Origin of the sequence: Pseudomonas sp. TMP9 (assembly GCF_037943105.1) — a bacterium.
In the GTDB taxonomy this organism is placed as follows: Bacteria; Pseudomonadota; Gammaproteobacteria; order Pseudomonadales; family Pseudomonadaceae; genus Aquipseudomonas.
The window spans coordinates 2,265,168-2,321,620 of sequence record NZ_CP149803.1 but is presented as its reverse complement, the minus strand read 5'-3'; the positions used below and the strand labels follow the sequence as shown (position 1 = coordinate 2,321,620).

Genomic DNA, 56,453 nt, shown 5'->3' with positions numbered 1-56,453 from the left:
GCGCCAAGCTTACTGCCGCCCGAGTTTGTCGAGCACTTTGCGCGGCTGGATGCGTGGGAGCGCCACAGCCTGACGGCATCGCTGTTACGCGCGGCGCAGCTGTGTGGAGAGATGGAGTAGAGACGCCGCGCCCGACAGCGCAGCGTTGTCTGCCTTAGCGGTGCGCAGTGATTTTCGGCTGCTTGTAGACATCCAACAGCACCTGATCAAGAATCGATGAGGCGCCCCACGGCCGAGGGTCGTTGAGGATCGCCACCACTGCCCAGCTGTTGCCGTTGCTGTCGCGGCTGAAACCGGCGATTGCACGTACGTTATTGAGTGTCCCGGTCTTGATCCGTGCTTCGCCCACCAGTGGCGTGCGGTGCAGGCGTTTACGCATGGTGCCATCCATCGCCACCAGTGGCAGCGACGCCATAAATTCGGCGGCGTAAGGGCTTTGCCACGCGGCCTCAAGCAACGCAGACATTTCCCGCGCGCTGACCCGCTCGGCGCGCGACAACCCAGAACCGTTCTCCATCACCAGATTCGGCGCGACAATACCTTTGCGCGCCAGCCAACTGCGAATCACCCGTTGCGCGGCCTGGCTGTCATCCAGGTCGGTGGCGTTACGAAACTGTGCACCGATGCTGAGAAACAGCTGCCGGGCCATGGTGTTGTTACTGTACTTATTGATGTCGCGAATGATCTCGGTCAGGTCTGGAGAAAAAGCACGCGCCAACAGGCGGGCTTTTTCCGGTGCCGGAGCGAGGCGGTCTTTACCCATGATGCTGCCGCCCAGTTCTTGCCAGATGGCACGAATAGCACCGGTGGCGTAGCTGGGGTGATCCAGCAGCGACAGGTAGGTTTGCGAGCTGCAACCTTGGGCCAGCTGGCCGCTGACAATCACCGTGGTCCCTTCCATCTCGGTCACCGGGTTGTAGCGCACATCCGGCCAGCCTGGGCATTTAGCAGCGGCTAGGCTTTTAACGCGATTATCGATGCGGATATTGGCGATCGGCGGCTCAATGGCGATGTGCACCTTACCGCCTTCATTGCGGGCAATAAAACGCAGCGCCTTGAGGTTGACCAGCAGCGAATCGGGGGCCACCAAGAAGGGCTTATTGGCGTCGCCGCCATCGTCATTGAAGCTGGGCAATTCGGGCTGCACGAAGTGGCTGCGGTCAAGCACCAAGTCACCGTTCACCTGCTGCACGCCATTGGCGCGCAGGTCACGCAGCAGCAGCCAGAGTTTTTCCATATTCAGCTTGGGGTCGCCGCCGCCCTTAAGGTAAAGGTTGCCGGTCAGCACGCCATTGTTAAGTTGGCCGTCAGTAAAAAATTCAGTTTTCCATTGATGGGTCGGGCCCAGCAGTTCCAGCGCCGCATAGGTGGTGACTAACTTCATGGTTGACGCGGGATTAACCGAAATATCGGCATTGAAATACGTGCTGCTGCCGGGGCCATTGAGCGGCACTGTGACCACCGACAGCGACTGGCTGCTGATCTTGTTGGCTTTAAGTGACTGCTGAACTTTATTGGATAAACCGTTATTAGCAGCTGCCAGTGGCAGGCAAACGGGCAATAGCAGGCCGGCGATAGCCAGCTGACGAAGTAGTTTGATCATGGGCGGCGACCCTCCAGATGAGGGAAAAAGATGATGCGAGGCATGTAAACAAGGCCCATCGCGGATTGGGATAAGGGCGCTAATTATGCCCCAGGAGTGGGCCTGTGCAGTGGCAGTAATTGCCTGAGGCCGAACTTTTCTGCTGGGAGCTGAATGACCTGTCGTCTTCGAAGCGGGCACGCAGGCGGCGAAGCTGCTAAAGTGCCGCGCGTTATCACTTTTGAGGATTGTTCCATGGCTACTAACCGTTCCCGCCGTCTGCGCAAAAAACTCTGCGTGGATGAATTCCAGGAGCTGGGTTTTGAGCTGAACCTGAACTTCAAGGAAGATCTGGCTGATGCAGCCATCGATAGCTTTCTTGAGCAGTTCTTGGACGAAGCCATGACCGCCAACGAGCTGGGCTATGTAGGCGGCGATGACTTCGGTCTGGTTTGCTTGTCCAAGCGTGGTTCGGTCAGCGAAGCACAGCGTGCTGCTGTTGAAGCCTGGCTTAAAGGTCGTGACGAGCTGGTTGACTTCACTGCCAGCCCGCTGATCGATGTCTGGTACCCAGACAATCAGATCAATCAGGCTTAATGCTGTAAGCGGGGCATGCATCGCGCATGCTCCGTGTTGTTCCTCTCCCGCAACACACGCGTTAGTCATCCCGGTCAGCTTTGACAAGCAGGTGCGTGCCAATCTGCAGCTCTGCGTCCTCGTTAAATAACGCCACCTCAAGCGTTGCATGCCACCTTTGCGAATAGGCTAAAGCCGCTTTGCGTCTTCATATCGGTGAGGTTGGGCCTTGGCCACTGGTTTTTCGCAACAGCTGCCGATGCTCTAACCAGCGCTCCAAGCCATACACCATCAGCGCCACCAGTAAGGCCAGCACTACACCGATCAGGCTGTTGAACAGGCGCAGCTGTGGCAGTTGCCAGTCATGCGCCAGGCTCTCTGCTAGCAGCACAAAGCACACGCTGGTTTGCAGCACAAACAGCCCGTAGTGGTTGGCTTGCAGGGCGCGACTCAGGGTGATCAGCGGCAGCAGTACGGCCACCATCAGTGCCGGGTCTTGCAAGCTATGGCCGAGCAGTATCAACAGTGACGCTGCGCCAAGGCTGGCCAAAATGGACTGCACGGCGCGCACCAAGCTGCCTTGAAAGCTCAGTTGTAAGGTGGTGACCACGGTCAGCGTCAGCCAATAGCCGCGGTGCAATTGCGCGAGGTTGACGATCAACCCAGACAGGGCAAAAGCCAGGGTGCAGCCCAGCGCATGTAAGCGCCATTTTTGTCGCGGCAAGCGTTTCGCATGACGCTTGAGCACCCTGAAAATACTGATAAAACGCGGCATGTACGGCCACATACGCAAGCCATGCATGCCGCGTAAGCCGAAGGCCAGGAGCATCACCCAAAGCCCGCCGAGGATGAACAGCATGGCGATGGCATAAGGGTTATTCAGGGTGCCGAGGCCCTGCTGGCCTTGACCTAGACACAAGCAGATGGCCAAGCCAATGCCTAGCTTGCCGGCTTCACTGCCAAAGCGTTGCAACCACGCGAGTAAAAAGCCGAACAGTGCGAAGAGCATAAAACTGATGTGCGGATGGCTGGCCGACCAAAAGCCCAACCCAGCGCTGCAAGCGCCTAGGCCGCAGAGCATAAGCATGCGCAGCATGCCGAGGCGGTGCAGCGGGTTCGCTTGGGCGGCCTGAAAAGCCCCCACCGACGCCCAGAGAAACCCCGGGTGAGCACTAAACAGCCCCAGCAGCAAAGGCAGCGCACAGCCAAAACCTGCGACCACTGCCGGGCCCCAGGCAGGAGGCCCAGGGTGCCAGCTGAAGGTTTGTCGCAAAACGCTAGTCATGGCTTATACCGGGCTTGAACGGCCCGTCATCTCGCGGGCCATTTCAGTTGCGTAGCTGTCGGTCATGCCGGCGATAAAGTCGATCATGCGTAGAAATGACCTGTACAGCGGCCAGTGCGGATCGGGCGCGTTATTACCCAGCAAGTCGAGGATGCGCCGGTTTTTAAATGACGGCGTGCGCCCGCCATGCTGCTCCAAGGCTGCTCCGCAGAAGGCATTAAGCAGGATTTCCAGGGTGGTGTAGGCGCCGATCTCATGCAGGGTTTTGCGCTTGTCCTGGAAAATCTTTTCCCGGGCCATGTCTTTAGCACTCTGCACGCAGCGTTTGGCAGTGCCGTGCATATGCTCGACCAGATCGCCGTGCAAGGTGCCGGCGAGTAAGGCGTCTTGTTGCTCGACAAAGGCTTCGGCGGCAGCATTGGTCAGGTGTTCGATGGCTTTACCGCGCAAGATTGCCAGCTTTCGCCGCTTGGAATCATCGGGTCCAAGCTGGCGGTAGGTCTCCGGCAAGTCATCGCCGACTAAGTCGAGTAGCAACGCTTCCACTTCGCTGTAATCAAGCAGCTCCATTTCCAGGCCGTCTTCCAAGTCGATCAGGCCGTAGCAGATATCGTCGGCGGCCTCCATCAGGTACACCAGTGGATGGCGTGCCCAGCGTTGGTCCTCCAGTTGTGGCAAGCCCAGTTTGCCGGCGATTTGCTCCAGCAGCGGCAGTTCGCTCTGGTAACAGCCGAACTTATGTTTTTTGTAGCCCAGCGCTTCAGCGTGTCGGGCGGTCCAGGGGTATTTGAGATAAGTGCCGAGCGTCGCGTAAGTCAGCCGCGTACCGCCGTCAAACTGGTGATATTCCAGCTGGGTCAGTACGCGAAAACCCTGGGCATTGCCTTCAAAACTCAGAAAATCGCCGCGTTCGGCTGCGCTCATGTCGTCCAACCAACCGCGTCCAGCCGCCTGCTGAAACCAATGGCGGATGGCATCCTCACCGGAATGGCCAAAAGGTGGGTTGCCGATGTCATGGGCCAGGCAAGCGGACTGCACAACCATGCCCATATCACTGGGCTCACACCAATCAGGTAAGGCGCTGCGGATCATTTCACCGACACGCATGCCGAGGGAGCGGCCTACACAGCTGACCTCAAGCGAATGGGTTAAGCGAGTATGGATATGGTCATTGCTGGAAACCGGATGCACTTGGGTTTTGCGGCCCAGGCGGCGAAACGCGCCAGAAAAAATAATGCGGTCATGGTCTTTGTGAAACGGCGTACGACCCAGTTCAGCGACGCTGTGCGTGGGCTTGCCGAGTCGTTCGCGGTTGAGCAGGGTTTGCCAATCCAAGGGATGTCCTTACTGTATCCTGGCTATTGGCCTCTAGCTTCGGGGTTCTATGCCAATCATGCAAGGCGCGGCAGCCTCACTGCGCGCCGTGCAATCAAAACCCGACGGCATCAATATCAATCAGCAACAGCTTTTTACCGTTATCGATAAATTGTCCGGCGGTCAGGCAGTACTGGTTCGTCGTCGCGTCACGGTAGGTGTTGGAGAGAATCAGTCGGCGTTCATCCCAGCCTTCGGCCAGCAGCTGGTAGAAGTAAGGTCGCCAAGACCAATTGTGCCCGACATACCGCGCATCGCTTTGCCAGCTTTGTTCACGCCACTCCAGGTTGGCCGTGAGCTGGGTGCCATAGCGGTCGCACTGAAAGATGCGCAGTAGCCAAGGGTAGGCGTGCGGTTGCGGTAAAAGATCAGGGTGTGAGCCGCCCTCGATCCAGCTCTTGAAGCCATTCATGAGTTCACCCAGCTGCTGACGTAAGCCCATCAACCGTGCCCGCTCGGCGAGCTTTTGCTGGACATAACGGTCGCGCAATTGGGCAAAGCGTTTGACGAAGGTGTCGCTGTTGAAAAACGTTTCTTCGGGTTTGGCAAACAGGTATCCCTGGACATAGCGCGCTCCGCACTCCAGAGCAAAGTCCAGCTCGGCTTCGGTTTCCACGCCTTCTGCGATGATCCAACAACCAGTCTTTTCTGCCATTTGCGCGAGGGCTTTAACAATCTCGCTGCTCGGCCCGCCACGGGCGGCTTGCTGAAACAGGCGCATATCGAGCTTGAGAATGTCCGGCTGCAAGGCCAGAACGCGGTCTAGCTGTGAATAGCCTGCGCCGAAATCATCAATAGCGACCCGCGCGCCGGCCTCTCGATAACGTTTGACTACTTCAGGCAGGCGAGTGCTCGCACCACCCAGTTCGGTGATTTCAAAGACGACACGCGCCGGATCGATGCCGCTGCGCTGAAGCTGCTTGAGGCTGGGCAGAGGCTGTTCGGGGCGCAGTCGGCTAATCCAGCGCGGGGAAATATTCACGCTCAAGAACCAATCCTGCGGCGCTTCGTGGAAGCGCATAAGGGCTTGTTCACGTACTTCGCGGTCGAGGCGACGCAATGCTGTGGGTGGTGTTTTCGGATCGCTAAATAGCGGGCCAGCCGAATGCAGCTGGCCATCGTCACTGCGCAGCCGTGCTAATGCCTCAACACCGGCAATGCGACCGGTAGCGGTGTCGATGAAAGGTTGAAAAACAGCGAACGGTTCACCGTTGAACACTATAAAAGCTCCTTGGTCATGCAAGACGCCCAGAGGGCGTTAAACCAAGTTACTAAGCAAGACGGCGGCCAGATTAATTTTCTGGTTGAGTATCTTTAGTCGTGTCCGAGGTTTCCTGCGAGTGGCGCGCGGGGTTGCGTCTGAGCAGCGGGAAGGCGATTAAAGCAATGCGCAGCCAGCGTCGCCAATGGTCGCGGCGAATGCCTACGGTGGCCATTAGCAGCGCGCCACCGGCAACCCAAAACGGTGCTTTGCTGTCGCCGAGCTCTTCGCGCCAGTGCTTGCGCAGGTGTTGCATGTGTCGCAGCGGTTGCAGCATCACCAAGGTCTCGTGGCGCAGTTCTTGGCGGTGCATCTCTAAGCGCATGCGCAGCAGGGTCTTGCGCAACTCACGGCGCGAGGCTTTGGCGGGTAACTCAGGCATGGTCATGGCAGCAGTTGCTCGCGGTCGCGGGCCAGCTCTTCAAGGCTGGCGCTAAAGGGTGCCGGCGCATTGCGCACCCGCTGTAACAGCGTGATCAGCGCGCTAAACAGGCCTACTGCATAGAACGCACACAAGGCGCTGATCACCAGCAGACGATGACTTTCCCAAAAGGCAATCAATACCGCAGCCGATAAGCCGATGATCAGCAACAAGCCAAACAGCAGACTCAAGCTGGTCAGCACCAGCAGGCTCACGGTATGGCTCTGCTGCTCTTTGAGTTCTTCAGCAAACAGCGCGATATGGCCCTGCAGTAACCCCAGTAACGCACTGCCAAATCGCCTAGGCGAAGTGCTGCGACTTGGTGGGGTGGAAGGCGTTGCATCCATGTAAGTTTCTCTTTGCGGGCCGTTGAAAAATCTACGTGAAACGGTCTGGCAGGTGTCAATTGAGAGCAAGCACCTGCGGGTTAAACAGGCGAGAAAGCAGTATTTCCGGTGTAAAACAGCGTTCTCAGCCTGCTATTCGCGCAGTTTACGCAACACAGCTCGATGTTAGCGACCTGCTAGCGGCGGGTAATCAGCATGCCCAACAGTAAGCCGATGGCAGCAGCAATGCCCAGCGTTTGCCAAGGGTGAGTCTGGACATAACCCTCGGTGGCGTCGAGTGCAGCTTTGCCGCGTTGATGCAGGGCATCTTCGGCATTGTGCAGAGTGCTGCGTGCTCGGCCCAAGCTGGTGCGGATCTGATCACGCAGCTCTTCTGCTTGTTCGCCCGCGAGGCTGGCAGAGTGCTGCAGCAGGCTCTCGGTGTCGCGCACCAACGCCTGGAATTCTTCGAGTAATTGATCGGAACTGGACGTTATCGAAGTTTTACGGGCCATGATGTTTCTCCTTTTGAGGGCAATGTAAGACATACGAGTCCGATGCGCGGCAGTGGTTCCCTTGTTCGTGTGCACCCCTCGGTGATGCTGAGCACACCGCTGGTACAACGTTTGCATTGCGCTGGTGCGCACTCATGCATATTTGCTCTTTTATAGGGCTGCTAGGTTTTTGGCCAGGACGCCGTGGTGCATCAATAACTTACTAATAACTATGGAATAAGTACGTTGAAGCCAAACGTAAACAGCACTTTTTGGTGCGGTATAGGTGTGGCATCAGCAGGGTGGGTCAGGAAAAATGCTGCTAAGTGGTGCGTATTTTCCGCTTTGTGATCCGCTTTGGTGCTTTTCCCCGCGACGGAGCTTTCTTCGCAGATGGACAACATCAACAGTGCTGTTGAAACCCTAATTCACGGCTCCAATACCCTGTTTATCTTACTCGGCGCGGTAATGGTGCTGGCCATGCATGCCGGTTTTGCTTTCCTTGAAGTGGGTACGGTTAGGCAGAAAAATCAGGTCAACGCGTTATCCAAGATCATCTCTGATTTTGCCGTTTCGGCTTTGGCTTATTTCTTTGTGGGTTATTGGATCGCCTACGGCGTGACGTTTCTTCAGCCGGCCAGCGTGCTGACTGAGGGCAATGGTTACGCCTTGGTGAAGTTCTTCTTTCTGCTGACCTTTGCCGCCGCTATCCCGGCGATTATTTCCGGTGGCATCGCTGAGCGTGCCAAGTTCGGCCCTCAGCTATGCGCTACGGTGCTGATCGTGGCGTTTATTTACCCCTTCTTTGAAGGAATGATTTGGAACGGCAACTACGGCGTACAGGCTTGGTTAGAGGCGCAGTTTGGTGCGGCTTTTCATGACTTCGCCGGCTCGGTGGTGGTGCATGCCATGGGCGGCTGGTTGGCGTTTGGCGCGGTGATCCTGTTGGGCCGACGTAATGGGCGTTACCGCGAGGGTCGCTTGGTGGCCTTTGCACCGTCGAATATTCCGTTCTTGGCGCTGGGCTCATGGATTTTGATCATCGGCTGGTTTGGCTTCAACGTCATGAGCGCACAAACCTTGGGCAGCGTCAGCGGCCTGGTGGCGGTCAATACGTTGATGGCGATGGTCGGCGGCACCGTGGCGGCGTTATTTGTCGGGCGTAATGACCCAGGCTTCTTGCACAACGGCCCGCTGGCCGGTTTGGTGGCGGTGTGTGCCGGTTCTGACCTGATGCACCCCGTAGGTGCTTTGGCCACTGGCGCAATTGCGGGCGCGCTGTTTGTGTGGGCATTCACCGCCACCCAAGTTAAATGGAAGATTGATGACGTGCTCGGCGTTTGGCCCTTGCACGGTCTGTGCGGCGTGTGGGGCGGGATTGCCTGCGGCATCTTTGGTCAGCAGGCGTTGGGCGGCCTGGGCGGCGTTAGCCTCGCCAGCCAGTTTATCGGCACCGCGTTAGGCGTGGTGGTGGCCTTGATTGGTGGCGTGCTGGTGTACGGCGTGCTGAAGGCCACCGTGGGTATCCGCTTGAGCCAAGAAGAGGAGTACTACGGTGCTGACCTGTCGATTCACAAAATCGGTGCAGTCAGTCAGGACTAAAGTTAAAGGGATTAATGCAAAAGGCCCGGACACTGTCCGGGCCTGGTTTTTTCAGCCGACTGAAAAGGTTACAGCAGCGGCAGGGTGTAGCTGACGATCAGGCGGTTTTCGTCGAGGTCGCCGCCTGCGGCAACAGCGTTAGTGCGCACCATCGCATTACGCCAGCGAAAGGCCAGATTTTTGAAGGTGCCTTCTTGCACGGTGTAGCTGACATCGAGGTTGCGTTCCCATTCCTTACCATTACTACCAAGAGCGCCATCAAAACCGTCACCGGTTACATAGCGTACGAATGCCGTTAGGCCGGGTACGCCGTAGGTAGCAAAATTGACGTCATAGCGAGCTTGCCAAGATTTTTCGTCTTTGCGAGTGAAGTCGAGAATTTGTAGGTAGTTAACAATATAAGGGTCGGTTTCAGCCAAGAACGGAAAGGCATTATCTCCGCCGACTTCCTGGTAGCCCATACGGAATGTGTGTGCACCAATACCGGCCCACAGATTTACCGAGGTCAGGTCATTATCAAGCTTGCCGCCAAGTTTGCTACCGTTATCTTGGGAGTCGAAATAGGCAAGATTGGCACCGAGTTTCCAGTCACCTATAGGTTGTATATGGATCAAGTTGTAAAGCTTCTGATCGTAGATGTTTTCCAGCTCGCCATACCACAGGCCAACGGTGGTATTGCCGGCGTTGAATTTGTAATCGCCACCGGCGAAATTATAACGATCACTCATGCCTTTGACGTTGCTGGCGGTGATGTCCTGCCTATCCGACGAATTACGGAAGTTCACTTCGCGTAATTGGCCGCCATTGAAGGTGAGCCCTTCAATTTCTTGACTAGTTATCAGACCACCAGTAAAGACTTGAGGCAGTAGACGCGAGTCACCGGAAGACACTATAGGCAACTTCGGCATCAGCCCGCCGACTTTACCTACTGTTTTGGATATACGTGCTTTGGCCGTAGCGGTGGCCTCGGAATACTCCCCCGGACCCTCATTGCCAAAGGTATTAGGCAAAAGGTTTGTACCGGCGCGGTCATCAGACGAGTCGAGCTTGATACCTAGCCCTGCGTAGGCATCCAAGCCAAAACCTACGGTGCCCTCGGTAAAACCGGATTCGGCTTTAAAGAGAAAGCCCTGGGCCCATTCTTCACGCTTGGATTGTTGAGCGGCAGTGCTATTACGCAAGTCGCGGTTTAGATAAAAGTTACGCGCTTCGACGGTGGCTTTGCTGTCTTTAATAAATTCAGCGTGGGCCAGCGTTGGTAGTGTGAGGCTGGTGCCCAGTGCGGCGAGTGCCACAGCGCGGGCGAGGGGAGATTGACTCATTGTTATTAGCTCCTCGTATGTGCGGGTCGGTTTATGGCCGATCTGTTACAGCGAAGCGCAATAAAGCATGGACGGGTGAACTTAGCTTTTAGACTTTGGTCGGCTGTACCTGGTTTACCAAGCGCTCACTAGCCCCTGCATATGACTGACAGACGCCGTGCTCCGTTGATCGGGTTATCTGCCGCCAGCCTAAAGTTTCACGGCGCGCGGCCGCAAACCTATCAATACACCGCCTAGGAATTTTGCTATGAACCCCCTGGCCTCAAATTTATCGCCCGCGTCACGCCCATCCTCTGCCACTGCTCAGCCTGTCGTGCGCAACACGGCTGACGCGCAGGCGGTGCTGGCTAATCGATTGGCCGAGCGACTTGGCCTTGAGCCCGGTGCGCTGGCCGGTAAGGCCAATGACTACACCCCGGAGAAAGTCGCCGGGCGTATTCTTGGGTTTATCGAACAGCGCCTGCAAAGTGAGCAAGCGGCGGGTGCCGATACCGCCAAATTGCAAGAATTCCTCGACCAAGCCCGTGAAGGCGTGGAAAAGGGCTTTGCCGAAGCGCGCAAGATTCTCGACGGCATGGGTGTGCTGCAAGGCAAGGTGGCGAGCGATATCGACGACACCTACCAGAAAATCCAGAGCGGCTTCAGTGACCTGAATAAGCGCTTTAACCCAGAGGCGGCGCTGGTTGAAGGCTCAAGCAGCATCGCGGCTTACAGCGAGCGTTTTACCGCTCAGGCGGAAAGCTTTGAGATGTCGGTCACCACCCGTGATGGCGATCGCCTGCGTATTTCCATTGCCCAGGCTTCGGCCAACTGGTCGCAAAGTGGCGTGGTCGCCAGCAGCAATGGCCAAGGTAGCTCAGCGGTTGCCAGCAGTCAGTCAGGCAGCCTGCAGATTGGTGCGTGGCAGGTCAGTGTTGAAGGCGAGCTGGATGACGAGGAACGTGGCGCGCTGGAAAAGCTCTTTGGCCAAGTGCAGGAGCTGTCCGATAAGTTCTACTCCGGTGATCTGTCTGGCGCTTTCGACCGCGCCATGGCGCTGGAAATGGACGGCGAGCAGTTAGCCTCTATGTCGCTGCGCCTGACCCAAACCACTGTGCGTCAAGCCGCCGATGCCTACAGCGCTGTGGCGCAAGGCAGCGGCCAGGCCGCCAGCGCAGTGAATAACTCATTGATTGATTACGCCCAAGGTTTGCTTGAAGCGTTGCGCAACGTTAACCAAGTGGCTGAAGCAGGCACCGGTAAGTCCAGCTTGCTCGACCTGCTTAAAGGTGGTTTTTCGCTGGATGAGCGCTTCGACAGCGGCCGTTTGGACAAAGCCGAGCAGCTTAACAGCCGCTTACTTGATGGCCTGCAAAACCTGCTCAGCCCAGCGTTAGAGGGCACCAAGCCCCTGGGCGGCTAAAGCCAGTGCAGTGCTAAACTGTCGGGCCAGTCGTTAATTGAGACGTCAAGATGCTCCCGCAATGCCAACTGTTCGGTACGCTCGGTTGCCACCTCTGTGAGGTGGCGCAGGCGCTTTTAATGCCCTTTGTCGAGCATGGCCTGTTAGTCGAGTTGGTCGATATTGCTGAGCATGAATACATGTTCGAGGGTTACGCCCTGCGCATTCCGGTGCTGCGCCGCTGCGATACCGGCGCCGAGTTGAATTGGCCATTCGCCGCTGAGCACGTTGTGGAATTTCTGCGCAATGGCTAAGGCTTAAACTCCGCGCCGTGCAACGCTCTCCGCACCACATACTCCTGTTAACCTGCGCCGATTATAGACAGGCTGGCTTGTAGCTGGTCCACAAAAAGGCCGCTTGAATAAGCGGCCTGCACCGTCTGGCGGGTGGATTATCGCTTGGCGGGTTCCATGGCAGCATGGGTATGGAGCATGTCTGTAACGTTGCTTACGCCATCGTTGAAAATCAGGTCTGGAACTGTTCGATCAAGCGGCTCAGCTTTTGCTCCAGGTCGCGGATACTTTGCGCAGAGGCACGGGTTTGCTCGACCGTTGCATAGGCGTTCTCACTGATGTGGTTGGCTCGTACCACACCCGCGCCAACATCTTCCGCCACCTTGGCTTGCTCGGCCGCAGCAGCCACCAGCAGCTGGATATTCTGATCGATAGCGCCTACGGCCTCGGTGATGCGCTGCAGGGAGTCGCTGGTCTGCTCGGTACTGTCATGCGCCAATGTCACCGCCTGCTGGCTCTCGGCCATAACCGTGATAGACGCCTGACTGCGCCGTTGCAGGGTCTGGATGATCTCCTGAATCTCCGCGGTAGAGGTTTGAGTACGCAGCGCCAGGCTGCGCACCTCATCCGCGACGACGGCAAAACCTCGGCCCTGTTCACCCGCGCGCGCGGCCTCGATTGCCGCATTGAGAGCCAGCAAATTGGTCTGCTGGGCAATCGAGCCGATGACAATCAGCACTGAACCAATACGCTCACTGTCTGCACTAAGACTTTCGATCACATCGGACAGACGCGTCATCTTCTCGGTTAGGCTCTGCATGGCCTGACGGTTGCTCTCTACGCAGCGCAAGCCGTCGTGAGCGGCCTCACGGGTATCGCGCGAGAGCTGCTGACCCTGCCCTGCGCTATAGGACATCTCCTGCGCGCTGGCGGCCATTTGGGTCATGGCGGAAGCTATTCGGGTGCTTTCATCGCGTTGTTGTTCAACATCTTGGTGAGCGCGCTGAGCCGACTGCTGTAAATTCTCGCCAGCCTGCTCTAGGGTATGGGAGGCCTGCGCCACCTCGGCGACAGTCTGGCGAATCTTCTCGATAAAGGTATTGAAGTTACTGGCCAACAGACCGAGATCGTCCTTGCCGAGGATCGGCAGGCGTTTAGTCAGATCGCCCTCACCTTCAGCCATGTCCTGCAGCATCAAATTGATCTGCCGCAGCCCTCGCACCAACGCATGCCCTGTGCCGTAGGCCAGCAGCGCCCCCAGTACAAGGGCGGCTAACAATAAACCCCAGAGCAGCTGATTGACTTGCAACACGGTACTGTCGGTAGCGCTGGCAGCCGCCTGCATATCCGCCATTAAGCGCTGTTGCAGGCGGCTGGCCAGCTCGGCGATTTGGGGATCTATGCGATCCATTTGCGCGAGGGCATCATTGCGTTGCTTGACCAGCTCCACCACCTTGGCAGCGGCCGTCTTGTAGCGCTCTAGGCTGTCCAGGGCCTGGGTCAGCTGTGCAATCAGGCGCTCACTGCTGCTGCGGTCGCGCAACACCGTAATCATGCTTTGCGCATTGTCCAGCTCGCTGGTAAAGGCCTTGACCTGAGCGTCTTGGTTTTCCTGCAAGAACTGGTACAGATACTGGCTGCCCAACAACAGGTTGCGCATAGCCGCACTGGCATAGAACACCGCGTCTAAGTTGAAACTTTGCTGGGCGTTGGTCAGCACTGCGGAGAGGGCCTGCTCAATCGCTGGGCCATGCTCGCTTAGTTCACCGCTGAGCAAGGCCTGGCGCTGCTGACTCAGGGGCACCAAGCGCTCGCGGAACAGATCGCTGTATTGCACATGCAGTTGCTGTATCGACTCGAGCAGGCGCTGTTGTTCCGGCTCGGTCAGGCCCGCTGCTGCCTCCTGCAAGGCTGCTCTAAGGTTCTTATCCAGTTCGGCAATCAGCGATTCGGCCTCAGGATCACCGCTGCGCGCATACTGACTGACCGATAGCTGCAGACGCGCCATGTTGTCACTCACCTGCGCGACCCGCTCAATGCTCGGCCCTAGGTCACGGGTGACCACCTCGACCCGGTCGGCGATATTGCGCAGCGACAGTGACGAGACAACCCCCAGGATGATCAGCAGTAAACACAGCACCACAGGCACGATGGCGATTTTGTAAGCAATCCGTAGATCAGCAAACCAGCGCATAAGTAACTCCCTCTGGTAGCAATTGTGTAAAGCACCCACTGCCTTATCGACTGCAGCAACGGCATTCTTGAATCTTTAGCCAATTCCTTACGGCAAAAAACACACCGCCCTACAATCATTGCAGCACATAACAAAAAGGCCACCCGAAGGTGGCCTTTTCTTAAGTTAAAAAGCTTTAGGCTTTGTTAACTTCCCAACCGGTCAGTTCGGCCAAAGCCTTACCGATATCAGCCAGGGAACGCACGGTTTTCACACCGGCGTCCTGCAGGGCTGCGAACTTTTCGTCCGCAGTGCCTTTACCACCAGAGATGATGGCGCCGGCATGGCCCATACGCTTGCCCGCAGGGGCAGTCACACCCGCGATGTAAGACACCACTGGCTTGGTCACGTTAGCCTTGATGTAGGCATCCGCTTCTTCTTCAGCCGAGCCGCCGATCTCACCGATCATCACGATCGCTTCGGTCTTCGGGTCTTCCTGGAACAGCTTGAGGATGTCGATGAAGTTAGAACCTGGGATCGGGTCACCGCCGATGCCAACGCAGGTGGACTGACCGAAACCGGCATCAGTAGTCTGCTTAACAGCTTCGTAAGTCAGGGTGCTGGAACGCGACACGATGCCTATATCCGGTGATTCAGTCCGTTTAGCGTGGATACAACGGCGGCAGTGCGCTGGTGTCTAGGCTGGCGCTGCCTTCCAGATCCTCTATGGCGGGGAGGCTGCGGATGGCCAGCCACAGGTTACGACCCTGCCAATGCTGGCCGCTCTCGCTGTAGAGGGCACCGTTAAGGCCGTCGAGCGCAGCGGACAGCGGAGTAAAGCGTGCGGCCATGTCAGCCAAGGTTTCCGGTTGCTGGCGGGCCCAAGCATCCAGTGCATGACGGGTGGCCTGGGAGTCGTTGGCCAAACAGGTACGTTTGAGATCGTCGAGTAGGTTACGCGGGCTGGGGCCGGTTTGCTGGTTAGGCGTTACCGCAGGCTGACGGCGCGCGCGCCACCAGAGGGTAAAGCCAAGCAAGGTGGTTAGGCCGAGTAACGCGCTGCTGAGTTGCCACGGCCATACGTGCACAGTGGCGGTGGTGATCGGCTCAGCCCGCACGGTTTCCAGCGGCGCAGCTTCCAAGCTTGGGTTAGCGGCCACCTGAAGGTTGCGCGCCGGCAAGCCAGTGCGCTCCAGCTGGTCAGTCTGGGTGTTCCACCAGGCGATGTCGATGGCTGGCAGGGAGATCAAGCCTTCGCGGTTGGCCACCAGCGCTTCGCGTTCTTCGCGGCTGCCGGTTACTCCGCTGTCGCTGGCTTGGTTAGTCAGTTGCGGCTGGTCTGGATAGTGCCGCAGCCCCTCTATCTGAGTGGCCGGCAACGGCGGTAATTGAGCGCTGGCTAACCCCTCGACCTTGAGCAGCAGACTGCGCGTCAGCGATTCACCGACGCGAGCGGCCTCTGGTTGTGGGCTCCAGACTTCACTGAGGCTAAGCGCGCGCGCCGGCAGCCAAGGGGCATCGGCTGGGTAACTGGCGGGCTTGGCTTTTACCGTCAGCGGAATCTCTGGGGACCTAACCCGCACCACTTTGCCCGGGCGAGGGCCAAATGGATTAAAGGTATTGCTGGCTGAACGATCAACTGCCGTGGCGCTAAAGGCTTGAGAAGGGATCAGCAGGTCGCCACTTTCCTGGGGGAAGATTGCATAACGCAACTCGATCACGCCGTGGCGCACGCCGCTGATGTCTTTCTCATAGGTGCGCGGCTCGCCCAAGGATTCAATCCGCGCCTGGGGCATTTCCAGCGGGCTAAGGCTGCTGTCGTCATAAAGCGAGACGGAGTGGTAAATACGCAGCGTCAGCACCGTTTGTGCCTGCACATACACGCTTTCTTGGTCCAGGCTGGCGTCAATAAACACTGGAGCCATACGGTTGTCATCGGCGCGAGTGGCTTGCTGCACATGCAAGGTGATGGGCGCGCTTTGCATTTGGCCCAGGCTTAGCGGTGGGATCACCACATAACCGCTGTGTTTGGGCTGCAGGGTAATGATCCAGCGGGTACTGGCTTGGGCATTATTATTGGCACTGGTCAGGCGGTTGACTTGGCGAGTGCCCAACACCTCGAATAGCTCATTAAGCGGTTGCAAATCGGGCTTACCGAACTGCGTGGCGTCATCCGATTCCACGGTCAGTTCTACGCTTTCGCCTGCATCCAAGCGGCTGCGATCAACGCTGGCGGTCAAGCTCTGCGCACTGGCGCTCAGGGTCAGTAGGCTTAGCAGGAGGGTACAGAGCAGTCGGCTCATTGCAGTTGTTCCTGGTGCTGTTGTTCCAGCCTGAATTTACGCCGCAGCAGCTCACCCGGATCATCGGGGATCTGCCTTAGCCACTGTTCTAATGCCTGCCGGCGCTCGCCATCAAGGGCCGGTTCAGCGGTGGCGATTTGCTCTTCACGGCTGTCGCCATCGCCTTTATCCGGTTGAGGCGGCGCCGTGTCTGGTTCTTCGCTTGAGCCGGGTTGCACCGGCTCTTTGTCCTTATCATTCGGCTGTTTTTCTGGCTCTGTTGCTTGGGCGGGCGCTTGCTCGGCCTGTTGTTGCGCGCTCTGGTCAGGCTGCCCAGCTTGCGGTTGCGCCTCAGGCGTCTTTTGCTGTTCGCTGGGCTCTGGTGGCTTATCTGCTTGATTCTGCGGCTGTTGGTTGTGCTGCAACAGTTGCTCAACTAAGGCTTGGTTTTTTTGTGCTTGGGTAAAGTCTGGTTGCAGCTCCAGTGCCTGGGTATAGGCATCTATGGCGGCTTCTAACTCATTGCTGCGCGCCAGGGCGTTGCCCCGGTTGTAGTGATCGCTGGCGGTTTGTCCACTGGCGAAGCGCTCGGCGGCTGCGGCGTAATCTCCGGCCTGATAAAGCGCCTGGCCTTGCCAGCGCGGGTCATTAAAGCGCTGCGCCGCCGCCGCCGGTTGTTGTGCATCAAGCAAGCGCTGGCCTTGTTGGTCAGCGCGCAGCCAGAGGTCTTCCATGCTTATGGCATAACTGGTTTGCGGCAGGCTCAGTAGCAAAAACGGTAGGCACAGCAGCCAGCCACGGCGAGCGGCGCAGGCGGCCAGTAGCAACAGCGCCACTACCAGCCAATGGCTCTGGTCGGCCCAGGCTTGCAGGCGGGTCAGTTCGCCGTCGCGGCGAACGTGTTGCGGTGCATCCAGTAGGCCTAGGCTGCGCACGTCACGCTCATCCAGCGTTATGCCCTGATAGCGGCCGCCACGTTCATTGGCAAAACGCTTGAGGCCGCTGCCGTCCAAGCGCGGCAGCAAAATGGCGCCCTGTGGATCTTTCAGGAACGAGCCGTCCTGCTGAATGATCGGTGCGCCCTGAGCGCTGCCAATGCCGAGAATATGCAGGCGTTCGCCGCGGCGGCCAAGGGCCTGGGTGATGGCCTGACGTTCTGTTTGGTTAAGGCTGCTGGTCAGCAACAGTAAACGGCCGTTGCCTTGGGCGCCTTGTTCGAGCAGTTGCAGGGCCTTGACCACCGCCAAGTCGGCGCGTCTGCCAGGTTCAGGCATGATCCCTGGGTTAAGTGCGTCGAGCAGGTTGCGGCTGGTGGCCAGGTCATCCGACAACGGCACTACGGTGTGCGCACTGCCGGCATAGACGACGATGGCGGTTTGCGCATCCTGTCGCGCCGCCAGCAGGTCGAGTAGTTTGCGCTTAGCCTGAGCCAGGCGATTGGGCGAGGCGTCGCTGGCGAGCATCTCAGGCGTCAGCTCCAGCATCACCACCAGTGGGTCGGCAGGTTTTGGATTGTGCTGCTCGATGCGTTGCCAGCTCGGCCCTAACAGTGCGGTGAGTGCCAGCAACCAAGCAAGACCCAATGCCAGTAAAGGCAGGCGACTGCTGCGGCCTTGATTGGCAGTCAGCAGCGCCGCTTGAAAAGCTACCGGCAACAAGGCTTGCCAGCGGCCGCTGCGTTTCTCCCGGTGCCAGAGTTGCCACAGCAGTACGCCCAGTAGCGGCACCAGCAGCAGCCAGAACGGTCGTTGCCAGTGCGGCCAGAGGCTGAGCAGTTCACTCATGACGCTTACCCCGCAGCGATGCTAGCCGGCTACGCCAGCGTTGTTGCAGGGTTGGCCAGAGCGTTTGGCTGACTAATAGCAGGCTAAGGGCCAAAGCGAGCCCCAGCGGCCAAGGGTAAAGTGGCAAGGTCGGACGTGCCAGGGTTGGCTTCTGCGCCACGGGCTCTAGGCGGTCGAGGGTTGCTTCGATAGCTTCTAGCTCTTCACGGTCGCGGGCGCGGAAGTATTCGCCACCGGTGGCGTCAGCAATGGCGCGCAAGCTCGGTTCATCCAGCTCAATCCCTGGGTTGAAACCCAGCATGCCAAGCACGCCACCTTGCGCGGGGTCGGCGCCGATGCCGACGGGGTAAATGGTGATGCTTTCTTCTGCTGCCAGGCGAGCGGCCGTCATGGGATCAATTTCACCGCCATTGTTGGCGCCGTCAGTCACCAGCACCAGTACCCGGCTTTGTGCGGGACGCTCGCGCAGACGCTTGACTGCTAGGCCAATGGCGTCGCCAATGGCGGTTTGTGGCCCGGCAATATTGATCTGCGCCTCATCCAGCCAGGTGTGCACGGTCTGCCGGTCGAAGGTCAGCGGCGACTGCAAATACGCGCGGCTGCCAAACAGGATCAGGCCAACCCGATCACCTTCGCGGCCGTCGATAAAGTCGCCGAGCAGGTGCTTAACCAAGGTTAAGCGGCTGACCTCACGCTCTTGCCACTGCATATCGGCGAAATCCATGGAGCCAGATACATCCACGGCCAGCAACAGATCGCGGCCACTGGCGGGCAACGGTAATGGCTGGCCGAGCCACTGCGGGCGCATGCAGGCGAGCAGCAGTAACAGCCAAATCAGCATAAATGGCAGTTGTTGGCGTATGGCGGGCAGGCGCGGCCGCGCGCGCCGACCGCTCAAACCCTCCAGCTCAGCCAGAAAGCTGATTTTTAACGCTGCTTCGCCACTGTCTGCGGCCGGCAGCCAGGCGCGCAGCAACCAAGGCAGGGGGGCAAGGAGAAAGGCCCACGGCCAGGCGAACTCAAACATGTTTGCGAATCCAGATCGATACCGCTTGGTTGAGCCCGGCGATGGCTTTGTCATCCAAGTTGCAATGCGGGCGATAGGTGCCTTCGACCAAGACCATCCAGCGCGTCAAGCCGGCGGCGGGGCAGCGGCTGTCGAGAAAGGCCAACCAGGCGCGGCTGCTGAGCACGTGGCTGTGGCTTTGCGGGTAGCGCTCGCGGCACAGGCGCTTGAGGATGGCATTCAGTTGTTGCAGCCAAGGGCCGGCGTGCGCGCCGTCATAGGGTTTTTTCAGCTGTTCGAGTTCGTTGAGTGCAGCTTGGCGCAGCGGGTCTAAAGGCGCTTCGGCTGTTGACGCGGACGCTTTGCGTGGCAGGCGTTTAAGCAATTTAAAGCTGGCCCACAGCAGCAATGGCAGTAACAACGCCAATAGCCACCAGCCGGGTGCCGGCGGCCACCAGCTGATGGCGGGCGGAGCGATCAGCGGTTCAAGTTGATCCAGCAGGTTCACGAGGTTTTCCTCGGCCGCTGGGCATTCAGGTGTTCGCGCAGTTGCTCGATCATTTCCCGTTGCGTGCTTAATGCCAGCAGCGGTACACCGAGTTTTTGTGCCAGGCGCTGCCAGCGCGCTTGGCGTGCATCGGCCAGGCTACGGTAGGCTTGGCGTAGATGGGGGTCCTGGGTGTCGAGTTCCAGCTGCGCGCCTTGCTCGGTGAAGCGCAGCAGGCCAGCATTGGGCAGTGCGTGGTCAAGCGGATCGGACAATGGCAGCAGCAGTAAGTCGGTATGCCGCGCCAGCAGCAGTAACTGCTGTTCGCTGCTGTCGCTGAGGGTGCGCTCATCGCACAGCACCACCACCAAGCTGCCGGGGCGCAGCACTTCGCGAGCACGGCGCAGGGCCAAACCAAAGCTATCGCGACCACCTTGACTGTCGTTATTCAACGCTTGGTTGGCTTTGGCCAGGCGGCTAAGCAGTTGCAACAGGCTTTGTTTGCTGCGCCGAGGTTTGACTTCGTGGTGCTCCAAGTCGCCGAATACCAAGCCGCCGATGCGATCGTTATGGCCCAGTGCGGCCCAGCCGATCAGGCTGGCGGCTTGGGCGGCGAGTACCGATTTGAACATCAGCCCGGAGCCGAAAAACAGCTGCCGGCTTTGCTCGACCATGATGTAGATCGGTCGCTCGCGCTCTTCATGGAACAGTTTGGTGTGCGGCTCTTGGGTGCGCGCGGTGACCCGCCAATCTATGGTGCGTACATCGTCGCCGGGTTGATAGATGCGCACTTGATCAAAGTCCACACCGCGGCCACGCAGCTTGGAGTGGTGCAGGCCGATCAGCGGGCTGCGCTGTGCTGGCGTCGAGAACAGTTGTACCTCACGCACACGGTGACGCATCTCGATCAGTTCACCGAGGCTAACGCGAATGCCAGGCTGCGTGGGTTGGTCATGCATGGCGCTTAGGCGACCGCCACGACGTCGAGAATACGTTGCACCACGCGGTCTTGGTCGATGCCGGCGGCTTCGGCCTCGAACGACAGAATGATGCGGTGGCGCAGCACATCAAACAGCACGGCCTGAATATCTTCCGGGCTGACAAAATCACGCCCGGCCAACCAGGCATGGGCGCGTGAGCAGCGGTCTAGGGCAATCGAGCCACGCGGGCTGGCGCCATAGGCAATCCACTCGGCCAGTTCCGCATCAAACTTGGCCGGGGTGCGCGAGGCCATTACCAGCTGCACCAGGTATTCCTCCACCGCATCGGCCATGTACAGGCCGAGGATCTCTTGGCGCGCGGCAAAAATGGCCTGTTGGCTGACCAGTTGCTCAGGCTTGGTTTCACCATTGAGCGCTTCACCACGGGCTTGCGCGAGGATCTTGCGTTCCACGCTGGCGTCGGGGAAGCCGATTTTCACATGCATCAAAAAGCGATCCAGCTGGGCTTCGGGCAGTGGATACGTGCCTTCCTGCTCAATCGGGTTCTGTGTGGCCATCACCAGAAACAGCGGCGACAGCTGATAAGTGCTGCGGCCCACGCTGACCTGGCGCTCGGCCATGGCTTCAAGCAGCGCCGACTGCACCTTGGCAGGCGCCCGGTTGATCTCATCCGCTAGCACCAAGTTATGGAAGATCGGCCCTTGCTGAAAGACGAAACTGCCGGTTTCCGGACGGTAAATCTCCGTGCCGGTAATGTCGGACGGCAGCAGGTCTGGGGTGAACTGAATACGATGGAACTCAGCCTCGATACCTTCGGCCAACTCCTTGATCGCTTTGGTTTTGGCGAGCCCAGGTGCACCCTCAACCAGCATGTGACCATCGGCAAGCAAGGCAATCAGCAGCCTTTCGATGAGTTTTTCCTGGCCAAGGATCTGACTTGAAAGAAAATGTCGCAGCGCGACAAGCGCTTCACGGTGTTCCATCGTTAAGCTCATCCAGCAAATGTGACCAGCGGGTCGTGAGACTCGCCAGAGTTAAGTGGCAGCCACTTTAATGCAATCGCTGCCTCCTAGACTAACGTTGAACAACAAGGTTGTGGCGAAGGTCATTCTCGCGACTGCCACCTAGTCGAATCACCAGCCAAATGGAGCACACCCATGGCGTTCTTTACGGCAGCCAGCAAAACCGATTTTCAGCATCACCTGCAAACGGCGCTGGCTCAGCACGTCAGCCAACAGGCTCTGCCACAAGTGGCCCTGTTTGCTGAACAATTTTTCGGCATTATCGCCCTTGAGGAGCTGACTCAGCGCCGCCTCTCCGATCTGGTCGGCTGCACCTTGTCGTCTTGGCGCTTGCTGGAGCGTTTTGCCCCGGCCAAACCTGAAGTGCGGGTATTCAATCCTGATTATGAGAAACACGGCTGGCAGTCCACCCACACAGCCGTAGAAATTCTGCACCGCGATATTCCATTCCTCGTCGACTCGGTGCGCATGGAGCTGAACCGCCGCGGTTATAGCATCCACACCTTACAGAACAGTGTGTTCAGCGTGCGCCGCAATAAAAGCGGCGAGCTGCAAGAAATTCTGCCTAAAGGTGCTCAGGGCAAGGATGTACATCACGAAGCGCTGATGTTCTTGGAGATTGACCGCTGTTCCAGCGCCAGTGAACTGAAAGTCCTGGAAAAAGCCCTGCATGACGTATTCAGCGATGTGCGCTTGAGTGTGGCGGACTTTCAACCGATGAAGGCTAAGGCCAAAGAGCTGCTGGCCTCGCTGGATAACGTCAAGCCAAGCCAAGCCGGACTCAAGGTCGATGGCGCAGAGCTTGAAGAGGTTAAGGTGTTTATGAGCTGGTTGCTCGATGACCACTTCACCTTCCTTGGCTATGAAGAATTTACCGTTGTCGACAGCGCCGATGGCGGCAGCGTGGTGTACGACGAGTCGTCCTTGTTGGGCCTGTCTAAAAGCCTGCGTTCGGGGCTGACGGCCAATGACACGCAGATTCAGGCGGAGGCTTTGGTTTACCTGCGTGAGACGCAACTGCTGTCTTTCGCTAAGGCGGCGGTACCCAGCCGTGTGCACCGTCCGGCTTATCCGGACTTGGTGTCGATCCGCGAGCTGGACAGTTCCGGTAAGGTCATCAAGGAATGCCGCTTTATGGGCCTCTACACCTCGGCGGTGTATGCCGAAAGCGTGTGGAACATCCCCTATATCCGACGCAAAGTAGCGGTCATCAAGCAGCGTTCCGGTTTCGACAGCAGCGCGCACTTAGGCAAAGAGCTGGCGCAAGTGCTGGAAGTGTTGCCGCGTGATGATCTGTTCCAAACTTCGGTGGATGAGCTGTTCAGTACCGCCATGTCGATCGTGCAGATTCAGGAACGCAATAAGATTCGCGTGTTCCTGCGCCGCGATCCTTACGGGCGTTTCTGCTACTGCCTGGTCTATGTGCCGCGCGATGTGTACTCCACGGAAACCCGCCTGAAAATCCAACAAGTATTGATGGACCGCCTGCAGGGCATTGATTGCGAGTTCTGGACTTTCTTCTCTGAGTCGGTGCTGGCACGGGTGCAATTCATCCTTAAGGTTGACCCGAAAAACCGCGTGCAGATCGACCCCGCCCGCCTAGAAAAAGAAGTTATTCAGGCCTGCCGTTCATGGACAGACGATTACACCAGCCTGATGGTCGAAAGCCTCGGCGAGGCGCAGGGCACGGAAGTGCTCAGCGAGTTCTCCAGTGGCTTCCCAGCCGGTTACCGCGAGCGTTTTGCCCCGCACTCAGCGGTGGTGGATATGCAGCATTTGCTGAGTATCAATGCTGAACGTCAGCTGGTGATGAGCTTTTATCAACCGCTGACCCATGGCGAACCGCAATTGCATTGCAAGCTTTACCATGCCGATGCGCCGCTGGCGCTGTCGGATGTACTGCCGATTTTGGAAAACCTCGGCCTGCGTGTATTGGGCGAATTCCCTTACAAGCTTCGCCGTGCCGATGGCCGTGAGTTCTGGATTCACGACTTCGCCTTCACCTACGCCGAAGGGCTGGATGTTGATATCCAGCAACTCAACGACACCTTGCAGGGGGCCTTTGTCAATATCGTCGGTGGTGCGGCCGAGAATGACGGCTTTAACCGTCTGGTGTTGATGGCCGCCATGCCTTGGCGAGATGTGGCGCTGCTGCGCGCCTATGCGCGTTACCTCAAGCAGATTCGCTTGGGCTTCGACCTGAGTTACATCGCCAGCACCCTGGTCAACCATGCCGATATCGCCAAAGAACTGGTGCGCTTGTTCAAGACGCGCTTCTATCTCGCGCGCAAACTCTCGGCTGATGATTTGGAAGACAAGCAGCAGAAACTGGAGCAGGCCATTCTCGCGGCATTGGATAACGTTGCGGTGCTCAATGAAGACCGCATCCTGCGCCGTTACTTGGACCTGATCAAAGCGACGCTGCGCACCAACTTCTACCAGACCGATGCGGCCGGGCAGAACAAGTCCTACTTCAGCTTTAAGCTCAACCCGCGGGCCATTCCAGATATTCCACGGCCGACGCCAAAGTTTGAAATTTTCGTCTACTCGCCCCGGGTTGAAGGGGTGCACTTACGCTTTGGCGACGTCGCCCGTGGCGGTCTGCGCTGGTCCGACCGTGAAGAAGACTTCCGCACCGAGGTGCTGGGCCTGGTTAAGGCGCAGCAGGTGAAGAACGCAGTCATCGTGCCCATGGGCGCCAAAGGCGGTTTTGTGCCGCGGCGTTTGCCCTTGGGCGGCTCGCGTGATGAGGTGCTGGCTGAGGGTATTGCCTGCTACCGCATTTTTATCAGTGGTTTGCTGGACATCACCGACAACCTCAAAGAGGGTGAAGTGGTGCCGCCGCAGAACGTGGTCCGTCACGATGCGGACGATCCCTATCTGGTGGTGGCCGCAGACAAAGGCACGGCGACGTTCTCTGATATTGCTAACGGTATCGCCGCTGACTATGGCTTCTGGCTGGACGATGCGTTCGCCTCGGGTGGCTCGGCGGGTTATGACCACAAAGGCATGGGCATCACTGCCAAAGGGGCGTGGGTGTCGGTGCAGCGGCATTTCCGCGAGTGCGGCATTGATGTGCAAAAAGATGACGTCACGGTAATCGGCATCGGCGACATGGCGGGTGACGTGTTCGGCAACGGCTTGTTGTTGTCGCAAAGCCTGCAATTGGTCGCCGCCTTTAACCACATGCACATCTTTATCGACCCTAACCCGGACGCAGCTAAGAGCTTTATCGAACGTCAGCGTCTATTCGATTTGCCACGTTCCAGCTGGGCTGATTACGAAGCCAAGCTGATTTCGGCAGGCGGCGGGATCTTCCTGCGCAGCGCTAAGAGCATCCCAATCAGCGCGCAGATGAAAGAGCGTTTCGACATCAGTGCCGACAAGCTGGCGCCCAATGAGTTGCTCAATGCCTTGCTTAAAGCGCCGGTCGATCTGCTCTGGAATGGTGGTATTGGCACCTATGTCAAATCCAGTAAAGAGAGCCACGCCGATGTCGGCGACAAGGCCAACGACCTGTTGCGGGTGGATGGCCGCGAATTACGCGCCAAGGTGGTGGGTGAGGGCGGTAACCTCGGCATGACCCAATTGGGCCGCGTCGAGTACGGCCTTAATGGCGGCAAGAGCAATACCGACTTTATTGATAACGCCGGTGGTGTGGATTGCTCTGACCATGAGGTCAATATCAAGATATTGCTCGGCGAAATCGTTGCCGCTGGTGACATGACCGGCAAGCAGCGTAACAAGTTGCTGGTGGAAATGACCGATGCAGTCGGCGGCCTGGTGCTGGGTAATAACTACAAGCAAACCCAGGCGCTGTCGTTGGCTGAGCGCCTTGCCCGTGAGCAGGTCAGTGAGTACAAGCGCCTAATGTCAGCGCTGGAAAGTGCCGGCAAGCTCGACCGTGCTTTGGAGTTCCTGCCCGCCGACGACGAACTGAATGAGCGCACCGCTAATGGTCTGGGCTTAACTCGGCCAGAGTTGGCAGTGTTGATTTCGTACAGCAAGATCGACCTCAAAGAGTCACTGCTCAAGTCGCAGGTGCCGGACGATGAGTACTTGGCGCGCGAAATGGAAACGGCCTTCCCGGCTGTGCTTACGCAGAAATTTGGCGAACCCATGCGTCGCCATCGCCTTAAACGCGAAATCGTCAGCACGCAGATCGCCAACGATCTGGTCAACCACATGGGCATCACCTTCGTGCAGCGCCTGAAAGAGTCCACCGGTATGAGTGCGGCGAATGTCGCTGGCGCCTATGTGATTGTGCGTGATCTGTTTCGCTTGCCGCATTGGTGGCAGCAGATTGAGGCGCTTGACTCCAAGGTGCCGGCTCAACTGCAATTGCAGTTGATGGATGAGCTGGTGCGCTTGGGTCGTCGCGCCACGCGCTGGTTCCTGCGCAATCGCCGTAATGACTTGGACGCCGCCCGCGACGTGGCGCATTTTGCACCGCGTATCGAGGCCCTGGTGGGGCGATTGGATGAACTGCTTGAAGGTCCTGCCCGTGAGCAATGGTTGGCCCGCTTCCAAGGTTACGTCGAAGCTGGCGTGCCCGAAGAGCTAGCCCGGGTGGTCGCGGGTACAAGCCACTTGTACACCCTTCTGCCGATCATTGAAGCGTCGGATGTAACGGGCCAAGAACCGGCTCGTGTGGCGGCCGCCTACTTTGCCATTGGCGGCTCGCTTGAGCTGTCTTGGTACCTGCAGCAAATCAGCAGCTTACCTGTGGAAAACAACTGGCAAGCGCTGGCCCGTGAAGCCTTCCGCGATGACTTGGATTGGCAGCAACGCGCCATCACCGTGTCAGTGCTGCAAATGGCCGAGGGTCCAGTGGACATCGAAGAACGCGCCAGCGTATGGCTTGATCAGCACCGCCGCCTGGTGGATCGCTGGAAGCTTATGCTGAGCGAACTGCGCGCCGCCACCAACACCGATTACGCCATGTATGCCGTGGCTAACCGCGAGTTGATGGACTTGGCGCAAAGCGCCTAAGCGGTATCAGCGCAGGCCTTGCCTGCGCAGCGTCAATAAAAAACCCGCTGAGTGCGGGTTTTTTATGGGCAACGGTTTGGCCTCAGTGCGAAGCCCAGATGTAATCCGGGAGCGGTTGTTCGGCCCGCAGAACTTTCCCGGATTGCATCCGGGCTACAAGAAAATGCCGCTCACCTGAGTTACGTGAGCGGCATTGCGCTGAGTGCGGAGCTTGTTGACCTCAGGTTGTAAGCTCAGTCGTCGAAATCCATCCAACCGCCCATCTCTTTCCAGCGGTTAACGATGCCGCAGTAAAGCTCAGCAGTCTTTTCAGTGTCGTAACGCGCTGAATGCGCTTCTTTGCCATCAAAATCGATATCCGCAGCTTGGCAGGCTTTAGCCAGAACGGTTTGCCCGTAGGCTAAGCCGGCCAGAGTGGCGGTGTCGAAGCTGGAAAACGGATGGAACGGGTTGCGCTTGATGCCGGTCCGCGCCACAGCGGCATTCAAAAAGCCCAAATCAAAACTGCTGTTATGCCCAACCAGAATGGCGCGCTTGCAGCTGTTGGCTTTCAGTGATTTACGCAAGCTGCGGAAGATTTCCGTCAGGGCATGTTCTTCACTGACCGCCATGCGCAAGGGGTGGTCGAGCTTGATGCCGGTGAAGTCCAGCGCCGCCTGCTCAATATTTGCACCAACAAACGGCTCAACCCGGAAAAACTGGGTGTGCTCAGGGTAAAGGAAGCCCCCTTCGTCCATGCCAATGGTGGTGGCGGCAATCTCCAGCAGCGCATCGGTGGCGCAGTTGAAGCCCCCCGTTTCTACGTCCACAACTACCGGTAAATAGCCTCGAAAGCGGGCTGCCATCGGGTGGCGTGGGCCTGAGTGGCCGTTGCTGCCGGGCTCATCGTCGTACATGTCCTCGCTCACGCTTGATTCTCCAGCAGGCGCCAGCGCAGGGTTTCACCGGCGCGCAGCGGGGTAACGGTGTGCTCACCGAGGGGTAAGCTGGCGGGTGCGGTCCAGTCTTCACGGATCAGGGTGATGCTGTCTGTGTTACGCGGCAAACCATAGAAGTCTGGCCCGTTAAGGCTGGCGAAGGCTTCTAGTTTGTCCAGCGCAGTGCGCAGTTCAAAGGCTTCGGCATACAGCTCAATGGCGGCGTAAGCGGTGTAGCAACCGGCGCAGCCGCAGGCGGCTTCTTTGGCATGCTTTGCATGCGGTGCCGAGTCGGTGCCGAGGAAAAACTTTGGATTGCCGCTGGTGGCCGCGTCCAACAAGGCGTCTTGATGGCTGTTACGCTTGAGCACCGGCAAGCAATACAGATGGGGACGAATGCCGCCAACCAGCATGTGATTGCGATTGTAGAGCAGGTGGTGGGCGGTGATGGTGGCGCCTACGGTACTGGAGGCCGCTTCGACAAACTGCACCGCATCGCCGGTGGTGATGTGTTCTAACACCACTTTGAGCGTTGGGAAGCGTGTGACGATGCGCGTTAAGTGCTCATCGATAAAGGCTTTTTCTCGGTCGAATACGTCGATTTCGCTACGCGTGACTTCACCGTGCAGCAACAGTGGCAGACCAACTTCGGCCATCACCTCGAACACCCCAAATAGCTTGTCGATGCTGGACACGCCAAAATCCGAATTGGTAGTGGCACCGGCCGGATACAGCTTGGCGGCATGCACAAAGCCACAGGCTCGAGCCAGGCGAATATCCTCGGCGCTGGTACGGTCGGTGAGGAACAACGTCATCAAGGGCTCAAACTGGCTGCCGGCTGGGCGGGCGGCGAGAATTCGTTGCCGATAAGCTTCGGCGTCCACTGTATTGCGCACCGGTGGCAGCAGGTTGGGCATGATGATGGCGCGGCCAAAGGTGCGGGCTACATCGGCGACGGTATGGGGCAGTAAGCCGCCATCGCGCAGGTGGATGTGCCAGTCGTCAGGACGCAGCAGGGTAAGACGGTCAGTCATGGAAGCTTCCAGGCGGGCAAACGTGGCGAGAATGCTACCGGAAAAGCCCCGTTTCAGCACGCTGAAAGCAGGCCAATCGGGCAAAGCGAACGGAGCGCTGGGCCGCGCAGCAACGCAGCCTGCGCAACCACTATGGCGTGCGCCTCAAGTTTTTCGCATTGGCACCGATAGACACTGAGTAAGCCGTAATCCCCGGAGCCTGTCGTGCGACCCTATCCACTTGTGGTGCTGTGCCTGCTGGTCAGCCAGCCAGTTTTAGCTATCAGCTTCCAGACGCGTCTGGAGAAAATAGAGTGGCAGGTCGAAGGCGATCAGTTTGAGTGCCGTTTGTCGCAAGACATCACGGATTTTGGTTCTGGGGTATTTGTGCGCCGAGCGGGCGAGCGGGTGACATTTAGCTTGAAAGCCCGCGAGCGCTGGCTGGGTGCGGGCAACGCAACGTTATTGGCCGCCGCCGCCCCTTGGCAGCCAGGGCGCGGTGATATCAACCTCGGTTCGGTCAACGTGGTACCGGCTGAGGTGCTGTTCAACAGCTCTCAGGAGCAGGGCACGCGCCTGCTCACCGGTTTACTCGAAGGCCGCAGCCCTGTGGTGCGTCACCGCGCGGCGATGGGCGGTGATGCAGTTGAAGTGCGCCTGCTGCCCGCCAAATTCAAAAAGGCCTACCAAGACTACTTAGGTTGTACGGCCAAGCTGTTGCCGGTGAATTTCGATCAGGTGCGCAAAAGCTTGGTGGGATTTCCGGGTGGTGGTGTCGCGCTTGAACCATTGGCCCAAGCCAAATTGGACATCATCTTAAGTTTTCTTAAGGCCGACCCTAGCGTCAACCGTATCCAGTTGGACGGTCATGCTGACAACAGCGGTAATCGTCTGACTAACCGGGATCTGTCGCGCCGCCGAGCGCTGGCAGTGATGGAATACCTCAAGGCTAACGGCATTCCAGCCGAGCAAATCACCCTGCGTTTTCATGGGGAGCGTTATCCGCTGGTGCCGAATAACCAAGAAACTAATCGGGCAAAAAATCGCCGGGTGAACATCCTCCTCGACCGGGTGCCTGAAGCCGCAGTGCCGCCCACGCCAGCCGCCGCCACGGCGGACCCAGCCGCAACGTCCTAGCGTCTACTGTTAGCGCCATACCCAACGATTATCCGTCGCTTAGTCGTCACACGTTGTCGCGCCTCTGTAAATCAGGCGGCATGGGCAGTAGAATCATTGGTTTCCCGCACAACCCGTGGAGTTGATGGCATGGCCGACGTAAACAAGGTAGTTCTGGCATATTCCGGTGGCCTGGACACTTCGGTGATTCTTAAGTGGCTGCAAGACACCTATAACTGTGAAGTAGTGACCTTCACCGCCGACCTTGGCCAAGGCGAGGAAGTTGAGCCAGCACGCGCTAAGGCTCAGGCCATGGGCGTTAAGGAAATCTACATCGATGACCTGCGTGAAGAATTTGTCCGCGATTTCGTCTACCCGATGTTCCGCGCCAACACCGTCTACGAAGGCGAATACCTGCTGGGCACCTCCATTGCTCGCCCGCTGATTGCCAAGCGCTTGATTGAGATCGCTAACGAAACCGGCGCCGACGCCATCTCCCACGGCGCGACCGGCAAAGGCAACGACCAAGTGCGTTTCGAGCTGGGTGCCTATGCCCTCAAACCTGGTGTAAAAGTGATTGCGCCTTGGCGCGAATGGGATTTGCTCTCTCGCGAGAAGTTGATGGACTACGCCGAAAAGCACGCCATCCCGATCGAGCGTCACGGTAAGAAAAAATCGCCGTATTCCATGGATGCCAACCTGCTGCACATCTCCTATGAAGGCGGTGTGCTGGAAGACACTTGGACTGAGCACGAAGAAGACATGTGGAAGTGGACTGTCTCGCCTGAAGCGGCGCCGGACACTGCGACCTATATCGAGCTGACTTACCGCGCCGGTGACATTGTCGCCATCGACGGTAAAGACATGAGTCCAGCCACCGTGTTGGCTGAGCTGAACCGCATCGGCGGCCTCAACGGCATCGGCCGTCTGGACATCGTTGAGAACCGCTTTGTCGGTATGAAGTCCCGTGGCTGCTACGAGACGCCGGGCGGCACCATCATGCTCAAAGGCCACCGCGCTATTGAGTCGATCACCTTGGACCGCGAAGTCGCTCACCTGAAAGACGAGCTGATGCCCAAATATGCCAGCCTGATTTACAACGGTTTCTGGTGGAGCCCAGAGCGTCTGATGCTGCAACAGATGATCGACGCCTCCCAAGCCAACGTGAACGGTGTGGTGCGTATGAAACTGTACAAGGGCAATGTGATCATCACCGGTCGTAAGTCCGATGATTCGCTGTTCGACGCCACAATCGCGACCTTTGAAGAAGACGGCGGCGCCTACAACCAGGCTGACGCGGGTGGTTTTATCAAGCTCAACGCTCTGCGCATGCGCATTGCGGCGGGTAAAGGGCGCAAGATGCTCTGATAGACTTGAGCGTCCAAGCCCTAACGAACCCCGGCCATAAGCCGGGGTTTGTCTTTACACCATAAGGAGAGACCTGATGAGACTGCTGCATACCATGCTACGCGTCGGCGATATGGATAAATCCATCGCGTTCTACACCGAGGTACTGGGCATGACCCTATTGCGTCGCAAGGACTATCCAGAAGGGCAGTTCACCTTGGCATTTGTCGGTTACGGCGATGAGGCGCACAACAGCGTGATCGAGCTGACCCATAACTGGGGTGTTGAGGGCTACGAGCTGGGTACTGGCTACGGTCACATCGCCCTAGAGGTGGCGGATGTTTACAAGGCCTGTGAAGACATTCGCACGCGCGGCGGCAAGATCACCCGCGAGCCTGGGCCGATGAAGCACGGCAGCAGCATCCTAGCCTTTGTCGAAGACCCAGACGGCTACAAGATTGAGCTGTTGTCGCCTTCACGTGGCGACTGAGTTTTCTGCATAAAAAAAAGCCCCGCATCGCTGCGGGGCTTTTTGTTGGCCTTGGCTACAAATCAAAGTCGTATTCGGAGAGTTGCCTGTTCAGGCGGCGCTCATCGAGTAGGTTATCGATGACGCGACGCTTAGCTAGGTTGGTTTTGGCCACTTCAACGGGCGCCTCGACTTCTTCTGCCTCTTCGGCCACAAAATCTTCATCGAGCTCAAGATCTTCTTTATCAGTGCTCATGTGTTTCACTCCAGGCTACAAGGGCCAAGTGCGCACCTTATAGCCGCAAAAGCAGGGCAGGTAAAAAAGATTTTTTCAATCGACTCATTGAGTCGCTGAATGGTCGCTCAATCGTCGCCGGTTTTCTGCTTGTATTCGCACAGGTCTTCGATGCGGCAGCTGCCACAACGTGGCTTGCGGGCCTGGCACACGTAGCGGCCATGCAGGATGAGCCAGTGGTGGGAGTCGAGAAGAAATTGCTTGGGCACATGCTTCATCAGCTTGGTCTCTACCTCCACAACATTTTTGCCAGGGGCGATGCCGGTGCGGTTGCTGACGCGGAAAATATGCGTGTCCACCGCCATGGCCAGCTGGCGGAACGCTGTATTTAGCACCACGTTGGCCGTTTTGTGGCCTACACCCGGCAGTGCTTCAAGTTCCTCGCGGGTTTCGGGTACCTGACTGCCATGGCGTTCAATCAGTAAGCGGCAGGTCTCAATCACGTTCTTAGCTTTGCTGTTATAGAGGCCGATGGTCTTGATGTACTCACTCAAACCGGCAACGCCCAAGGCATAAATAGCCTCGGGTGTATTGGCCACTGGGTAGAGCTTGGCCGTGGCTTTGTTGACGCTCACATCGGTGGCCTGGGCTGAGAGCGTAACGGCAATCAGTAATTCGAAAGGCGAACTGTAAGCCAGCTCGGTTTTTGGCTCGGGGTTGTCTTCGTGCAGCCGCCGAAAAATTTCTAAGCGCTTAGCCGCGTTCACTCGATCACTCCTGTCACCCGCACGCGGCGACTCTGTGCGGGCGCGGCCACTTGCTGAGCTTTAGCGCGCTCGGTTAGCACCTCATCCATGCGGTTTTTACAGGCAATCAGTAAACCGAGGACGATAAATGCACCCGGCGGCAGGATGGCCAGCAGGAAACCTTTATATTCTGGGATCAAGGTGAGCTGCCAGTTGGCGGCCATAGGGCCGAACAGCAAATGCATATTGGCAAACACCGCGCCGGTACCAAACAGCTCGCGTAGCGCACCAATCATCACCAGAACTACGCCAAAGCCAAGGCCCATCATGAGCCCGTCGTAGGCGGCGCGGGCCGGGTCATGCTTGGCTGCAAAGCCATCGGCGCGGCCTAGGATTACGCAGTTAGTGGTAATCAACGGAATAAAGATGCCGAGTATTTGATACAGCTCATAGGTGAAGGCCTGCATCAGCAACTCGATGCAGGTGGTCAGCGCGGCGATGATCATCACAAAGGCTGGCAAGCGCACCGCGGTGTTGACCACGCCGCGCACCAGTGACACTGCGGTGTTGGAACAGATCAGCACCAGCGCACTGGCCAGGGCAAGGCCAAGGGCATTTACCGCTGAGTTACTCACCCCCAGCAGCGGACAAAGACCGAGCAGCTGAACCAGTGCGGGGTTGTTCTTCCACAGGCCGTTTAGGGTGATCTCGCGGTAGCTGGGGTTAGCCATTGGACTTCACCTGGGGTGCGAACAGTTGTTGCTGGTTGGCGTCGAAATACTGCAAAGCCTTGTGCACGGCTTTGACCACCGCGCGCGGAGTAATGGTGGCACCCGCAAACTGGTCGAATTCACCGCGATCTTTCTTCACCGCCCAGCCATCCTCGTTCGGGTTGCTCAGCGATTTGCCATCAAAGCTGCGGATCCAGGCGCTTTTAGCCAGATCAATTTTATCGCCAAGCCCAGGCGTTTCCCGATGAGTGAGCACGCGCACACCGGCTAATCGACCATCAGCCCGGATGCCGACCAATAACTGGATAATGCCACTGTAGCCGTCCGGTGCAGTGGCGCGCAGGATCACTGCGCTGGGTTTGCCGTCTTTCAGGGCGATGTAGGCGGTCTGCGGCGACTTGCTGCCCAGCAGTGGGTCATGCAGTTGCAGGCTGTTGTCGAGCAGGTAATTGTCATAGCTGCCCATCGGTAAAATTTCACTCAGCGCGCGTACCTGAGCCGCGCGCTGCGCCGTGGCGATGCGTTCAGCCGTGGCCTGTTGCAGCACAGCCACCAGGCCCACGGTGGTAATGGCGAATAGCCCGAGCACGAGGGCGTTCTTGAGCATCGAGCGGCTTATTTCAGGCAGGGCCATGGTTACTCTCCCAGCTTAAAGCCGCGCGTCGGTTTGCGGTGGCCGTAAGTGCGCGGCCTCGTGTAGTAATCGATGGTCGGCGCTGCCAGGTTCATCAGTAGCACGGCGAAAGCGAGGCCATCTGGGTAGCCGCCCCAAGCGCGAATCACATATACCAGCACGCCAACGCCGACACCAAAGATCAGCCGGCCAAGGTTGCTGGTCGCACCGCTGACCGGGTCGGTGACGATAAAGAACGCCCCGAGCATGGTCGCGCCGGTCAGCAGATGAAACAGCGGCGAGCCGTTGGAGTCTGAGCCAGAGCCGTTCCAGAACACCAGGCTCATAACCGCCAGTGCCGCGAGCATGCCGACTGGCGCGTGCCAGGTGAATAGGCGTTTGTGCAGCAGGTACAGCCCGCCCGCCAGGAAGGCCATGTTGACGGCTTCACTGGCTGCGCCGCCGAGATAGCCGAATGCTGGGTTTTGTGCCCACAACTCATCCAGGGTCAGGCTTTTATTGACTTTTAGTGCATCCAGCGCGGTGGCTTGAGCCCAGCCATCGGGCAGAGCGGCGATGCCGAAAATTTGCTGCAAGCCATCGAGCATGCCTACCGTATGCGGTGCCGGCCAACGGGTCATCTCCAACGGAAATGAGATCAGCACCACGACGTAGCCGAGCATCGCCGGGTTAAAGGGGTTTTGCCCAAGGCCGCCGTACAGTTGTTTGCCCAGCACCACAGCAAAGCCGGTGGCGACGAGGGTCAGCCACCAAGGCGAGTAGGGCGGCAGCGCCAGTGCCAGTAATACGGCCGTGACGAGGATGCTGTAGTCCTTCAGAAAGAACAGCACTGGGCGCTTGCGCAGCGCCAAGATGGCCGCTTCAAAACCTAAGGCGCAGACGCTGGCCCAGAGCAGATTAATCAGCGTGCCGGCGCCGAATAGCCACGTCAGCGCAAGAATGCCCGGCAGTGTGGCCAGCATCACCTGCAGCATTACTTGCTGAGTGCGGTTGCTGCCCTTGGCGTGGGGCGAGGTGATGCGGGGCAGGGCCATTAGCGCTCCGGTCGATTGTCTTGCTGTGCATGGCGTTATCGCGCCACTCGCTGCTTTGTAGCCCGGATGTAATCCGGGGAAATTCTTGGCGCCATTTGTTGCCGCGAACCGGGGGCGCTGCCTTGGATTGTATCCGGGCTACATCTGGTGTTCGGTCAGTTTGTGTTCGGCATCGGCTAGGCGAACACGCGCCTGCTCCAGAGAATCGGGGGCTGCATTTTCATCACGTTCGAGTTTGCGCAAATCTGCGCGGGCAAAAGCCACTTCGGTTTTCAAGGTGCGGGTGGTTTCATCAATCGGCTGCTTGTCGGTACGCAGCAACTCGGGCGCAGGTTTGCCACTTGTGTCTTCCGCGTGATGCAGCGCTTGCTCGGCAGCAGCTAAGGCTGCGCGCAGAGGGCTAAGTGCAGCGTCATTGGTACCGACCTTCTCGGCTTTTCTGAGCTCGGCGCGTTTCATTGCCAGTTCTATTTTGGCTTTTTTCAGTAAGTCAGCAGCGTCTATACCAACTGTTTTTACCGGCGCAGCGGGTGCTGGTGTGTTGATGCGGGCCAGCAGTTGTTCAGCTGCATCGAGTTGGCTACGCAGCTGCTGCAATTGGCTCTGCTGCTCGTCGCTGGGCGCTTCTAGTTTTTCCAGCTTGCGCACTTGAGCACGCAGCATGGCGGCATCGATTTTAATTTTCTTTAGCTCAACATCATTGGCAACCGGTGCAACCGGCGGTGCTGGCGGATGGGCAGCAATAAACGTATCAAGAGTGTGTTGGGCAGTCGCGGCAGCGCTGCGCAGCTCGTCAACTTGGGCCTGCAACTCGGCGCTGGCGTGAGTGAGCAGTTGTTTTTCTGCTTTTTTCAGTGCGACTTGGGCCATGCTGGCTTCGATTTTGAGTTTCTTTTGCTCATCGCTAAGCCCAGCTGGTTTGGCTGCTGCTGAGCCACTGCTGTCTAGCGGTGATGCAGCCTGTGCTTGGGTCGCCTTGGCCTGTGCAGCGTTGGCGGCGCGGGCTTGGCGTTCAGCTTCCTTCTGCTCGTCAGCGCGGCGCAGGCGCTCTTGGCGCAGCTCAAAGCGCTGTTTCGATTGTTCAGCCTTGAGTTGCTTTTGCTCCAACTCGCGAATCTCGCCTTTAGCGGCGCGGTAGTACTGCACCAGTGGGATATTCGAGGGGCAGACATAGGCGCATGCGCCACATTCGATGCAGTCAAACAGGTTATGCGCTTTGAGCTGCTCGTGCTCTTGGCCGATGGCGAAAAAATGCAGTTGTTGCGGCAATAAGCTAACTGGGCACGCTTGTGCGCACTCACCGCAGCGGATGCACGGCATAGCGGGCGGCGGAGCTGGCAGCTCGTTAGTGGTCGATGCCAGCAAGCAATTGGTAGTTTTGATCAGCGGCACGCTGAAGTCGGACAGGGTAAAGCCCATCATCGGGCCGCCCATGATCAGCCGGTTCAGCTTGGCTTGATCCAGGCCGGCAAATTCAAGCAGTTCACATACCGGTGTGCCCAGCAGCACCTCGACATTCATCGGCCGCGCCAAGGCTTCACCCGTGAGGGTGGTGATGCGTGAGATCAACGGTTTGCCGTGAATCACCGCATCATAGATGGCCACGCAAGTGCCGACGTTGTGGCACAGCATGCCGATGTCTGCCGGCAGGCCGCCACTTGGCACTTCTACGCCGGTGAGGATCTGGATCAGCTGTTTCTCGCCGCCGGAGGGATACTTGGTTGGGAACACCTTGAGTTGATAGTTGCGTTCAGCCAACGCGACACGCACTGCGGCGATGGCTTCGGGCTTATTGTCTTCGATGCCGATCAGCACCTGATCCGGCTGGATCAGCTTGACCAAGATATCAATACCGCCGATCAGCTCGCTGGCACATTCACGCATCAACAGGTCATCGGCAGTGATGTAGGGCTCGCATTCAGTGCCGTTGATTATCAGCGTGTGGATTTTCTGTGTAGGTCGCGCGTTGAGTTTGACGGCGGTGGGGAAGCCCGCACCGCCTAAGCCGCTGATGCCGGCTTGACGAATCAGCTCTATCAGGGCGCTGTTATCCAGCGGCTGATAGTCCGGGTAGGGCGTCAGCGTGCACCACTGCTCGACGCCGTCACTGTCGATAACGATCGCTGGGGCGGGCATGCCAGAGGCATGCGGGTAAGATTGCGGGCCAATAAAGCTCACGGTGCCGGACGTTGGCGCATGCACGGGTACGCTGACAAAACCATTTGCAGCCGCAATCAGCTGACCTTTGAGCACGCGCTCGCCCACCCCAACCACAGGCTCGGCAGGTGCGCCAATATGTTGGTTGAGTGGCACTATCAGGCGCTTAGGCAGCGGCGCTGACTGAATGGGCGTGCGGTTTGACAGTTGCTTGTGCTCAGCGGGGTGAATGCCGCCGGGTATGTCCCAAATCTGCCCGTCAGGGGTGTGCGCTGCGCTCATGCCGCGTGCTCCCGGTCGCTGACAATTAATTGCCCTAGGGCCAGCGGCTTTTCCCATTTCCAGCTCTGCACCGTGCTACCCACTTCGATCATGTCGATGCAATCCACCGGGCAGGGTTCGACGCACAGGTCGCAGCCGGTGCATTCGCTGACAATGACGGTGTGCATTTGTTTAGCCGCGCCGAGGATGGCATCGACCGGGCAAGCCTGGATGCACTTGGTGCAGCCGATGCATTCGGCTTCGCGGATGTAGGCGACCATTTGCGGCTTTTCGCCCTCTACAGCGTCCAGCGGTTCGACCTCAACGTCGAGCAAGTCGGCCAAGGCCTGAATAGTCGCCTCGCCACCGGGTGGGCATTTATTGATCTTGTCGCCGCCGGCAATCGCCTCGGCATAAGGCTTACAACCGGGATAGCCGCATTGACCACACTGAGTTTGCGGCAGCAAAGCGTTGATCTGTTCGGCAATCGGGTTGCCTTCAACCTTGAAGCGCACAGCGGCGAAACCCAGGATGGCACCCGCCACGAGGCACAAAGCGAGCAGCGCCAGAACGGCGATCAACACCACGTTCATAGCTTGATCAGCCCGGTAAAGCCCATAAATGCTAGGGACATTAGCCCCGCAGTGATCATGCCGATGGCCGCGCCCTGAAAAGATTTCGGCACGTCAGCAATCGCAATACGTTCACGCATGGCGGCGAACAGCACTAACACCAGGGAGAAACCGAGACCGGCAGCAAAGCCATTAGCGGTGGCGGTGATAAAGGTGAATTCGGCCTTGTTGGCGTTGAGCAGGGCCACGCCTAGGACAATACAATTGGTGGTGATCAGCGGCAGGAAGATACCCAGCACGCGGTACAGCAGTGGACTGGTTTTATTCACCACCATCTCGGTGAACTGCACCACCACAGCAATCACCAGAATAAAGCTGATGGTGCGCAGGTATTCGATGTCCAGCGGTTTGAGCACGTAATGCTGCACCAAGTAGCTGCACATGGCGGCCAAGGTCAGGACGAAGGTGGTGGCCAGCGACAAGCCAATCGCCGTCTCAATTTTCTTGGAAACACCCATAAACGGGCACAAACCAAGAAACTGGACCAACACGAAGTTGTTAACCAGGATGGCGCTGACCATGATCAAGGCGAGTTCGGTCATTGCAGGTTCCGTTGGTGAGCCGCGCAGGCTGAAGAAACAGTGCAGCTATTATCGGGAACTGGGCCTATGCAGACAAGCACGATAGCTTTTATGAAGGTGCTGCCCTAGGCATTTTCGCTAACCTTAGATGCGCAGCTCCCACATCATGGAGCGCTTACAGTAATCATCACTCAGCAGCTGTGCTTGTATAAATCAACGCTCACAGTTGCTAACGCAAGAGTTGCCTATCAGTGGCACGGTGTGAGAGTAATTTGTTAATTCTTATTTTTCATAAGTTTATTTATGTAATATTTAAGGCTAAAGCGATCTTTAGGGCGTGGTTTGTAATGGGTTTTATTACGTTGTTTAACCTCAGTGAGGTTGTTGGGTGAGGTGTAATAATAAAGTGCAATTGATTTCCGGGTAATATGTTCTGGGCTTGTTAGGGGTTCTGGGTGGCCATGGTTACTGTCCTTATCCGTGTTGAAAATTACGCAACGATTATAAATCGGAAGTGCCCGCTTAAGGCATGTTTTCATCTGCTTGTCCCACAACTCTAAGTTGCCACCGTATTCTTCCTGCCAGTCTTTGTTAAGGTAAATAATGACATTTATTCGGCGTTCTATATTCAGTTTTTTATTAATTCTGAAATCTGAGTGTACGCCTAGGAAGCCGCCGGTCTTAGTCTCGTGCAAGCCGCCGCCAATAAAGTAAGGGTCTGGTATCAAACCATCGATACCAGTGAGTTTTTCGATAAATTGCAACATGCCCGCTGAGTTGAAGGCGGCAAATATATTTTTTAGCTGGGGTGAGCATTGGTTGGGGTTGATCTGCCGCTTGTGCTGACCTTTATAGCCGCGCTCATAAAGCATGTCGGTGTTTGCTTGCTCAAGTGGGAAGTTAGAATGAATACAATCTATTAAGTCTTCTGGTAAAAAATTATCAATCACGATATGAGGGAATGGCTGCGCCTGAGTGTAAGTAGAGTTAAGTGATAGGCCAAATGCACAGGCATCTTCTGTATTAAAATCAAGTTGATTATCGAGGCTGATGGGTAAAGTTTTGATTGATGAGTTCATTAGCGCTCCAGAAGATAATAAAGGGCTGCGGCTGTCGGCAAGTTAAATAAATAGTCGTGATCTGCTATTTATTATTTTTGTTAAGGCGCTCGAGGATTTTTTCATACATCTTCGTTCTCCTATGGTTTGCGCCATAGCCCCCCGCCGCTGAAACTGTTCCAGACTGGATGTGATCTAGGTAGGCAAAGATCTTGCGAGGCCATAAGAATTTAATGGTATATCCCAGCGCAACCATTCTATCTTGTAGCTCATAACCGGGCACGCGCTCATCCATCAAGAAATGCAGGTCATGTTGTTTCATGAGTTTAGCATTCCACAGCGTGCAGAAACTTTTCAAGTAAATCTCGCGATAGGGTTTTGGTTGTTTAGAGGCTAATCCCCAGGCTAATTTTAACCGCCTGAAGTGATGCTTGCAAAACCGAGAGCTTAAGCGCCATGCGCTGCGTAGATAGCCGCGATCTATTTGTTCAACGCAACCAACCGCTGCAACAATTGCTTCATCTTGGCATTTGCTGAGCAGCATAGAAAATACGTTTTTGTCAAAGATAAACGTGTCAGTATGCAGTAGTAGTAAATATTTTGTATTAATACGGTCAAGGATCATATCAAGCGCTCTGCCGTGTGCGATATGACCGACTTCAGGTGCCACGGCGGTTCTTTCTATCAGGTTTATCCAGTCCAATTGTCTCAAGTACTCGGTACTTTCATCAGCGGAGTAATTATCAACTACCCATACCGGAACATTGCTGTTGCCCAAGTGCTGGCGCAGTAAGTCTAAGCATATCTTGGTCATTTCTTGAGTCTTGTAATTGACCAGTGCAATACTTAGAACAGGGGTTTGCGCAGAGGATAAATTCGTGTGATTCATTGCTGGAGAACTCAGTAATGGCTTTGAATTAGGCTTGGATATGTGTTTTTTTTTGAGTAATCAACGCTAACCAGTCGCTGGCCGAACTATTCGCATTCAGGCCCTCACTTTTTATTCAATTTTTTAGAGGGGCCAGTGAATCCGCTTAATTTACTTAACCCGCTGCCCCGGTTTAGCGCCGCTGTCGGGACTGAGCAGGTAGATCTCTTCACCGCCAGGACCGGCTGCCAGCACCATACCTTCCGAAACGCCGAACTTCATCTTGCGTGCAGCCAGGTTGGCCACGTACAGGGTCATACGGCCCTCAAGTTTGCTCGGGTCCGGGTAGGCGCTCTTAATGCCGCTGAACACGTTACGTTTGGCATCGCCGATATCCAGGGTCAGGCGCAGCAATTTGTCGGCACCTTCAACAAGCTCGCACTTTTCAATCAGTGCGATCCGCAGGTCTACAGCGGCGAATGCATCAAAGGCGATCTCAGCGGCCAACGGGTCTTTAGTCAACTCGCCGTTACCTGCAACTGCTTCAGCTGTTGCTGCGGATGTTGCAACGGCTTGGTCTGACGCGGTTAGGTCTTCTTTGGACGCGGCAACCATGGCCTCGACTTTCGCCGGCTCAATACGAGTGAGTAGGGCATTGAAGGGGTTAAGTTGATGGTCGGCCAACAGGTACTTATGGTCGTCCCAAGTCAATGGAGCGACATTGAGGAAGGCTTCGGCGTCTTTGGCCAGTTGTGGCAACACCGGCTTTAGGAAAATCACCAGCTGCCGGAACAGGTTGATGCCCAGTGCGCAGATGGCCTGCACCTCAGCTTCCTTACCTTCTTGCTTATTAAGCGACCAAGGCGCCTTGTCGGCGATCCACGCATTAGCACGGTCTGCCAATGCCATGATTTCGCGCATGGCGCGGGCAAAATCTCGGGCCTCGTAGGCTTCAGCAATAGAGGGTGTGGCCGCACCAAAGGCATCAGTTAGCTCGGGGGCAATGTTGCCCGCCAAAAGCAGGCCATTATTGCCTTTGTGGATAAAACCAGCGCAGCGGCTGGCGATATTCACCACTTTTCCAACCAGATCGGAGTTGACCTTTTGGATAAAGTCTTCAAGGTTCAGGTCAAGGTCATCGACGCCACGGCCCAGCTTGGCGGCGTAGTAGTAACGCAGGTATTCCGGATTGAGGTAGTCCAGGTAGGTGCGCGCCTTGATAAAGGTGCCGCGCGACTTCGACATTTTCTGCCCATTGACCGTCAGGTAGCCGTGTACGGCGACTGCGGTTGGCTTGCGGTAGCCGGCGCCTTCGAGCATGGCTGGCCAGAACAGGGTGTGAAAGTTGACGATATCTTTGCCGATAAAGTGGTACAGCTCGGCAGTCGAATCTTTGCCCCAGAAGGCATGAAAATCCAGTTCCGGGCGTTTGCCGCACAGGTTTTTAAAGCTAGCCATATAGCCGATAGGCGCATCCAGCCAGACGTAGAAATATTTTCCAGGCTCGTCGGGGATTTCAAAGCCGAAGTAGGGTGCATCGCGGCTGATGTCCCACTCCTGCAAGCCGGAATCCAGCCATTCAGCAATCTTATTGGCGACAGCGTCTTGCAATGCGCCGCTGCGGGTCCAGCTTTTCAGCATGGCCTCAAAATCAGGCAGCTTAAAAAAGAAGTGCTTGGAATCGCGCAACACGGGTACAGCACCGGAGATGGCTGAGCGCGGATTTTTCAGCTCGGTGGGCTCATAGGTGGCGCCGCATTTCTCGCAGTTATCGCCATATTGGTCTTCTGCTGCGCACTTGGGGCATGTGCCTTTGATAAAGCGGTCGGCGAGAAACATACCTTTTTCAGGGTCGAAGTACTGCGTCACCGAGCGCGTAGCGATATGGCCTTTATCGCGCAGGGCCAAGTAAATAGATGCGGACAGTTCGCGGTTTTCATCCGAATGAGTGGAGTGATAGTTATCGAAATTCACCCCGAAATCGGCGAAATCCGCGGTGTGCTCAGCCTGCACATTGGCGATTAGCTGTTCTGGCGTGATGCCTTCTTTCTCGGCACGCAGCATGATCGCTGAGCCATGAGCGTCGTCGGCACACACATAGATAGCCTGGTTGCCGCGCAATTTCTGGTAGCGCACCCACATGTCGGTCTGGACGTATTCGAGCATATGGCCAAGGTGGATCGAGCCGTTGGCATAGGGTAGGGCGCTGGTAACAAGAATATTGCGGGCTTGGCTCATGGGGATTGGCTGCACTGGTAACTCAGAGAAGCCGATAACTATATAGCGGCAGAGGATATTTTTCACCCTCGCGCAGGCAATGCCAGGCGCTATGCGCATTATGGATACTGCGTTGCGGGCTCGTTTGCGCGCAGGTGCACGTCTAGCTGCTTGGCCTGGGGTAATATACCCACCTGTTTTACTCAGTCTTTCGGAGTCTTTCATGAGTGTCATTACCCGCGCAGCGGTCGAGGCCGTGTTATCCCAATACACCGATCCCCATTTGAATCAGGATCCGGTCAGCGCCGGTTGCGTGCGTGAGGTGGATATCCGCGGTGGCGAAGTCAGGGTGCGCCTGCAGTTGGGCTATGCCGCTGGGCTGTTCAAAAGCGGCTGGGCGCAGATGCTGCAAATGGCTCTTGAGAGCCTCGATGGCGTCGAGCACGCTCACGTGCAGGTCGACTGCGTAATTGAGGCGCATAAAGCTCAGGATCAAGTTGCTGCGCTGGCCAATGTAAAGAATGTGATTGCCGTTGCGTCGGGTAAGGGTGGGGTGGGCAAATCGACGACGGCGGCCAATTTGGCACTGGCGCTGGCGCGCGAAGGGGCCAAGGTCGGCATTCTTGATGCGGATATCTACGGCCCCAGCCAGGGCATTATGTTCGGCATTCCCGAAGGCACGCGGCCACAGATTAAAGATCAAAAATGGTTTGTGCCGCTTAAAGCCCACGGTGTGGAAGTGATGTCCATGGCCTTTCTTACCGACGAAAATACCCCGGTGGTGTGGCGCGGGCCGATGGTCTCAGGGGCTCTGTTGCAGTTGGTCACGCAGACCGCCTGGGGTGATCTGGATTATTTGGTGGTCGACATGCCGCCCGGCACTGGAGACATCCAGCTGACCCTCGCGCAGAAGGTGCCCGTAGCTGGCGCGGTGATCGTTACCACACCACAAGACTTGGCTCTATTAGATGCCAAGAAAGGTGTGGAGATGTTCCGCAAAGTGAATATCCCCGTGCTGGGTGTGGTGGAAAATATGGCGGTACACATTTGCTCGAATTGTGGCCATGCCGAGCATCTTTTTGGTGAAGGGGGCGGCGAAAAGCTTGCGGCGCAATTTGGCGTTGATTTACTGGCTTCATTACCATTGTCGATGGCTATTCGCATGCAGTCTGATGGCGGCAAGCCCACCACAGTGGCCGATCCGCAAAGCCAGATCGCCATGATCTATCAGGAAATTGCCCGCAACGTTGGCGCACGCATTGCCCATGGCGGTGCGCAGCAAGTGATGCCGAGTATCATGGTGAGTGAAGATTAAGCCCTGTTGCCACGCGCACGTTGCGCGTGGCAAGGCTCGATTTGGAAAGTTAACGGCCATAAAAAAGCCCCGCACGAGGCAGGGCTTTTTATCAAGCGGGGTTAGGACAGGTTATGCAACCTGAACTTCCTCAGCCTGCATGCCTTTCTGACCACGAGTGGCCACGAAGGTCACAGCTTGGCCTTCTTTCAGGCTCTTGAAGCCATCGCTCTGGATTGCTTTGAAGTGTACGAACAGGTCGTCACCGGACTGTGGAGTGATAAAGCCGTAGCCTTTCTCATCGTTAAACCACTTGACGGTGCCATTTTGACGATTCGACATGTTATGTCTCCTAACAATTTTATTAACAGCCCTGGAAAAGCCCAGGCCGGGACTGAGTGCAACGAGTACTAGGAGTCGGACGATGTTTGGATCGAAATCTAGGCATCAAGTAGCGATTCGCGGTGACACATGCAGCACAGTAGGCACACATTACCCGCTTTTAGCGCTAAGCGCGAATACTCTGTGCATCTTTCTGTTATTAAGCGACGCGCTGAATTGTTGCCAGTTTGCGAGCTGGATATTTTTAGAGCCTTTGAACCCAGTCGCCCAGCCCGGTAAGATGCATGCACTTTCATCCTCCGCCTACAGCAGGACAGCCGCCATGAGCATCAAATCGGATAAGTGGATTCGCCGCATGGCTCAAGAGCACGGCATGATCGAGCCCTTCGTCGAGCGGCAGGTGCGTAACGACGGTGCTGAGAAGCTTATCTCTTACGGGGTTTCCAGCTATGGCTACGACGTGCGCTGTGCTGATGAATTCAAGGTGTTTACCAATATCAACTCGGCGACAGTCGATCCGAAGAATTTCGATGAAAAAAGCTTTGTCGATGTGAAGAGTGACGTGTGCATTATTCCGCCAAACTCCTTCGCCTTGGCTCGCACCGTGGAGTTTTTCAGGATTCCCCGTGATGTGCTGACCATCTGTTTAGGCAAAAGCACCTATGCGCGTTGCGGCATCATCGTCAACGTCACTCCACTTGAGCCTGAGTGGGAAGGCCATGTGACTTTGGAGTTTTCTAACACCACCACCCTGCCAGCAAAAATTTATGCCAATGAGGGTGTCGCGCAGATGCTGTTTTTTCAGTCTGATGAACCCTGTGAAGTTTCTTACAAGGACCGTGGTGGCAAGTATCAAGGGCAGCTTGGCGTTACGTTGCCGCGCGCCTAATTGCAGCTTAAACATCAAGCCGGGCGTTGCCCGGCTTTTTTATGCTCATTTAAGGGGCTAAAGGTAGCTCGCGTTTATGGTGGGTGGTGTCGTAAGTGCGCACGATTATTCCATAGGCCTCTTCGCTGACAGGCAAGCCATGCAGGAACGCATCGATTTCGTCGTAGCTGATGCCATGCGCTTCTTCGTCCGGTTTACCGGGGCGCAGCTCTTCTAAGTCAGCAGTCGGTACTTTAAATACCAAGTTTTCCGGTGCGCCTAGGTAATTGGCAATGGCACGTACCTGCCCTTTGACCAGCCCGGACAGCGGGGCCAAGTCGCAAGCGCCATCACCGAACTTGGTAAAAAACCCCATTAAAGCTTCAGCAGCATGGTCGGTGCCGATCACTAAGCCGTTGGTGGCGTTTGCGATGGTGAACTGGGCGACCATGCGAATACGCGCCTTGATGTTGCCCATCACAAAGTCACGCCGTGCGGCGCTGAGTGTTTGCAGGTGGGTGATTTGTTGGCCAAGCCCATTCACGCTGTCTTGGATATTCACCGCGTCTGCTTCGTCAGCCTGGATAAATTGCAGCGAGGCCTGTGCGTCGTGCTCATCATGTTGAGTGCCGTGGGGCAAACGAACAGCGATAAAACGGTAGGCTGAGTCGCCAGTTTCTTCGCGAAGTTCCTCAACGGACAGCTGCGCCAGCCGGCCTGCAGTCAGTGAGTCAACACCGCCACTGATGCCCAGCACCAATACTTTCAACCCTGAGGTCTTTAGGCAGTTTTTGATAAACGCTTTGCGCTTGTCGATCTGTGCGATTAGATCGGCTTCATTGACGAAGGCCGGCACTACCTCAAGGGCAGCGGCAATTTCAGCTTGGCGGTTACTCATTTTAAAGTCCTCACGGGAGCAGAACACATAACTTGTACCGTTCGTGCGGCTGAAAAACCTGTATGCAAGGCTTCAAACCTCAGTACAAGTTGCAAAGCTTACGTCGAACGGTCGCTGAAGTGCACGCTAGAGGTGTATGGATACGCTAACGAATGTGTCGTCAGCTAATCCGTAGATCAAAAATTATCTGAAAATTTTTATTGGCTTTACGTGACGATCGCTTTTGGGATGGTTTTGCACAAAAAACGGGCAAAAGAAAGGGCGCTATGAGCGCCCTAAAGTGATGATCTATGGAGTAAGTCCGTCTTCTCTGAGCCGCAGCCAGCCGAATGGTTCAGTGGCCAGCGACGAGCGGTCATGGGTTCTAAATTGTTGGCATCAGCATGAGCCGTTTAGTGCCGTACACCTTATCGAGATTCTGCGACTTGAAGGGGAAGCTCATGTAGCTGCCTTTGAGCCAAGCATCGATGCCATCGGCATAGTGTTTGCTGGCGGGGTTGCCGGATTGCCCTGAACTGTTTAGGCCGATCAGCGGCTCCTCGCGGCCGAAGTCAACCACGATGCGCATGGCGGGGATCAGCCAGGTGTCGAAGTCTTCGCCCCAGTTGTAAGCCGCTACGTTTAAGGTGCTGTGATCGCCGCCTGCCACGTAGGGACCGCGGTCGAGATAGCCTTTGATGGCGTTGATGCCACTGCGTTGGCTGGCGCTCATGTATTGCGCCATTTGGCTGGTGCCACTGGTCCAGTTGTAGGTGTGCAGTTTGCCCCACTGCCAAGTGCTGCGCTCGCTGCCCAGTGTGCTTTCAAGCAAAGTGACTGCACCTGCCAGGCTTCGCGCCAGAATGGCGGGTTTATCTTCCTGCTGCGCGGTGCGGCGGTCATTCCAGAATGGGCTGTCTTCTCGGCCGAGTAGGTGATCAGCCTGAGCTGAATAGGAGCTATTGGCCGCTTCGACCAAGGCTTTCCAGGCAGGGTTGCTTTCGGGACCCAGCTCGTCGAGAAAGGTCTCGCGCGCACTTTGGAACAGGAAGGCGCTGTATAGGGCGGCATCCGCTGAACTGGCTGCCATCTTGCCGTCAAACTTCATCAGCCTGTTCAAGGCTTCGCGCGCGTTGTCACGGTCAACTGCCGGCAGCGTATCGATAGCGCTTTTTAGGCTTTCGGCCATGCCTGGCGCGCTGAGCATAGTTTGCAGTTTCGCGACAAAAGGTGAGGTCTGGTCGTACTGCATGGCAATCATGCTCTGGCTGTCATGCTTGCCTGTTGCCGCCAGTGCGGCAATACGTTCAGCGCGCTCGGGGTAAAACCAGGAGTTGGACAGCTGCATGCCATACCCGCGCGGTACAGTGCGGTGATTGGCTGTGCCCAGCCAACCTTGTACAGGGTCTTGGTCATAGGGGTGCAGCATTGGATCCGCGAAACCGTCCCAGTCGTACTGGCTGTCCCAGCCCGGCGAGGGCATCAGCCCTAAGCCGGCACGGCGATTAGGGAAGCGCCCAGTCACTTGCCAACCGATATGTTGAGCATCGGCAAATACGATGTTCAACGGCATGGCGCGGATTTCACGAGTGGCCTCAAAGGCCTGCTCGACTGACTGAGCGCGCGACAGGTCGAAGAAGGCATCCAGAGTCTTATCCGCTTCGAATTGTATGGTTTTTAGCGCCAGGCCATAGCCGCTGCTCAGCTGCATGGGCTGCAGGCTGTGTTTGCGCTCGCCCAGCACTGAGTTGAGCAGTGGGCCGTGGCGAGTTTCGTAAATAGTCTCGCGGATTGGCCGTTGGCCTTTAATAAAGAACGTCTCTTGACGTTGTTGTGCCGGCAGCCACTTGCCGTCAGCCAGGTAGTGCAGGCGGCCATTCTGGCGCCTGACTTGCTCTAAGAATACGTCTTGGTTATCACCCATGACCATGGTCATGCCCCAGCCGAGTTTGCCATTGAACCCCGCGACGATAGCCGGTACGCCGGCAATCGATACGCCAGCCGCTTGGAATTTTGGCGAACGGATCTGCACAAAGTTCCACACCGAAGGCATCGACAGTGGCAAGTGGGTGTCGTTGGCCAGCAGGCTTTTGCCGCTGCGCGTCCGTTGTGGGGCGAAGGCCCAATTATTAGACGCCGCCACGCCGAGCATATGCGCATCAGCAAATTGGCTGACGGCCGCGCTGACCTCGCTCAGGCCCGTCAGTTGGCCGTTAAGGTTGAGGCCTTTAAGTTTTGCAGCCTCTTCAAGCGGTAAGGGTTCGTCGGGGTAAGTCGGCAGCAGCCAAGCGAGTTGTTCGCTGCCGACTTTCTGCGCGAGCACCAGCGAGGCAATTTCTTCTTGCAGGTTTACCGAAAGGCCAAAATTTAGCAGGCAGAAGACCAGCACCGAATCTTCGGCTTTCCAATAGGCCGGGCGATAACCGGATTCGGCCAGGTCCATGGGTAACTTATCGCGGTAGCGGAATAGGTAAGCGTTGACCCCGCGCGCATAGACTTCGAAGAAACGCTTAAGCCGTGGTGATGCATTGCTGTACAGCACATCAGCGCTTTTCTTCAAATTGACCGCGCGCATAAAACGGTCCATTTCCAGCACGCCGGGTCCGGCCATCTCAGCCAGACGGCCTTCGGCCATCAAGCGCAGGCTGACCATTTGGCTGAGGCGGTCGCTGGCATGCACATAGCCTAGGGCGAAAAGGGCGTCGTGGAAGGTGGCAGTCTCGATCAGCGGCATGCCCAACTGATTGCGACGGACCACCACGCCTTGCGCCAGGCCTTTGACGCGAACGACGCCTTGGTCAGGGGGCACGCTGTCGTGGTAACGGCTGTTCAAGAATGACTGACAGCCACTGAGTGCAACGACTGCCGTTATAACGGCGGCGAGGCTGAGGTAGGCCGTGGGGCGTAATGCGCGCGCTAGCATGCAGCTGGCTCCTTGCAGATGGAAAACAATCAGGACGGGATTGGCCTTTCGGCAAGTGCCTTGGCGCTCAGATGCGAACGCTCTACGTTATCCAGCGGCCGTGCGCCTGACAAGGCGCAGGACAGGTACGTCAGGCGCTTTTAGGTACTGGCGGCAGGGCTTCATCAAGTAACCAGCGCGCAGCCGCGCGAGCCGCTGCTTTATGCTGAAGTTCCAGTTCGCTGAAGTGCTGCTCATGCTGGCGACGCACGCTTTTCTCCAGCGCCTTCCACTCGACATGGGTGGGCACTTGCGCAGTTGCCGCGAACAACAGATGAAAAACCTCACAGCGCTGATGTTGACTGAGACTATTGTCATAGTTGTCCAGCAGCACTTTGATCCGAATCGCACCTTCAATCAGCGGCAGCTGACCGTCGAGCAGGCTGCTGGTAAGAATGCGTAGATCGTTGGCAAGGCGTTCGCGCTGGATGCTGTGCGCCTCGGCTTGCACTTTTTCTTTGGCCCAGACGCGCCGCCAGAGGTGCAGGGCGTAGAGCACCAATGCGGTGATCAGTAAGGCGCTGGCAATCAGTGCGAGCAGAGTGAGGTTATTCATTGCGCAATCACGCGCCGTGACATTTTTTGAATTTTTTCTCACTGCCGCAAGGGCAGGGATCGTTCCGGCCTACGTCTTTAAGAGCGTTGCGCGCAGGTTCTTGGTGGCCATGATTACACTCGGGCCCGTGCACGTGGCCATGGTCATGGCTGTGAGCAGGGTCGTGGTCATGATTGCAGTCAGGGCCGTGAACGTGTTCTTGCTGGGTCATGTGAGTTACTCCGGAATGTGATTGCCAGGAATTATCTCGCCATTGCGCGACATGTGCACGCTTCGTCCAAATAACCAGCCAGTTTTAACTGCGCCCTGGAAACGATAAGGGATAGGTTCATCAGGTTTTTCCAAGGCTTTGACGATTTGCCGAAGGTGTCGCCAAAGGTTGGTGCGCACCGGAACATTGAAGCTGTGGTGGCCTTGCGCAGGCACGGTAAAGGATGCATTCGATTCACCCTCAGCCAGCTTTACCTGGTTCAAGTAGACCGCATAGTCCAGCCCACGCACCGGCAGACTAAAGCTATTGGGATTGTCGATGCGAAAGCGCAGCATAAAGTGCTGCTCCAGCAGTTTGGCTTTGACCACATCAACATTGACTAAGCGGACCTCGGGGTCTTTGAAGTCACCAGAAGATAGGGATGAGCAACCGCCAAGGCCTGAAATAAGGCCAAACAACATCATTAGGCTGAGAATTTTTATCGTTTGCGCCTGATAAAGCATTACATACTCCGAATGTCGCACCAGTGTAACAAGCAAGCGCTTGGCTGCCACCTGTTGTGACGGTAAAAAAACCTGCGCCATACTAAGCAATGAATAGGACAGGAGTATGACCATGGCTCTCTACGAAATAGCGTTCAGCGCGCAGTTGGTTCCCGGTGCCCAGTTGGAGTTGGTGAAGGCTAACTTGGCTAGGCTGTTTCAAGCTGACGAGCAGCGTGTGGCGTTGTTGTTCTCGGGTCGGCGCATCGTCATCAAAAGCAACGTGGATGCAGTTGCAGCAGAGAAATATCGCTCTACGCTGGAGCGCGCGGGGGCTGTGGCCGAGATAACATGCCTCGACGAAGAAATCGAAGAAATCGAGTTGGCACCCCCACCGGCAGACGTGCCAACTTCAGCGCCCGCCGCTTCGCCAGTTGCCGACGTTGCTAGGGCTGTTGCTGACCGTTCACCTGCGGGGCGTTTGCAGGTAACGCCGCGTGATGAATACATGGCTGCGTTTGCTGAGGTGGATGCGCCAGATTTTGGCATCGCACCCTTGGGTGCCGATGTTCATGATGGCAAGCCGCAGGCAGCGGCCCCACACGTGGATTTGTCGCAATTCAGCTTGGCGCCGCCCGGTAGCGACATGGGTGAAGTAAAAAAAGCGCCAGCTGGGCCGCTGCCTGATATTTCGCATTTGAAACTGCAAGATTAGAGCGCCCTGCGCAGAGAGCCTCTGCCTTTTGCTCACTGCGCATTTCAGCGGTCAAAAATAGGCTGCACAACACTTTTTGAATTTTAAGGCGCTCATGCAGGGGCAGGGGTCATTGCGGCCCGTCTTCAACTCGACGGTGGGGTCAATGAAAAACCAGTTGCCGTTATTGCGCACGAATGCAGAGCGTTCGCGGTGGCTGTGCTCAGCACCGTCATCAAGCCAGCGTGCAATAAAGGTGACATAGGCATGCTGCGGTTCACCTTCGATTAATTCAGCGTGCTCCACCTCAAGGCCCAGCCACATGCTGTTTAGGCTCCATGCCCGTATGGCCGTCTGATCAAGGTTTTTTTGTTGGGCGGGCAATGTGCTGTGCACTAGGTAATCGACCAATCCCAATGCATAGGCGCTGTAGCGCGAACGCATCAACGCTTCAGCACTGGGTGCCGCAGCGCCCAAATGATAAAGGCCGCAGCATCCTGTGAGTGGGAGGCTGCTGCCGCAGGGGCAGGCTGCGTTGCTCATACGTTTACCACCAATACTTACCGAAGTTCTCAGGGTTGGCCCAGAATTTAGCATTCAGCCAGTCTGGGACTTGCTTGTAGTCGAGCAGGTCGTAAGTAAACAGGTTGAGCGTTTGTTCGTCACGCTGGAAGCGCTCGCTGGCCTGCAAAGCCAAGGCGAAAAAATCAGTTTCTTGCCAATCAGCGGCTTGCAGATCAACCAGCACAGCCATACGGCTGGCATTCAGGTTGCGAATACCGCCCAGTAGTTCCAGCCCCGCGCGTTTAGGCAGGTGCTCAAGGCAGTCAACAATTAGGGCCAGATCAAACCGTTGTGCAGCCACTTCGGTGGGCAGCGCGCCGGCATCAGTGTGGGCAACATGACAACTCGGATGCGCTTGGATGAAGGCATCTATAGCAGGCAGTTCGCGGCTTCCGACTACCAGCAGACGTTCTGGGGTGTAGCGCGCCAATAGAGCGGCGAGCGCTTGTTGGGGTGTGCGGGATGATGGTGCTGTGAGCATGGCAATTCCTCATTCAAGTGCGCAAAAGACTAACGTGCAGCAGCAGAACGACCTAGCGTGGCGCGTGTAATTAATGTGTTTGCATATTCTCTGGCGTTTTCAGGAAGTGGCGTCTTTACTTAATTGCATCGGTTTTGGACCGATTTACCAATGGGAGACGTATTTATGAGCATCACCAGGAAAGCATTGCCGCTGATTGTGGCGAGTACCTTTTTGACCGGTTGTGCCGGGCTGCAGAAAACGGATTGGCCAACCTGTGCCGCGATTGGTGGTGTCGGCGGTGCTGCTCTGGGCGCCATTGAGAGCTCTACCTGGGCCGGCGGCGGTGCAGTTGTCGGCGCTGGCATGGCGGCCGCTTATTGCTGGGTGCATGGCGCTGGCGAAGAGCAGGTTGTTATGGTTGAAGAAGTTGTGGAAGAAGTGGTTGTGGCCGAGCCTGCTGAGGCTGTGCGTGTTGAGCTAGACGTTAAGTTTGATTTCGACAAAGCTCAGGTCAAACCGGAAAGCTATGGCGATATCAAAAATCTGGCTGACTTCCTGACTCAGTACCCACAAACCACCACCGTGGTTGAAGGCCATACCGACTCTGTGGGCAGTGATGCTTACAACCAGACCCTATCCGAGCGCCGTGCTAATGCTGTGCGCGATGTGCTGGTTAACCAATATGGCGTGGGCGGTGACCGCGTCAACGCGGCAGGCTACGGTGAATCTCGTCCAGTTGCTGATAACACCAGTGCAGACGGTCGCGCTGTCAATCGCCGCGTAGAAGCTGAAGTGGAAGCACGCCCTTAATCTTCTGATTTAGGCGTCACAGCAAACAAGCCAGGCCCGAAAAGGCCTGGTTTTTTTATGCGTCTAACCCTGCAGTCTTACCTGTCGAATTTCTCCATCGACTTATTATTGTCGCGGTCAGGCACCTTCAGCGATTTACACGACAAGGCTTATTTGCACTCCCTTGCCAAGCCGCTGACGCGTTTGTCTGGGGTGATGTAACGAACCAGCAGGGCGCCGCTAAGTGCCCGAGACAGCTCACCATGACGTGTTAGCAAGCCGCGCTTGATCCACGGATTCTCACGGCTGCGACTGGTCTTCTGGCCGCACACTCGTAAAGCAGATATGGTGCAGCCAAATAAAAACGGCTGGGGCGGCAATGAAAATAGTATTGATTTTGGGAAAGGGGCTGGCGGCGTTGTTCTGGTTGGTGGTGTTGGCAAACCTGCTGCAACCGTTCGCGCAACCTTTTGCCTTGCTGCTGAACGTCGCAGGGGCTTTTATCCTGCTGACTCATGCACTTGAGCTGATATTTTTTAATGCTCGTATTGCCGCTGGCCCTAAGCCGGGACGGGTGCGGCTCCAGGTCATGCTTTTCGGGATTTTCCAGTTGCTCGGGCTGCCCACTGAGCAAGCGCCGGCTACCGTGCTCACCGAGCCGAATCAGACGCTGCAGTTGGAGGCAAACAATGCGTAAGTTACTCGCCCTTGTCGCACTATGCAGTCCCTTGGCGTTGGCCCAAACGGTGATTGAGGTCGACTCCCATGCGGTTTTGCGACTGCCGAACAGCACCAATGTGCTGTTGCTGGAACGATTAGCCATTGCCGACCACGGCACCTTGCTGATTCCGGCCGGTTTGACTGAGATCCGTGTGGAACAGCTGAACTTAGGTCGCCAAGCACGCTTGGTGATTGCGCCGGGCGAACATGTGTTGCGCCTTGAGGTGACAGCTGCCGACATTGCTATCGGTGCGCAGATCAGCGCTCGCGGCGCTAAAGGTAGCTATGAGAAACCTGCATTGCCGGGGCGCGATCTAACTGTACGCTTGCACGCCGTGACGCTTGAAAATCTGATTGTGGATGCACGTGGCGGCTCGGGTGCGCCAGGTTATGCAGGCCTGGCCGGTGCAGATGGCAAGCCGGGAGGTTGTACATGGGGTCAAGCCAGTCGCGGCTTTGATGGTTTTGATGGTGGTGACGGTCAGCCGGGTGCTGCCGGTGCGCAGATACGCTTAGAAGTGCCGCAGGGTTTCCCGGTTGAGCAATTGCAGGTTCGTTTAAACGGCGGCAGTGGCGGCCAACCAGGCGCTTCAGGTGCGGGCGGCCAAGGTGGCATAAGTAAAGGTTGCTGGCTTTACAGCACTGACGGCGCGGGTGACGGCAAGCCCGGGCAGGCAGGGCGTGCTGGTGAGTCAGGCCCGGATGGTGTGCTGAATGTGGTGAGGTTCTAAAAGGCCCAACCGTATCAACCGCTGCTGGAAGGCAGTGGTTGCTGTCGCAGGTTTACAATGAGGGGCGTGCGCCGGCGATGGCTACCACCAGCAACCCCAGCACCAGGTTGATACCGACTAAGCGACGAATACGGCCAAGTACCGCGCCACCGTTCGACCACTCTTGTGCCGTCACCGCGCGGCGCAGTTCTGGTAATTGCAGGACTTTAATTCGCAAAAACAGCGCCAGCATAACGATGAACAGCCCAGTCATCACATCCACATAACGCGGCGCGTTGCTAAAGCCACTAAAGCGCAGCTGCAGCATGCCCACGCCGGTAACCGGTAACACAATCACGGCTGCCCATACCCAGTAAAAAAATCGCGGAAAGACCTCCAGCCATAGTCTAAGGCGCGGTGGTGCTTCCAGTGCGCTGACGGCTGCCGGGCGTAAAACCATCCAAGCGAAGAACATACCGCCCACCCACACCACGGCGGCGAGCAGGTGCAGGCTATAGATGAAGTCATAGGGCGTCATAGGGGCATTCCTGTTGGTTAATGACCTGTTTGCGATCTGCAGCGAGTTGGCCCGGTTTTACATACATGTCGCTCACTCGCCAGAGCAAAAGCGGGTCTACGCGGATCAGCGCCGGATCAATTAGCGCGCTATGATAGCCGCCGCTTTCAAACACTGAAAATTTATCCAGCCTTTTGTACCCAGACCCCATGCTCAGTACTGAACTCAAGTCCCAGATCCAGGGCGCTTACTCGCGTTTTCTCGAAGCCAAGTCGCTCAAGCCGCGCTATGGCCAGCGCTTGATGATTGCTGAAATTGCCAAGGTGCTGGGCGCGATTCAAACCGACGAAGAAGGCCGGCGCTCGGGTGAGCCAGCCGTTGTAGCGGTTGAGGCTGGTACCGGTACGGGTAAGACCGTGGCCTACAGCTTGGCGGCAATTCCGACAGCTAAGGCTGCGGGCAAGCGGCTGGTAATCGCCACGGCCACTGTGGCGTTGCAAGAACAGATTGTGCACAAAGACCTGCCAGACTTGATGCGCAACAGCGGCTTGAACTTTAGCTTCGCCTTGGCCAAAGGTCGTGGCCGCTACCTGTGCTTGTCCAAGCTGGACATGTTGCTGCAGGAAGGCCAAGCGCAAAGCGCCACTGCGCAGTTATTCGAGGAAGAAGGCTTCAAGATCGATGTGGATGAGCAAAGTCAGAAGCTCTTCACCGCCATGATCGAGAAGCTCGCCGGTAATAAGTGGGATGGCGACCGCGACAGCTGGCCCGAAGAGCTGGAAGATGCGCGTTGGTCGCAACTGACCACTGACCACAGCCAGTGCACCAGCCGCCATTGCCCAAACTTCCAACAATGCGCTTTTTATAAAGCGCGTGAGGGCATGGGTAAGGTCGATGTCATCGTCACCAATCACGACATGGTCTTGGCCGACCTGGCTCTAGGCGGTGGTGCGGTGCTGCCAGACCCGCGCGACACTCTGTATGTCTTTGACGAAGGCCACCACTTGCCGGATAAAGCTATTGGCCACTTCGCCCACTTTACACGCCTGCGTTCGACTGCTGACTGGCTGGAGCAGACCGCCAAAAATCTCGCCAAGTTGCTCGCTCAACATCCGCTACCCGGTGATCTTGGGCGCTTGATTGAGCAAGTGCCGGAGTTGGCGCGGGAGATCAAAACCCAGCAACAATTTATGTTCGCCGCCTGTGAGCAGGTGGCTGAATTTAAGCCCGGTGAAGACATGCAGGGCCGCGAACGGCCTCGCCATCGCTTTATTGGCGGTGTGGTGCCGCCGCACCTGATAGAGCTGGGCGTCGAACTGAAAAAGGGCTTCTCCAAGCTCACTGAACTTTTTACTGGGGTGACGGAAAAACTCAAAGAAGCCATGGACGGCGAGGCCACTGTTGGCATCGCCAGCCATCAGGCCGAAGAATGGTACCCGTTGTTCGGCAGCCTATTGGCGCGTGCGCAAGGCAGTTGGGAATTGTGGTTGGCGTTCACTGCCGAAGACCCGGAAACCAGCCCGCCGATGGCGCGTTGGCTCACGCTGGCTGACAGCGGCGCATTGTTTGATATTGAAGTTAACGCCAGCCCGATCTTGGCGGCGGAAACCCTGCGGCGAAATCTATGGAATGTCGCTTATGGCGCACTGGTGACGTCGGCCACCCTGACAGCGCTGGGTACCTTTGATCGCTATCGCATGCGCGCAGGCTTACCCAAAGTAGCTGTTACCACTGTGGTGCCAAGCCCTTTTCATCATGCCGATGCCGGCGTACTGCGGGTACCCAATTTGAATGCTGATCCGCGTGATGCGGTGGCGCATACGGCGGCGATTATTCGTGATTTG

53 protein-coding genes and 2 pseudogenes (2 of these 55 cut by a window edge) are annotated in these 56,453 nt (G+C 56.9%); 17 read left to right on the top strand and 38 right to left on the bottom strand.

The features are described from left to right. Positions 1-120, top strand: partial view of a MarR family transcriptional regulator gene (locus tag WF513_RS11090; RefSeq protein ID WP_339079427.1) — the 3' portion only. The gene continues 354 nt to the left of window position 1, outside the view; only the last 120 of its 474 coding nucleotides appear in the window; its start codon lies beyond the left edge, outside the window; the stop codon is at positions 118-120. 34 nt (positions 121-154) lie between these two features. On the opposite strand, the gene dacB is transcribed toward WF513_RS11090, so the two are convergent. After that, on the bottom strand, positions 155-1,603 hold the full coding sequence (gene dacB / locus WF513_RS11085) for a D-alanyl-D-alanine carboxypeptidase/D-alanyl-D-alanine-endopeptidase (RefSeq protein ID WP_339079426.1): 1,449 nt from the start codon (positions 1,601-1,603) through the stop codon (positions 155-157). A gap of 234 nt (positions 1,604-1,837) precedes the next feature. Between dacB and WF513_RS11080 the strand changes: the two genes are divergently transcribed. Then, positions 1,838-2,179, top strand: coding sequence for a YggL family protein (locus WF513_RS11080; RefSeq protein WP_339079425.1), 342 nt, complete (start codon positions 1,838-1,840; stop codon positions 2,177-2,179). Between the two features lie 187 nt (positions 2,180-2,366). Here the strand turns inward: WF513_RS11080 and WF513_RS11075 are convergent, their stop codons facing one another. The 6 genes from WF513_RS11075 to WF513_RS11050 all read right to left on the bottom strand — a co-directional run bounded on the left by WF513_RS11075 (position 2,367) and on the right by WF513_RS11050 (position 7,340). Beyond that, positions 2,367-3,443: an FUSC family protein gene (locus WF513_RS11075; RefSeq protein WP_339079424.1), complete on the bottom strand. Its 1,077-nt coding sequence runs from the start codon at positions 3,441-3,443 to the stop codon at positions 2,367-2,369. Between the two features lie 3 nt (positions 3,444-3,446). Continuing rightward, complete coding sequence (locus WF513_RS11070) at positions 3,447-4,778, bottom strand: deoxyguanosinetriphosphate triphosphohydrolase (RefSeq protein ID WP_339079423.1); 1,332 nt, start codon at positions 4,776-4,778, stop codon at positions 3,447-3,449. 94 nt (positions 4,779-4,872) lie between these two features. Beyond that, positions 4,873-6,036 carry an EAL domain-containing protein gene (locus WF513_RS11065; protein ID WP_339079422.1) on the bottom strand — a complete coding sequence of 388 codons (1,164 nt, stop codon included), beginning with the start codon at positions 6,034-6,036 and terminating at the stop codon, positions 4,873-4,875. A gap of 73 nt (positions 6,037-6,109) precedes the next feature. Then, positions 6,110-6,466 (bottom strand): hypothetical protein, encoded by a 357-nt coding sequence (locus tag WF513_RS11060; RefSeq protein WP_339079421.1) that lies wholly within the window; start codon positions 6,464-6,466, stop codon positions 6,110-6,112. Further along, a complete protein-coding gene (locus WF513_RS11055) occupies positions 6,463-6,846 on the bottom strand; it encodes a phage holin family protein (protein WP_339079420.1) in 384 nt (127 codons plus the stop codon). Before WF513_RS11055 ends, WF513_RS11060 begins: the two co-directional genes overlap by 4 nt. Positions 6,847-7,022: 176 nt before the next feature. Then, positions 7,023-7,340, bottom strand: a complete 318-nt coding sequence (locus WF513_RS11050) for a DUF883 family protein (RefSeq protein ID WP_339079419.1) — start codon at positions 7,338-7,340, stop codon at positions 7,023-7,025. A 372-nt stretch (positions 7,341-7,712) separates the two neighbouring features. Between WF513_RS11050 and WF513_RS11045 the strand changes: the two genes are divergently transcribed. Continuing rightward, positions 7,713-8,921, top strand: a complete 1,209-nt coding sequence (locus WF513_RS11045) for an ammonium transporter (protein WP_339079418.1) — start codon at positions 7,713-7,715, stop codon at positions 8,919-8,921. Between the two features lie 68 nt (positions 8,922-8,989). On the opposite strand, the gene WF513_RS11040 is transcribed toward WF513_RS11045, so the two are convergent. Continuing rightward, positions 8,990-10,243: an OprD family porin gene (locus WF513_RS11040; RefSeq protein WP_339079417.1), complete on the bottom strand. Its 1,254-nt coding sequence runs from the start codon at positions 10,241-10,243 to the stop codon at positions 8,990-8,992. A 247-nt stretch (positions 10,244-10,490) separates the two neighbouring features. On the opposite strand from WF513_RS11040, the gene WF513_RS11035 reads away from it, so the two are divergent. Together WF513_RS11035 and WF513_RS11030 are read left to right on the top strand one after the other, a co-directional pair. Then, positions 10,491-11,645: a DUF5610 domain-containing protein gene (locus WF513_RS11035; RefSeq protein WP_339079416.1), complete on the top strand. Its 1,155-nt coding sequence runs from the start codon at positions 10,491-10,493 to the stop codon at positions 11,643-11,645. Between the two features lie 50 nt (positions 11,646-11,695). Further along, positions 11,696-11,938: a glutaredoxin family protein gene (locus WF513_RS11030; RefSeq protein ID WP_339079415.1), complete on the top strand. Its 243-nt coding sequence runs from the start codon at positions 11,696-11,698 to the stop codon at positions 11,936-11,938. Positions 11,939-12,149: 211 nt separating this feature from the next. On the opposite strand, the gene WF513_RS11025 is transcribed toward WF513_RS11030, so the two are convergent. The 8 genes and pseudogenes from WF513_RS11025 to WF513_RS10990 all read right to left on the bottom strand — a co-directional run bounded on the left by WF513_RS11025 (position 12,150) and on the right by WF513_RS10990 (position 21,573). After that, positions 12,150-14,111, bottom strand: coding sequence for a methyl-accepting chemotaxis protein (locus WF513_RS11025; protein WP_339079414.1), 1,962 nt, complete (start codon positions 14,109-14,111; stop codon positions 12,150-12,152). A gap of 175 nt (positions 14,112-14,286) precedes the next feature. Beyond that, positions 14,287-14,733 (bottom strand): annotated as a pseudogene (locus WF513_RS11020) (succinate--CoA ligase subunit alpha); the annotation flags it as partial. Positions 14,734-14,752: 19 nt separating this feature from the next. Further along, complete coding sequence (locus WF513_RS11015) at positions 14,753-16,393, bottom strand: BatD family protein (RefSeq protein ID WP_339079413.1); 1,641 nt, start codon at positions 16,391-16,393, stop codon at positions 14,753-14,755. Then, the gene (locus WF513_RS11010; RefSeq protein WP_339083532.1) at positions 16,390-18,147 is read right to left on the bottom strand and encodes a VWA domain-containing protein; all 1,758 of its coding nucleotides are present in this window, start codon (positions 18,145-18,147) and stop codon (positions 16,390-16,392) included. The genes WF513_RS11015 and WF513_RS11010 overlap by 4 nt, the downstream gene beginning before the upstream one ends. A gap of 1 nt (position 18,148) precedes the next feature. Continuing rightward, positions 18,149-19,183: a VWA domain-containing protein gene (locus WF513_RS11005; RefSeq protein ID WP_339079412.1), complete on the bottom strand. Its 1,035-nt coding sequence runs from the start codon at positions 19,181-19,183 to the stop codon at positions 18,149-18,151. Further along, positions 19,176-19,670 (bottom strand): DUF4381 domain-containing protein, encoded by a 495-nt coding sequence (locus WF513_RS11000; RefSeq protein WP_339079411.1) that lies wholly within the window; start codon positions 19,668-19,670, stop codon positions 19,176-19,178. The genes WF513_RS11005 and WF513_RS11000 overlap by 8 nt, the downstream gene beginning before the upstream one ends. Further along, positions 19,667-20,608, bottom strand: coding sequence for a DUF58 domain-containing protein (locus tag WF513_RS10995; protein ID WP_339079410.1), 942 nt, complete (start codon positions 20,606-20,608; stop codon positions 19,667-19,669). The genes WF513_RS11000 and WF513_RS10995 overlap by 4 nt, the downstream gene beginning before the upstream one ends. Before the next feature lie 5 nt (positions 20,609-20,613). After that, the gene (locus WF513_RS10990; RefSeq protein ID WP_339079409.1) at positions 20,614-21,573 is read right to left on the bottom strand and encodes a MoxR family ATPase; all 960 of its coding nucleotides are present in this window, start codon (positions 21,571-21,573) and stop codon (positions 20,614-20,616) included. A 174-nt stretch (positions 21,574-21,747) separates the two neighbouring features. On the opposite strand from WF513_RS10990, the gene WF513_RS10985 reads away from it, so the two are divergent. Beyond that, positions 21,748-26,604: an NAD-glutamate dehydrogenase gene (locus WF513_RS10985; protein ID WP_339079407.1), complete on the top strand. Its 4,857-nt coding sequence runs from the start codon at positions 21,748-21,750 to the stop codon at positions 26,602-26,604. A gap of 233 nt (positions 26,605-26,837) precedes the next feature. On the opposite strand, the gene rnt is transcribed toward WF513_RS10985, so the two are convergent. Next, entirely contained in the window at positions 26,838-27,512 is a 675-nt protein-coding gene (gene rnt / locus WF513_RS10980; protein WP_339079406.1) for a ribonuclease T, read from the bottom strand. After that, positions 27,509-28,555: a dihydroorotase gene (gene pyrC, locus WF513_RS10975; RefSeq protein WP_339079405.1), complete on the bottom strand. Its 1,047-nt coding sequence runs from the start codon at positions 28,553-28,555 to the stop codon at positions 27,509-27,511. The genes rnt and pyrC overlap by 4 nt, the downstream gene beginning before the upstream one ends. Before the next feature lie 204 nt (positions 28,556-28,759). On the opposite strand from pyrC, the gene WF513_RS10970 reads away from it, so the two are divergent. From WF513_RS10970 to gloA, 3 genes are all read left to right on the top strand, one after another. Further along, positions 28,760-29,671, top strand: a complete 912-nt coding sequence (locus WF513_RS10970) for an OmpA family protein (protein ID WP_339079404.1) — start codon at positions 28,760-28,762, stop codon at positions 29,669-29,671. Positions 29,672-29,800: 129 nt separating this feature from the next. After that, on the top strand, positions 29,801-31,018 hold the full coding sequence (locus tag WF513_RS10965; RefSeq protein ID WP_339079403.1) for an argininosuccinate synthase: 1,218 nt from the start codon (positions 29,801-29,803) through the stop codon (positions 31,016-31,018). 76 nt (positions 31,019-31,094) lie between these two features. Then, entirely contained in the window at positions 31,095-31,487 is a 393-nt protein-coding gene (gloA, locus tag WF513_RS10960) for a lactoylglutathione lyase (RefSeq protein WP_339079402.1), read from the top strand. 55 nt (positions 31,488-31,542) lie between these two features. Here the strand turns inward: gloA and WF513_RS10955 are convergent, their stop codons facing one another. The 11 genes from WF513_RS10955 to metG all read right to left on the bottom strand — a co-directional run bounded on the left by WF513_RS10955 (position 31,543) and on the right by metG (position 42,581). Continuing rightward, positions 31,543-31,722 carry a hypothetical protein gene (locus WF513_RS10955; RefSeq protein WP_339079401.1) on the bottom strand — a complete coding sequence of 60 codons (180 nt, stop codon included), beginning with the start codon at positions 31,720-31,722 and terminating at the stop codon, positions 31,543-31,545. Positions 31,723-31,829: 107 nt separating this feature from the next. After that, positions 31,830-32,468 carry an endonuclease III gene (nth, locus tag WF513_RS10950; protein WP_339079399.1) on the bottom strand — a complete coding sequence of 213 codons (639 nt, stop codon included), beginning with the start codon at positions 32,466-32,468 and terminating at the stop codon, positions 31,830-31,832. Continuing rightward, complete coding sequence (locus WF513_RS10945; RefSeq protein WP_339079398.1) at positions 32,465-33,178, bottom strand: electron transport complex subunit E; 714 nt, start codon at positions 33,176-33,178, stop codon at positions 32,465-32,467. The genes nth and WF513_RS10945 overlap by 4 nt, the downstream gene beginning before the upstream one ends. Continuing rightward, complete coding sequence (rsxG, locus tag WF513_RS10940) at positions 33,171-33,812, bottom strand: electron transport complex subunit RsxG (RefSeq protein ID WP_339079397.1); 642 nt, start codon at positions 33,810-33,812, stop codon at positions 33,171-33,173. Before rsxG ends, WF513_RS10945 begins: the two co-directional genes overlap by 8 nt. A 2-nt stretch (positions 33,813-33,814) precedes the next feature. Next, complete coding sequence (locus WF513_RS10935; protein ID WP_339079396.1) at positions 33,815-34,846, bottom strand: RnfABCDGE type electron transport complex subunit D; 1,032 nt, start codon at positions 34,844-34,846, stop codon at positions 33,815-33,817. Positions 34,847-34,984: 138 nt separating this feature from the next. Then, positions 34,985-37,285, bottom strand: a complete 2,301-nt coding sequence (gene rsxC / locus WF513_RS10930) for an electron transport complex subunit RsxC (protein WP_339079395.1) — start codon at positions 37,283-37,285, stop codon at positions 34,985-34,987. Then, the gene (rsxB, locus tag WF513_RS10925) at positions 37,282-37,857 is read right to left on the bottom strand and encodes an electron transport complex subunit RsxB (protein ID WP_339079394.1); all 576 of its coding nucleotides are present in this window, start codon (positions 37,855-37,857) and stop codon (positions 37,282-37,284) included. The genes rsxC and rsxB overlap by 4 nt, the downstream gene beginning before the upstream one ends. After that, positions 37,854-38,438: an electron transport complex subunit RsxA gene (gene rsxA / locus WF513_RS10920; protein WP_339079393.1), complete on the bottom strand. Its 585-nt coding sequence runs from the start codon at positions 38,436-38,438 to the stop codon at positions 37,854-37,856. Before rsxA ends, rsxB begins: the two co-directional genes overlap by 4 nt. 254 nt (positions 38,439-38,692) lie before the next feature. Then, positions 38,693-39,496: a 2OG-Fe(II) oxygenase gene (locus WF513_RS10915; protein ID WP_339079392.1), complete on the bottom strand. Its 804-nt coding sequence runs from the start codon at positions 39,494-39,496 to the stop codon at positions 38,693-38,695. Positions 39,497-39,560: 64 nt separating this feature from the next. Further along, the gene (locus tag WF513_RS10910) at positions 39,561-40,364 is read right to left on the bottom strand and encodes a glycosyltransferase (protein ID WP_339079391.1); all 804 of its coding nucleotides are present in this window, start codon (positions 40,362-40,364) and stop codon (positions 39,561-39,563) included. Positions 40,365-40,514: 150 nt separating this feature from the next. After that, the gene (gene metG / locus WF513_RS10905) at positions 40,515-42,581 is read right to left on the bottom strand and encodes a methionine--tRNA ligase (RefSeq protein WP_339079390.1); all 2,067 of its coding nucleotides are present in this window, start codon (positions 42,579-42,581) and stop codon (positions 40,515-40,517) included. Between the two features lie 202 nt (positions 42,582-42,783). Between metG and apbC the strand changes: the two genes are divergently transcribed. Next, positions 42,784-43,875: an iron-sulfur cluster carrier protein ApbC gene (gene apbC / locus WF513_RS10900; protein WP_339079389.1), complete on the top strand. Its 1,092-nt coding sequence runs from the start codon at positions 42,784-42,786 to the stop codon at positions 43,873-43,875. 111 nt (positions 43,876-43,986) lie between these two features. Here apbC and WF513_RS10895 read toward each other — a convergent pair whose 3' ends face one another. Continuing rightward, positions 43,987-44,196 carry a cold-shock protein gene (locus WF513_RS10895; RefSeq protein ID WP_079202733.1) on the bottom strand — a complete coding sequence of 70 codons (210 nt, stop codon included), beginning with the start codon at positions 44,194-44,196 and terminating at the stop codon, positions 43,987-43,989. A gap of 322 nt (positions 44,197-44,518) precedes the next feature. On the opposite strand from WF513_RS10895, the gene dcd reads away from it, so the two are divergent. Beyond that, complete coding sequence (dcd, locus tag WF513_RS10890; protein WP_339079388.1) at positions 44,519-45,085, top strand: dCTP deaminase; 567 nt, start codon at positions 44,519-44,521, stop codon at positions 45,083-45,085. A gap of 49 nt (positions 45,086-45,134) precedes the next feature. On the opposite strand, the gene nadE is transcribed toward dcd, so the two are convergent. From nadE to WF513_RS10865, 5 genes are all read right to left on the bottom strand, one after another. Next, positions 45,135-45,962, bottom strand: coding sequence for an ammonia-dependent NAD(+) synthetase (nadE, locus tag WF513_RS10885; protein WP_339079387.1), 828 nt, complete (start codon positions 45,960-45,962; stop codon positions 45,135-45,137). Positions 45,963-46,326: 364 nt separating this feature from the next. Next, a complete protein-coding gene (locus WF513_RS10880; RefSeq protein ID WP_339079386.1) occupies positions 46,327-48,864 on the bottom strand; it encodes a penicillin acylase family protein in 2,538 nt (845 codons plus the stop codon). A gap of 130 nt (positions 48,865-48,994) precedes the next feature. Next, positions 48,995-49,459, bottom strand: coding sequence for a DUF2489 domain-containing protein (locus WF513_RS10875; RefSeq protein WP_339079385.1), 465 nt, complete (start codon positions 49,457-49,459; stop codon positions 48,995-48,997). 7 nt (positions 49,460-49,466) lie between these two features. Then, positions 49,467-49,670, bottom strand: a complete 204-nt coding sequence (locus WF513_RS10870) for an SEC-C metal-binding domain-containing protein (protein ID WP_339079384.1) — start codon at positions 49,668-49,670, stop codon at positions 49,467-49,469. Positions 49,671-49,675: 5 nt separating this feature from the next. Continuing rightward, positions 49,676-50,173, bottom strand: a complete 498-nt coding sequence (locus tag WF513_RS10865; protein ID WP_339083530.1) for an LEA type 2 family protein — start codon at positions 50,171-50,173, stop codon at positions 49,676-49,678. 112 nt (positions 50,174-50,285) lie between these two features. Between WF513_RS10865 and WF513_RS10860 the strand changes: the two genes are divergently transcribed. Continuing rightward, positions 50,286-50,867 carry a hypothetical protein gene (locus WF513_RS10860; RefSeq protein WP_339079383.1) on the top strand — a complete coding sequence of 194 codons (582 nt, stop codon included), beginning with the start codon at positions 50,286-50,288 and terminating at the stop codon, positions 50,865-50,867. A 51-nt stretch (positions 50,868-50,918) separates the two neighbouring features. Here WF513_RS10860 and WF513_RS10855 read toward each other — a convergent pair whose 3' ends face one another. Together WF513_RS10855 and WF513_RS10850 are read right to left on the bottom strand one after the other, a co-directional pair. After that, positions 50,919-51,389 (bottom strand): YchJ family protein, encoded by a 471-nt coding sequence (locus tag WF513_RS10855; protein WP_339079382.1) that lies wholly within the window; start codon positions 51,387-51,389, stop codon positions 50,919-50,921. Positions 51,390-51,393: 4 nt separating this feature from the next. Then, entirely contained in the window at positions 51,394-51,891 is a 498-nt protein-coding gene (locus WF513_RS10850; RefSeq protein ID WP_339079381.1) for a DUF6231 family protein, read from the bottom strand. Positions 51,892-52,329: 438 nt separating this feature from the next. Between WF513_RS10850 and WF513_RS10845 the strand changes: the two are divergent. From WF513_RS10845 to WF513_RS10830, 4 genes and pseudogenes are all read left to right on the top strand, one after another. Continuing rightward, a pseudogene (locus tag WF513_RS10845) lies at positions 52,330-52,683 on the top strand (OmpA family protein); the annotation flags it as partial. 57 nt (positions 52,684-52,740) lie between these two features. Beyond that, positions 52,741-52,884: a hypothetical protein gene (locus WF513_RS10840; protein ID WP_339079380.1), complete on the top strand. Its 144-nt coding sequence runs from the start codon at positions 52,741-52,743 to the stop codon at positions 52,882-52,884. Between the two features lie 157 nt (positions 52,885-53,041). After that, positions 53,042-53,359, top strand: coding sequence for a DUF1145 domain-containing protein (locus tag WF513_RS10835; RefSeq protein WP_339079379.1), 318 nt, complete (start codon positions 53,042-53,044; stop codon positions 53,357-53,359). Beyond that, positions 53,352-54,113: a collagen-like protein gene (locus WF513_RS10830; protein ID WP_339079378.1), complete on the top strand. Its 762-nt coding sequence runs from the start codon at positions 53,352-53,354 to the stop codon at positions 54,111-54,113. Before WF513_RS10835 ends, WF513_RS10830 begins: the two co-directional genes overlap by 8 nt. 52 nt (positions 54,114-54,165) lie before the next feature. Here WF513_RS10830 and WF513_RS10825 read toward each other — a convergent pair whose 3' ends face one another. Beyond that, positions 54,166-54,630: a CopD family protein gene (locus tag WF513_RS10825; protein WP_339079377.1), complete on the bottom strand. Its 465-nt coding sequence runs from the start codon at positions 54,628-54,630 to the stop codon at positions 54,166-54,168. Between the two features lie 188 nt (positions 54,631-54,818). On the opposite strand from WF513_RS10825, the gene dinG reads away from it, so the two are divergent. Next, positions 54,819-56,453 carry the 5' portion of an ATP-dependent DNA helicase DinG gene (dinG, locus tag WF513_RS10820; RefSeq protein WP_339079376.1) on the top strand. 510 nt of this gene lie beyond the right edge of the window, so 1,635 of the gene's 2,145 nt are visible here — the first part of the coding sequence; its start codon is at positions 54,819-54,821; the stop codon falls past the right edge of the window.

What these genes read in the sequence shown, in the direction of transcription:
- dacB (WP_339079426.1), bottom strand. Translation starts at nt 1,603, where the DNA reads ATGATCAAACTACTTCGTCAGCTGGCTATCGCCGGCCTGCTATTGCCC.
- WF513_RS11080 (WP_339079425.1), top strand. Translation starts at nt 1,838, where the DNA reads ATGGCTACTAACCGTTCCCGCCGTCTGCGCAAAAAACTCTGCGTGGAT.
- WF513_RS11075 (WP_339079424.1), bottom strand. Translation starts at nt 3,443, where the DNA reads ATGACTAGCGTTTTGCGACAAACCTTCAGCTGGCACCCTGGGCCTCCT.
- WF513_RS11060 (WP_339079421.1), bottom strand. Translation starts at nt 6,466, where the DNA reads ATGACCATGCCTGAGTTACCCGCCAAAGCCTCGCGCCGTGAGTTGCGC.
- WF513_RS11055 (WP_339079420.1), bottom strand. Translation starts at nt 6,846, where the DNA reads ATGGATGCAACGCCTTCCACCCCACCAAGTCGCAGCACTTCGCCTAGG.
- WF513_RS11050 (WP_339079419.1), bottom strand. Translation starts at nt 7,340, where the DNA reads ATGGCCCGTAAAACTTCGATAACGTCCAGTTCCGATCAATTACTCGAA.
- WF513_RS11045 (WP_339079418.1), top strand. Translation starts at nt 7,713, where the DNA reads ATGGACAACATCAACAGTGCTGTTGAAACCCTAATTCACGGCTCCAAT.
- WF513_RS11040 (WP_339079417.1), bottom strand. Translation starts at nt 10,243, where the DNA reads ATGAGTCAATCTCCCCTCGCCCGCGCTGTGGCACTCGCCGCACTGGGC.
- WF513_RS11035 (WP_339079416.1), top strand. Translation starts at nt 10,491, where the DNA reads ATGAACCCCCTGGCCTCAAATTTATCGCCCGCGTCACGCCCATCCTCT.
- WF513_RS11030 (WP_339079415.1), top strand. Translation starts at nt 11,696, where the DNA reads ATGCTCCCGCAATGCCAACTGTTCGGTACGCTCGGTTGCCACCTCTGT.
- WF513_RS11025 (WP_339079414.1), bottom strand. Translation starts at nt 14,111, where the DNA reads ATGCGCTGGTTTGCTGATCTACGGATTGCTTACAAAATCGCCATCGTG.
- WF513_RS11015 (WP_339079413.1), bottom strand. Translation starts at nt 16,393, where the DNA reads ATGAGCCGACTGCTCTGTACCCTCCTGCTAAGCCTACTGACCCTGAGC.
- WF513_RS11005 (WP_339079412.1), bottom strand. Translation starts at nt 19,183, where the DNA reads ATGTTTGAGTTCGCCTGGCCGTGGGCCTTTCTCCTTGCCCCCCTGCCT.
- WF513_RS10995 (WP_339079410.1), bottom strand. Translation starts at nt 20,608, where the DNA reads ATGCATGACCAACCCACGCAGCCTGGCATTCGCGTTAGCCTCGGTGAA.
- WF513_RS10990 (WP_339079409.1), bottom strand. Translation starts at nt 21,573, where the DNA reads ATGGAACACCGTGAAGCGCTTGTCGCGCTGCGACATTTTCTTTCAAGT.
- WF513_RS10985 (WP_339079407.1), top strand. Translation starts at nt 21,748, where the DNA reads ATGGCGTTCTTTACGGCAGCCAGCAAAACCGATTTTCAGCATCACCTG.
- pyrC (WP_339079405.1), bottom strand. Translation starts at nt 28,555, where the DNA reads ATGACTGACCGTCTTACCCTGCTGCGTCCTGACGACTGGCACATCCAC.
- WF513_RS10965 (WP_339079403.1), top strand. Translation starts at nt 29,801, where the DNA reads ATGGCCGACGTAAACAAGGTAGTTCTGGCATATTCCGGTGGCCTGGAC.
- gloA (WP_339079402.1), top strand. Translation starts at nt 31,095, where the DNA reads ATGAGACTGCTGCATACCATGCTACGCGTCGGCGATATGGATAAATCC.
- WF513_RS10955 (WP_339079401.1), bottom strand. Translation starts at nt 31,722, where the DNA reads ATGAGCACTGATAAAGAAGATCTTGAGCTCGATGAAGATTTTGTGGCC.
- WF513_RS10945 (WP_339079398.1), bottom strand. Translation starts at nt 33,178, where the DNA reads ATGGCTAACCCCAGCTACCGCGAGATCACCCTAAACGGCCTGTGGAAG.
- rsxG (WP_339079397.1), bottom strand. Translation starts at nt 33,812, where the DNA reads ATGGCCCTGCCTGAAATAAGCCGCTCGATGCTCAAGAACGCCCTCGTG.
- WF513_RS10935 (WP_339079396.1), bottom strand. Translation starts at nt 34,846, where the DNA reads ATGGCCCTGCCCCGCATCACCTCGCCCCACGCCAAGGGCAGCAACCGC.
- rsxC (WP_339079395.1), bottom strand. Translation starts at nt 37,285, where the DNA reads ATGAGCGCAGCGCACACCCCTGACGGGCAGATTTGGGACATACCCGGC.
- rsxB (WP_339079394.1), bottom strand. Translation starts at nt 37,857, where the DNA reads ATGAACGTGGTGTTGATCGCCGTTCTGGCGCTGCTCGCTTTGTGCCTC.
- rsxA (WP_339079393.1), bottom strand. Translation starts at nt 38,438, where the DNA reads ATGACCGAACTCGCCTTGATCATGGTCAGCGCCATCCTGGTTAACAAC.
- WF513_RS10915 (WP_339079392.1), bottom strand. Translation starts at nt 39,496, where the DNA reads ATGAACTCATCAATCAAAACTTTACCCATCAGCCTCGATAATCAACTT.
- WF513_RS10910 (WP_339079391.1), bottom strand. Translation starts at nt 40,364, where the DNA reads ATGAATCACACGAATTTATCCTCTGCGCAAACCCCTGTTCTAAGTATT.
- metG (WP_339079390.1), bottom strand. Translation starts at nt 42,581, where the DNA reads ATGAGCCAAGCCCGCAATATTCTTGTTACCAGCGCCCTACCCTATGCC.
- apbC (WP_339079389.1), top strand. Translation starts at nt 42,784, where the DNA reads ATGAGTGTCATTACCCGCGCAGCGGTCGAGGCCGTGTTATCCCAATAC.
- WF513_RS10895 (WP_079202733.1), bottom strand. Translation starts at nt 44,196, where the DNA reads ATGTCGAATCGTCAAAATGGCACCGTCAAGTGGTTTAACGATGAGAAA.
- dcd (WP_339079388.1), top strand. Translation starts at nt 44,519, where the DNA reads ATGAGCATCAAATCGGATAAGTGGATTCGCCGCATGGCTCAAGAGCAC.
- nadE (WP_339079387.1), bottom strand. Translation starts at nt 45,962, where the DNA reads ATGAGTAACCGCCAAGCTGAAATTGCCGCTGCCCTTGAGGTAGTGCCG.
- WF513_RS10880 (WP_339079386.1), bottom strand. Translation starts at nt 48,864, where the DNA reads ATGCTAGCGCGCGCATTACGCCCCACGGCCTACCTCAGCCTCGCCGCC.
- WF513_RS10875 (WP_339079385.1), bottom strand. Translation starts at nt 49,459, where the DNA reads ATGAATAACCTCACTCTGCTCGCACTGATTGCCAGCGCCTTACTGATC.
- WF513_RS10870 (WP_339079384.1), bottom strand. Translation starts at nt 49,670, where the DNA reads ATGACCCAGCAAGAACACGTTCACGGCCCTGACTGCAATCATGACCAC.
- WF513_RS10865 (WP_339083530.1), bottom strand. Translation starts at nt 50,173, where the DNA reads ATGCTTTATCAGGCGCAAACGATAAAAATTCTCAGCCTAATGATGTTG.
- WF513_RS10860 (WP_339079383.1), top strand. Translation starts at nt 50,286, where the DNA reads ATGGCTCTCTACGAAATAGCGTTCAGCGCGCAGTTGGTTCCCGGTGCC.
- WF513_RS10855 (WP_339079382.1), bottom strand. Translation starts at nt 51,389, where the DNA reads ATGAGCAACGCAGCCTGCCCCTGCGGCAGCAGCCTCCCACTCACAGGA.
- WF513_RS10850 (WP_339079381.1), bottom strand. Translation starts at nt 51,891, where the DNA reads ATGCTCACAGCACCATCATCCCGCACACCCCAACAAGCGCTCGCCGCT.
- WF513_RS10840 (WP_339079380.1), top strand. Translation starts at nt 52,741, where the DNA reads ATGCGTCTAACCCTGCAGTCTTACCTGTCGAATTTCTCCATCGACTTA.
- WF513_RS10835 (WP_339079379.1), top strand. Translation starts at nt 53,042, where the DNA reads ATGAAAATAGTATTGATTTTGGGAAAGGGGCTGGCGGCGTTGTTCTGG.
- WF513_RS10830 (WP_339079378.1), top strand. Translation starts at nt 53,352, where the DNA reads ATGCGTAAGTTACTCGCCCTTGTCGCACTATGCAGTCCCTTGGCGTTG.
- WF513_RS10825 (WP_339079377.1), bottom strand. Translation starts at nt 54,630, where the DNA reads ATGACGCCCTATGACTTCATCTATAGCCTGCACCTGCTCGCCGCCGTG.